Source organism: Parabacteroides sp. PH5-46 (genome assembly GCF_029892785.1).
Taxonomy (GTDB): Bacteria; Bacteroidota; Bacteroidia; order Bacteroidales; family Tannerellaceae; genus DFXE01.
On sequence record NZ_JARXXA010000008.1, the window covers coordinates 57,672 to 115,342 of the forward strand.

56 protein-coding genes and 1 tRNA gene (2 of these 57 cut by a window edge) are annotated in these 57,671 nt (G+C 40.6%); 25 read left to right on the plus strand and 32 right to left on the minus strand.

The features are described 5' to 3' along the window. The 14 genes from M2470_RS09960 to M2470_RS10025 all read left to right on the plus strand — a co-directional run. Window positions 1-827, plus strand: the 3' portion of a protein-coding gene (locus tag M2470_RS09960) for a UDP-glucose/GDP-mannose dehydrogenase family protein (protein ID WP_280744958.1). Its footprint begins 484 nt before the window's first position; only the last 827 of its 1,311 coding nucleotides appear in the window; the start codon falls outside the window, past its left edge; it ends in the stop codon at window positions 825-827. A 2-nt stretch (window positions 828-829) separates the two neighbouring features. Further along, a complete protein-coding gene (locus tag M2470_RS09965; protein ID WP_280744957.1) occupies window positions 830-1,885 on the plus strand; it encodes an NAD-dependent epimerase/dehydratase family protein in 1,056 nt (351 codons plus the stop codon). 277 nt (window positions 1,886-2,162) lie between these two features. Then, window positions 2,163-3,374 carry an oligosaccharide flippase family protein gene (locus tag M2470_RS09970; RefSeq protein ID WP_280744956.1) on the plus strand — a complete coding sequence of 404 codons (1,212 nt, stop codon included), beginning with the start codon at window positions 2,163-2,165 and terminating at the stop codon, window positions 3,372-3,374. Beyond that, complete coding sequence (locus M2470_RS09975; RefSeq protein WP_280744955.1) at window positions 3,362-3,841, plus strand: DapH/DapD/GlmU-related protein; 480 nt, start codon at window positions 3,362-3,364, stop codon at window positions 3,839-3,841. Before M2470_RS09970 ends, M2470_RS09975 begins: the two co-directional genes overlap by 13 nt. Next, a complete protein-coding gene (locus M2470_RS09980; RefSeq protein WP_280744954.1) occupies window positions 3,834-4,934 on the plus strand; it encodes a glycosyltransferase family 4 protein in 1,101 nt (366 codons plus the stop codon). Before M2470_RS09975 ends, M2470_RS09980 begins: the two co-directional genes overlap by 8 nt. A 172-nt stretch (window positions 4,935-5,106) precedes the next feature. Then, window positions 5,107-6,285, plus strand: a complete 1,179-nt coding sequence (locus M2470_RS09985) for an O-antigen polymerase (RefSeq protein ID WP_280744953.1) — start codon at window positions 5,107-5,109, stop codon at window positions 6,283-6,285. 6 nt (window positions 6,286-6,291) lie between these two features. Then, window positions 6,292-7,434 (plus strand): glycosyltransferase, encoded by a 1,143-nt coding sequence (locus tag M2470_RS09990; RefSeq protein ID WP_280744952.1) that lies wholly within the window; start codon window positions 6,292-6,294, stop codon window positions 7,432-7,434. Next, a complete protein-coding gene (locus M2470_RS09995) occupies window positions 7,428-8,234 on the plus strand; it encodes a glycosyltransferase (protein ID WP_280744951.1) in 807 nt (268 codons plus the stop codon). Before M2470_RS09990 ends, M2470_RS09995 begins: the two co-directional genes overlap by 7 nt. Continuing rightward, a complete protein-coding gene (locus tag M2470_RS10000) occupies window positions 8,231-9,196 on the plus strand; it encodes a glycosyltransferase family 4 protein (protein ID WP_280744950.1) in 966 nt (321 codons plus the stop codon). The genes M2470_RS09995 and M2470_RS10000 overlap by 4 nt, the downstream gene beginning before the upstream one ends. Before the next feature lie 57 nt (window positions 9,197-9,253). Next, on the plus strand, window positions 9,254-10,033 hold the full coding sequence (locus M2470_RS10005) for a polysaccharide biosynthesis/export family protein (RefSeq protein WP_280745001.1): 780 nt from the start codon (window positions 9,254-9,256) through the stop codon (window positions 10,031-10,033). Between the two features lie 7 nt (window positions 10,034-10,040). Continuing rightward, the gene (locus M2470_RS10010) at window positions 10,041-12,419 is read left to right on the plus strand and encodes a polysaccharide biosynthesis tyrosine autokinase (RefSeq protein ID WP_280744949.1); all 2,379 of its coding nucleotides are present in this window, start codon (window positions 10,041-10,043) and stop codon (window positions 12,417-12,419) included. 66 nt (window positions 12,420-12,485) lie between these two features. Next, window positions 12,486-13,154 carry a CpsB/CapC family capsule biosynthesis tyrosine phosphatase gene (locus M2470_RS10015; RefSeq protein WP_280744948.1) on the plus strand — a complete coding sequence of 223 codons (669 nt, stop codon included), beginning with the start codon at window positions 12,486-12,488 and terminating at the stop codon, window positions 13,152-13,154. A 2-nt stretch (window positions 13,155-13,156) separates the two neighbouring features. Further along, window positions 13,157-14,239, plus strand: a complete 1,083-nt coding sequence (gmd, locus tag M2470_RS10020) for a GDP-mannose 4,6-dehydratase (RefSeq protein ID WP_280744947.1) — start codon at window positions 13,157-13,159, stop codon at window positions 14,237-14,239. Continuing rightward, window positions 14,239-15,306 (plus strand): GDP-L-fucose synthase, encoded by a 1,068-nt coding sequence (locus M2470_RS10025; protein WP_280744946.1) that lies wholly within the window; start codon window positions 14,239-14,241, stop codon window positions 15,304-15,306. The genes gmd and M2470_RS10025 overlap by 1 nt, the downstream gene beginning before the upstream one ends. A gap of 66 nt (window positions 15,307-15,372) precedes the next feature. On the opposite strand, the gene M2470_RS10030 is transcribed toward M2470_RS10025, so the two are convergent. Then, window positions 15,373-15,443: transfer RNA gene (locus M2470_RS10030), tRNA-Gln, on the minus strand. Between the two features lie 142 nt (window positions 15,444-15,585). On the opposite strand from M2470_RS10030, the gene rsfS reads away from it, so the two are divergent. Genes rsfS through M2470_RS10045 form a run of 3 tightly spaced genes read left to right on the plus strand, consistent with a single transcriptional unit; the run spans window position 15,586 to window position 18,803 of the window. Further along, window positions 15,586-15,945 carry a ribosome silencing factor gene (rsfS, locus tag M2470_RS10035; protein ID WP_280744945.1) on the plus strand — a complete coding sequence of 120 codons (360 nt, stop codon included), beginning with the start codon at window positions 15,586-15,588 and terminating at the stop codon, window positions 15,943-15,945. A gap of 20 nt (window positions 15,946-15,965) precedes the next feature. Beyond that, on the plus strand, window positions 15,966-17,951 hold the full coding sequence (gene ftsH, locus M2470_RS10040) for an ATP-dependent zinc metalloprotease FtsH (RefSeq protein WP_280744944.1): 1,986 nt from the start codon (window positions 15,966-15,968) through the stop codon (window positions 17,949-17,951). 18 nt (window positions 17,952-17,969) lie between these two features. Beyond that, on the plus strand, window positions 17,970-18,803 hold the full coding sequence (locus M2470_RS10045) for a phosphatidate cytidylyltransferase (protein ID WP_280744943.1): 834 nt from the start codon (window positions 17,970-17,972) through the stop codon (window positions 18,801-18,803). On the opposite strand, the gene M2470_RS10050 is transcribed toward M2470_RS10045, so the two are convergent. Next, window positions 18,790-19,494 (minus strand): porin family protein, encoded by a 705-nt coding sequence (locus tag M2470_RS10050; protein WP_280744942.1) that lies wholly within the window; start codon window positions 19,492-19,494, stop codon window positions 18,790-18,792. The two genes, M2470_RS10045 and M2470_RS10050, sit on opposite strands and share 14 nt — an antisense overlap. 158 nt (window positions 19,495-19,652) lie before the next feature. On the opposite strand from M2470_RS10050, the gene M2470_RS10055 reads away from it, so the two are divergent. After that, window positions 19,653-19,820, plus strand: a complete 168-nt coding sequence (locus tag M2470_RS10055) for a 4Fe-4S binding protein (protein ID WP_280744941.1) — start codon at window positions 19,653-19,655, stop codon at window positions 19,818-19,820. A gap of 111 nt (window positions 19,821-19,931) precedes the next feature. On the opposite strand, the gene M2470_RS10060 is transcribed toward M2470_RS10055, so the two are convergent. From M2470_RS10060 to panC, 4 genes are all read right to left on the minus strand, one after another. Continuing rightward, the gene (locus M2470_RS10060; protein ID WP_280744940.1) at window positions 19,932-20,303 is read right to left on the minus strand and encodes a DUF3276 family protein; all 372 of its coding nucleotides are present in this window, start codon (window positions 20,301-20,303) and stop codon (window positions 19,932-19,934) included. A gap of 100 nt (window positions 20,304-20,403) precedes the next feature. Beyond that, window positions 20,404-21,726, minus strand: a complete 1,323-nt coding sequence (locus M2470_RS10065) for an MATE family efflux transporter (protein ID WP_280745000.1) — start codon at window positions 21,724-21,726, stop codon at window positions 20,404-20,406. 13 nt (window positions 21,727-21,739) lie between these two features. Then, the gene (panD, locus tag M2470_RS10070) at window positions 21,740-22,090 is read right to left on the minus strand and encodes an aspartate 1-decarboxylase (RefSeq protein ID WP_280744939.1); all 351 of its coding nucleotides are present in this window, start codon (window positions 22,088-22,090) and stop codon (window positions 21,740-21,742) included. 18 nt (window positions 22,091-22,108) lie between these two features. Next, a complete protein-coding gene (panC, locus tag M2470_RS10075) occupies window positions 22,109-22,954 on the minus strand; it encodes a pantoate--beta-alanine ligase (RefSeq protein WP_280744938.1) in 846 nt (281 codons plus the stop codon). A gap of 316 nt (window positions 22,955-23,270) precedes the next feature. Between panC and M2470_RS10080 the strand changes: the two genes are divergently transcribed. Next, window positions 23,271-24,092 (plus strand): glycogen/starch synthase, encoded by an 822-nt coding sequence (locus tag M2470_RS10080; RefSeq protein WP_280744937.1) that lies wholly within the window; start codon window positions 23,271-23,273, stop codon window positions 24,090-24,092. Between the two features lie 12 nt (window positions 24,093-24,104). Continuing rightward, complete coding sequence (locus M2470_RS10085; RefSeq protein ID WP_280744936.1) at window positions 24,105-25,466, plus strand: DUF4270 domain-containing protein; 1,362 nt, start codon at window positions 24,105-24,107, stop codon at window positions 25,464-25,466. Between the two features lie 2 nt (window positions 25,467-25,468). Here M2470_RS10085 and M2470_RS10090 read toward each other — a convergent pair whose 3' ends face one another. The 18 genes from M2470_RS10090 to M2470_RS10175 form a co-directional block, all read right to left on the minus strand. Continuing rightward, the gene (locus M2470_RS10090; RefSeq protein ID WP_280744935.1) at window positions 25,469-25,780 is read right to left on the minus strand and encodes a DUF4491 family protein; all 312 of its coding nucleotides are present in this window, start codon (window positions 25,778-25,780) and stop codon (window positions 25,469-25,471) included. Between the two features lie 102 nt (window positions 25,781-25,882). Then, entirely contained in the window at window positions 25,883-26,239 is a 357-nt protein-coding gene (secG, locus tag M2470_RS10095; RefSeq protein ID WP_280744934.1) for a preprotein translocase subunit SecG, read from the minus strand. Window positions 26,240-26,246: 7 nt separating this feature from the next. Next, a complete protein-coding gene (locus M2470_RS10100) occupies window positions 26,247-26,999 on the minus strand; it encodes a hypothetical protein (protein WP_280744933.1) in 753 nt (250 codons plus the stop codon). Window positions 27,000-27,029: 30 nt separating this feature from the next. After that, window positions 27,030-27,542 (minus strand): LptE family protein, encoded by a 513-nt coding sequence (locus tag M2470_RS10105; RefSeq protein WP_280744932.1) that lies wholly within the window; start codon window positions 27,540-27,542, stop codon window positions 27,030-27,032. 3 nt (window positions 27,543-27,545) lie between these two features. Further along, the gene (locus M2470_RS10110) at window positions 27,546-28,721 is read right to left on the minus strand and encodes a sigma-54 dependent transcriptional regulator (protein WP_280744999.1); all 1,176 of its coding nucleotides are present in this window, start codon (window positions 28,719-28,721) and stop codon (window positions 27,546-27,548) included. A 224-nt stretch (window positions 28,722-28,945) separates the two neighbouring features. Further along, window positions 28,946-29,779 (minus strand): lysophospholipid acyltransferase family protein, encoded by an 834-nt coding sequence (locus tag M2470_RS10115; RefSeq protein WP_280744931.1) that lies wholly within the window; start codon window positions 29,777-29,779, stop codon window positions 28,946-28,948. Window positions 29,780-29,788: 9 nt separating this feature from the next. Then, complete coding sequence (locus M2470_RS10120; protein ID WP_280744930.1) at window positions 29,789-30,673, minus strand: CDP-alcohol phosphatidyltransferase family protein; 885 nt, start codon at window positions 30,671-30,673, stop codon at window positions 29,789-29,791. A gap of 7 nt (window positions 30,674-30,680) precedes the next feature. Next, window positions 30,681-31,409: an SDR family oxidoreductase gene (locus tag M2470_RS10125; RefSeq protein ID WP_280744929.1), complete on the minus strand. Its 729-nt coding sequence runs from the start codon at window positions 31,407-31,409 to the stop codon at window positions 30,681-30,683. An 8-nt stretch (window positions 31,410-31,417) separates the two neighbouring features. After that, a complete protein-coding gene (locus tag M2470_RS10130; protein WP_280744928.1) occupies window positions 31,418-31,882 on the minus strand; it encodes an adenylyltransferase/cytidyltransferase family protein in 465 nt (154 codons plus the stop codon). A 65-nt stretch (window positions 31,883-31,947) separates the two neighbouring features. Then, window positions 31,948-33,054, minus strand: coding sequence for a 4-hydroxythreonine-4-phosphate dehydrogenase PdxA (gene pdxA, locus M2470_RS10135; protein ID WP_280744927.1), 1,107 nt, complete (start codon window positions 33,052-33,054; stop codon window positions 31,948-31,950). Window positions 33,055-33,063: 9 nt separating this feature from the next. Further along, window positions 33,064-34,107 carry a DUF4837 family protein gene (locus M2470_RS10140; RefSeq protein ID WP_280744926.1) on the minus strand — a complete coding sequence of 348 codons (1,044 nt, stop codon included), beginning with the start codon at window positions 34,105-34,107 and terminating at the stop codon, window positions 33,064-33,066. A 116-nt stretch (window positions 34,108-34,223) separates the two neighbouring features. Further along, window positions 34,224-35,252 carry a 23S rRNA (adenine(2503)-C(2))-methyltransferase RlmN gene (gene rlmN / locus M2470_RS10145; RefSeq protein ID WP_280744925.1) on the minus strand — a complete coding sequence of 343 codons (1,029 nt, stop codon included), beginning with the start codon at window positions 35,250-35,252 and terminating at the stop codon, window positions 34,224-34,226. 102 nt (window positions 35,253-35,354) lie between these two features. Further along, window positions 35,355-37,484 (minus strand): SurA N-terminal domain-containing protein, encoded by a 2,130-nt coding sequence (locus M2470_RS10150; protein WP_280744924.1) that lies wholly within the window; start codon window positions 37,482-37,484, stop codon window positions 35,355-35,357. 91 nt (window positions 37,485-37,575) lie between these two features. Further along, entirely contained in the window at window positions 37,576-38,832 is a 1,257-nt protein-coding gene (locus M2470_RS10155; RefSeq protein ID WP_280744923.1) for a hemolysin family protein, read from the minus strand. After that, window positions 38,829-39,416 (minus strand): LPS export ABC transporter periplasmic protein LptC, encoded by a 588-nt coding sequence (gene lptC / locus M2470_RS10160; RefSeq protein WP_280744922.1) that lies wholly within the window; start codon window positions 39,414-39,416, stop codon window positions 38,829-38,831. The genes M2470_RS10155 and lptC overlap by 4 nt, the downstream gene beginning before the upstream one ends. A 33-nt stretch (window positions 39,417-39,449) precedes the next feature. Then, window positions 39,450-40,811, minus strand: coding sequence for a hypothetical protein (locus M2470_RS10165; RefSeq protein ID WP_280744921.1), 1,362 nt, complete (start codon window positions 40,809-40,811; stop codon window positions 39,450-39,452). A 31-nt stretch (window positions 40,812-40,842) separates the two neighbouring features. Then, entirely contained in the window at window positions 40,843-42,087 is a 1,245-nt protein-coding gene (locus M2470_RS10170; RefSeq protein WP_280744920.1) for a hypothetical protein, read from the minus strand. After that, entirely contained in the window at window positions 42,074-42,802 is a 729-nt protein-coding gene (locus tag M2470_RS10175) for a type III pantothenate kinase (RefSeq protein ID WP_280744919.1), read from the minus strand. The genes M2470_RS10170 and M2470_RS10175 overlap by 14 nt, the downstream gene beginning before the upstream one ends. Before the next feature lie 415 nt (window positions 42,803-43,217). Here M2470_RS10175 and M2470_RS10180 point away from each other — a divergent pair, with 415 nt between their 5' ends. From M2470_RS10180 to M2470_RS10200, 5 genes are all read left to right on the plus strand, one after another. Next, window positions 43,218-44,471 carry a site-specific integrase gene (locus M2470_RS10180; protein ID WP_280744918.1) on the plus strand — a complete coding sequence of 418 codons (1,254 nt, stop codon included), beginning with the start codon at window positions 43,218-43,220 and terminating at the stop codon, window positions 44,469-44,471. A 95-nt stretch (window positions 44,472-44,566) separates the two neighbouring features. After that, window positions 44,567-45,160, plus strand: a complete 594-nt coding sequence (locus tag M2470_RS10185; protein WP_280744917.1) for a TetR/AcrR family transcriptional regulator — start codon at window positions 44,567-44,569, stop codon at window positions 45,158-45,160. 10 nt (window positions 45,161-45,170) lie between these two features. Beyond that, on the plus strand, window positions 45,171-46,115 hold the full coding sequence (locus M2470_RS10190) for a ketoacyl-ACP synthase III (RefSeq protein WP_280744916.1): 945 nt from the start codon (window positions 45,171-45,173) through the stop codon (window positions 46,113-46,115). A gap of 89 nt (window positions 46,116-46,204) precedes the next feature. Next, window positions 46,205-46,951, plus strand: a complete 747-nt coding sequence (fabG, locus tag M2470_RS10195; RefSeq protein WP_280744915.1) for a 3-oxoacyl-[acyl-carrier-protein] reductase — start codon at window positions 46,205-46,207, stop codon at window positions 46,949-46,951. Continuing rightward, window positions 46,951-47,619: an RluA family pseudouridine synthase gene (locus M2470_RS10200; RefSeq protein ID WP_280744914.1), complete on the plus strand. Its 669-nt coding sequence runs from the start codon at window positions 46,951-46,953 to the stop codon at window positions 47,617-47,619. Before fabG ends, M2470_RS10200 begins: the two co-directional genes overlap by 1 nt. 21 nt (window positions 47,620-47,640) lie before the next feature. Here M2470_RS10200 and M2470_RS10205 read toward each other — a convergent pair whose 3' ends face one another. The 8 genes from M2470_RS10205 to M2470_RS10240 all read right to left on the minus strand — a co-directional run. Then, the gene (locus M2470_RS10205) at window positions 47,641-48,312 is read right to left on the minus strand and encodes a peptidylprolyl isomerase (protein ID WP_280744998.1); all 672 of its coding nucleotides are present in this window, start codon (window positions 48,310-48,312) and stop codon (window positions 47,641-47,643) included. A 61-nt stretch (window positions 48,313-48,373) separates the two neighbouring features. Further along, on the minus strand, window positions 48,374-49,276 hold the full coding sequence (locus tag M2470_RS10210; protein WP_280744913.1) for a nucleotidyltransferase: 903 nt from the start codon (window positions 49,274-49,276) through the stop codon (window positions 48,374-48,376). A 48-nt stretch (window positions 49,277-49,324) separates the two neighbouring features. Beyond that, window positions 49,325-50,179, minus strand: coding sequence for a neutral zinc metallopeptidase (locus M2470_RS10215; protein ID WP_280744912.1), 855 nt, complete (start codon window positions 50,177-50,179; stop codon window positions 49,325-49,327). Window positions 50,180-50,336: 157 nt separating this feature from the next. Beyond that, window positions 50,337-51,875 carry an alpha-N-arabinofuranosidase gene (locus M2470_RS10220; RefSeq protein ID WP_280744911.1) on the minus strand — a complete coding sequence of 513 codons (1,539 nt, stop codon included), beginning with the start codon at window positions 51,873-51,875 and terminating at the stop codon, window positions 50,337-50,339. Between the two features lie 24 nt (window positions 51,876-51,899). Then, window positions 51,900-53,285: a glycoside hydrolase family 27 protein gene (locus M2470_RS10225; RefSeq protein ID WP_280744910.1), complete on the minus strand. Its 1,386-nt coding sequence runs from the start codon at window positions 53,283-53,285 to the stop codon at window positions 51,900-51,902. Between the two features lie 248 nt (window positions 53,286-53,533). Next, window positions 53,534-55,861 (minus strand): glycoside hydrolase family 127 protein, encoded by a 2,328-nt coding sequence (locus tag M2470_RS10230; protein ID WP_348524216.1) that lies wholly within the window; start codon window positions 55,859-55,861, stop codon window positions 53,534-53,536. A 120-nt stretch (window positions 55,862-55,981) separates the two neighbouring features. Next, entirely contained in the window at window positions 55,982-57,610 is a 1,629-nt protein-coding gene (locus M2470_RS10235) for a RagB/SusD family nutrient uptake outer membrane protein (RefSeq protein WP_280744908.1), read from the minus strand. A gap of 18 nt (window positions 57,611-57,628) precedes the next feature. Beyond that, window positions 57,629-57,671, minus strand: partial view of a TonB-dependent receptor gene (locus M2470_RS10240; RefSeq protein ID WP_280744907.1) — the 3' portion only. The gene runs 3,173 nt beyond the window's last position; 43 of the gene's 3,216 nt are visible here — the last part of the coding sequence; its start codon lies beyond the right edge, outside the window; it ends in the stop codon at window positions 57,629-57,631.

Below are 57,671 nucleotides of genomic sequence, written 5' to 3' on the forward strand. Positions count from 1 at the left end.
TAAATGATTTTATGAGTCCTGACAGGGTAGTTGTTGGCATAGAGCATGATCGTGCGAAAGAATTAATGGATCGGTTATATAAACCGTTTACCATTAATAATTATCGAATGATTTATACTGATATACCTTCAGCCGAAATGATTAAATATGCAGCCAATGCTATGTTAGCAACTCGAATTTCTTTTATGAATGATATAGCCAACCTTTGTCAATTAGTAGGAGCAGATGTGAATATGGTTCGTCGAGGTATTGGTTCCGACTCTCGTATAGGTAGTAAATTCCTTTATCCTGGTTGTGGCTATGGCGGAAGTTGCTTTCCCAAAGATGTGAAAGCATTAATAAAAACGGCAAAGCAAAATGGTTATGATATGCAGGTACTGGAAGCTGTAGAAAGAGTAAATGAAAAACAGAAAACCATTTTGTTTGAAAAATTAAAGAAGCATTGCGAAGAAGATTGTGTAAAAGGAAAAACAATTGCTATCTGGGGATTAGCATTTAAACCTGATACGGATGATATGCGAGAAGCTCCCGCTTTAGTCATAATTGATTTATTATTAAAAGCTGGATGTAACGTAAAAGTGTATGATCCAATCGCTATGAACGAATGTAAACGTCGGGTAGGAGATAAAGTGGTTTATGCCAAAGATATGTACGAAGCCGCCTTAGAAGCAGATGCTCTATTGCTTTTAACTGAATGGAAAGAATTTCGTATGCCTTCATGGAAGGTGTTGAAAAAAACAATGAATAATTCGGTGATTATTGACGGGCGGAATATTTTTGATAAAGATGAAATGGCGGGAAATGGCTTCACTTATTATTGTATTTAAGAATGAGTAAAAAGAAAATTCTTATTACAGGCACAGCTGGATTTATAGGCTTTCATTTAGCTGAACGTATGTTAAATGAAAATTGGGAAGTAGTCGGGTATGACAACATCAACAATTATTATGATGTCAAACTAAAATATGCTCGGCTACGAGAAGCTGGAATAGACAGAGACGCTATTGAATATGGTAAATTAGTTCAAAGTTCTATTTACCCTAACTATCGTTTTATTAAAGCCAATTTAGAAGATTGTTCTTTGATGGAAAATTTATTTCAAAAAGAGCAATTTGATGTAGTTTGTAATCTGGCTGCCCAAGCTGGGGTGCGTTATTCTATTGAAAATCCGCGTGTTTATGTACAAAGTAATTTGGTGGGTTTTGTCAATATTTTGGAATGTTGCCGTCATAATCAAATCAAGCATTTAGTTTATGCTAGTTCAAGTAGTGTATATGGGAATAGTGATAAAGTGCCTTTTTCAGAAGATGATCGAGTAGATTATCCGGTTAGTCTATATGCCGCCACTAAAAAAGCGAATGAACTGATGGCGCATACTTATAGTCATTTATATCAATTATCTACAACAGGTTTACGTTTCTTTACTGTCTATGGTCCTTGGGGGCGACCAGATATGGCTCCAATGTTGTTTGCCAAAGCTATTGCAGAAGGTAAACCCATCAAAGTGTTTAACAATGGAGATATGATGCGGGATTTTACATATATTACTGATATTATAGAAGGAATTGTACGGGTGATTGAGGCGATTCCTGGAAAGGGAGGGGAGCATCCTTATTATCAGATTTTTAATATTGGTTGTTCGAATCCAGTGAGGTTGATGGATTTTATAGTGATGATGGAAAAGGCTATGAGAAAGAAAGCAGTGCTAGAGATGTGTCCGATGCAGAAAGGAGACGTGAAGAGAACCTTTGCGGATAGCAATAATATATATACCAAGATGAATTATTTACCATCTTTTTCATTGAAGAATGGAATCGAAGAATTCACCAATTGGTACATTACATATGAAGACAATGTTAAAAGAACATTCGGAAATTTTAATTGATATACAGCAAAGATTGCTTAGGAGTCTTTTTTACTGTGATTTGATATTAATGATTTTCATCTTATGTTTTGTTTGTAAAGTGAGATAAATAATCAATAAGGTGTAGTTTTTTCTTTTTGTAAGAATTTATACAACATGTAGATCTGCTGGAATTATCCATTAGTTCTATAGAGTTCTATTTAGATTATTCCTTATAAATAGCCTTAGGGATATATCGAAAATATATTATTTTATGTGGAGGAGGCTACTAAATTTAGTTTGTCAGAATAGTATATTAATGGAAAATCTTTCATATTTAACTATACTTCGTGTGGTAAATATGATAATTCCATTATTAACTTATCCTTATTTAATAAGAATCCTTTCTCCAAATTTGTATGGGGAGATTGTTTTTGCTCAATCTATTATAGCATATTTTTCTTTGGTGATAGAATTTGGATTTAATATTTCTGCAACAAAAGATATATCTCAAAATCTAGAAAATAAAGATAAAGTAACTCAGATTGTGTTGTCTGTTTTATTTATAAAATTCTTTTTGTGGTTTTTTTGTTTTATTGTTCTATATATATGCGTGTGTGTATTTCCTGAAATAAGCAAAAATAAAACCTTGTATTTTTTGACGTTTTTAGCCACTTTTAATGAGCTCCTTTTTCCACAATTTTTTTTTCAAGGCGTTGAAAAAATGAAAATTATTACAATGATAACATTGTCTACACGGATGTTTTTTTTAACTTTAGTTTTTTTATTAATCAAAAATCCAACAGACTATCTATTGCTCCCTACATTGAATGGGGGGGGGGCTTTGATCAGTGGAATTGTGGGTTTTTGTATAATGTTACGATCTTTAAAAAAACCGATAATGTTACCGACTTTTTCTCAAATTAGAAAAAGCTTTTGCGATAGTATTGTTATTTTTTCTTCTAAAGTTTCATATTATTTACGAGACAAATCTTTAGTTGTCTTTATAGGTGTTTTCCTTAATAAACAGTTTGTGGCATATTATGATTTAGCAAACAAATTAATAAATATATATGTGACACTTTTTCAAATACTCCCTACTGCGGTATTACCTAGATTAGCAAAAGGAGAGAAGAGTAATTTGTCGAAAAAAATATTTAAACTTTCGGCTTTTGCTGGAATTATTTATGCGTTTTTCTTGTTTGCATTATCTAAATATTTAATATACTTTTTAGGTGGGTTGTCTATGTCTCCGGCTATATCAATGTTGCGTTTTTTATGTATATTAGCTGTTTGTTTTCCATTGAATACTTTGTTGAATTATTATATGGTAATAAATAACAAAAAAAATAAAATGTTAAGCTCTACAGTTTTAAGCTTGTTTTTGTTTTTGATTCTTCTAAACTTTTATTTTTTTTATAAAAATATATATGTAGTAATATTTGTTCATGTTCTATCTGTTGTGTTTGAATTTTTATATAAATTGTATTTATTTAGCAAGGATAAGAAATTGTTAGAATGGATAAGGTAAAGCTGAGACATAAGGAACTGTGGGGTAGAATACGTCTTTTGGATTTATACTATTTTTACAAAAAAATATTTTTTGTAAAGCCAAGTCAATACTTGTTTTCGTTTATCTATTATTTGTCATTCAAACCCATTCGATGTTGTGATATTAGTTGCGGTATTCGATACTTGGGAGAAAATCGAACAGTACTACCACATCCTGTTGGAATAGTAATTGGTAAAAATGTCATATTAGCCAAAAATGTTAGAATATATCAAAATGTAACTATTGGAGCGAAATCTATAAATGATTTGAGGTATCCTGTAATTGGTGAAAATGTAATAATTTCCGCAAATGCAATTGTTATTGGAAATATAAAAATAGGGGATAATTCTATAATAGGTGCGGGTGCAGTAGTGCTAAAAGATGTCCCAAGTGATTCTATTGTTGTTGGTAATCCTGCAAGGATTATAAGAAAAGGCTATGAGTAAAAAGAAAATTATATTTCTGATTTCTTCTTTGGGAACTGGAGGTGCAGAGAGACAAATGGTAATACTTTTAGAATTACTTTTTAAGTATAATATTACTCCTAAAGTTCTTACATATTATGGGACGGAAAAGGATTATTCTGTTGATTTTGAAATAGAAAAACAGTCTATTAATAATGCGTCATTTTTTCTGAGATATATGAATGTGTTTAGGGTTTTATCGAAAGAAAAACCAGAAATAGTATTATCATATACTTGGCTGCCTAATTTGTTATCTATATTTTATTCTTTTTTCAATAGAAATGTGAAGGTAATTATATCAGAAAGAAATACAACTTTAAAAAAGACATTACTTAAAAAACTGTTGTTTTTTTTTTATAGATTTTCTGATGTTATAATCGTGAACTCTTATAGTCAAACACGTTATTTTGAGGAAAATAATTTAGAGCTGTTACCTAAAATACGAACAATAACGAATTATATAGATATATCTAAATATAAATTTGTGATTAAAGAAAAAAAACAAATAATAAAAATTGCTATCTTTGCAAGATATCACCCTCAAAAGAATATATTAAATTTTATAGAAGCTGTTGATTTAGTTAATAAAAAAGGGTATTCTTCTTTAGTCGAATTTCATTGGTATGGTGAGTTTTTTATTTTAAAGTCAGGAAAATATTCGAAAAATTCATTGTATTATTTGCAGTGTAATAAGAAGCGAGAATTATTGAACCTTAAAAATCTATTTTTTCATAATTTTGAAACTAATGTGCAGGAACGAATATTATGTATGGATGCTATTTGTTTGCCTTCTTTTTATGAGGGATTTTCTAATATCCTTTCAGAATCAATATGCTCTTGTAAGCCTATTCTAGCAAGTGATGTTTGTGATAATCCATTATTTGTTAAAAATAATTATAATGGATTTCTTTTTGATCCTACTTCTGTTGATGATATGGCTAGTGCCATTGAGAATTTTATATGTATTAGTGATGCGGATTATCAATTATATCAGCGTAATAGTCGCGCATTAGCGGAGTTGTTATTTTCAGAAAAGAATTTTATTGAATCCTATTTGGATGTTTTAAATAATTAGTTGAGTAATGTGCTTAATTGTTGGTTTTCTTTTTATAATAATATTGGTCAGTATTTTTTTCTTTTTTTACAATAAAACGAATAATATATTTAATCCGATTTCTTATCTAGTATTGTTGTTTCTGATAAGAAATTTTTTCTATCTTGTAAAGATAAGCAATGATCCGACATTAATGAATGATTCTTTACCTATATCTATTGATGATCCTGAATTTTTACTGCTAAAATATTTTGTGTTTCAAATATTGTTTTTTCTTGTTTTATCTTTATCCTATAATTTCTTTACGAATAATTTTTTTTATGCGAACTATAAATCAAATTTCTCTACGTTGGTTGTTTCAGTGGGGGTAATAAAGAAATTCTTATACATGTCTTTTCTTTTTTCTTTCGTTTCTTTTTTGATCTATTTTTTTAGCGTTGGTTCTTTGAATGGGATAATAATGAATTTTGCGGATAGGTCTGAAATTATGAATAAAAATATTTTTATTCAATTTTCGATACGATTAGCTCCGTTTGTTTTATACGCATCTTTATTTTTATATATTGCTAAAAAAATGGCATTGCGAACTTTTTTCTTTTATTTATTATATGTTTTAATTTCACTATTAGGTTTTGGATCAAGAACCTTGGCTTTTACTCCTCTTTTAGGGGGGATTATAATGTGGTGCTTATGTACTAATAATATGAAAATTGGATCTTTGAAAAAATTCTTTTTGCCAGCTATTTGTTTTTTGCCTTTTTTCTTAATAATATCTGATTTAAGAAAGCCAGATCGCGTTGATTTATTTTTGTCTAATTCTGGAGAATATATTAATACTTTATTAGAGGAGGAATTTAATACATCTTCTTTTGTGGATAAACAGCTTAGTGGGGTTAATATATCTTTATTTATTCTGACTCATTATGATAAAAATAATCAATGGTACGGTAAAGGTGTTGTTGATTTATTATTTGCTCCTATTCCAAGAAGTATATATGAAGAAAAATCCCCTGTTGATGAAGGACGATATATAACAGCTGCGGCGCAAGGGATGGATTTTAAACCTCCAACATCTCTGACTAAATTGCCAAAGTATGGTTGGCCTCCAGGCTCTTTCGGATTAGGTTATATAAATGCAGGTATTGTAGGTATTCTTTTGTTTGCTTTTATGCGTGGATTTATTCTTTCATGTATTTGTAATAGATGTCTGCAAAATATAAGAAAAGATTCTTTTTATTATATTGTAGTGTATTTTTTAACGATTCATTTTTTTGATTTAACTAATTTGAATTCATTTAATTATTTGACACATATAATGACTTTTTTTATTTTTTACCGGATGTCGAAATTTCTGAATCTTAACAAGAAATGAACAGCAATGATTAAAGTACTTTTAAATGCGACATCTATTGATGATGGAGGAGGAGTTCAGATTACTCTTAATTTTTTTCGTAATACGATAGATGAAGCTAATGGATTTATATGGTATTATGTTATATCTGAAAAAATTTTGACATTTATGGTGAAAAATTCAATCTATTTGCCAAAAGATAAGTTGTTAGTTGTGAAAAAAAGGCCTTCAAGTATAAAATATGGAAAATCTATAAAAAAAACTATTCTGGAATTTGAATTGAAAAATGAAATAAATTTAGTATATTCTTTAGGTGCTCCTTCTTATATACCGTTTAGGTCACGAGAAATTCAGCGATTGACAAATCCTTATATTATAAAACCTAATAAATATGCATATAAAACTTTTCCATTTTGGTTAAGATTGCAGCGTTATGTTAAAACTTATTTACAGAGAATTGCAGTAGAAGATTGTGAATATTTTATAACGCAAACACCATTAGCTAGATCGCAAATAATTAAAAGATTTAACATCTCGCCAGATAATGTTTATGTTATTTCGAATGCATTGGCTGATTGTTTTTTGAATGTCAATAATACTTCAAGAAAATTGGATGATAATATAATATTTTGTTTAGCTGCTCCTAATTTCCATAAAAACATCGTAAAAATTCCGTTTGTTGCATATTTGCTAAGGAAGAAAATGCATGAAGAAAATTTTAAATTTATTATTACTATTGAAAAAGAACATCCTATTTATAAAGAAGTTCTAATTCAGTCAGAAGCTTTTGGAGTTAGTGATTTAGTAGAAAATGTAGGGAAATTGACTCAGAATGAATGTGTTGATGTTTATTTACAATCTAAGATTGTTTTTTTGCCGACATATTTAGAGGTTTTTTCAGCAACGTTAATAGAGTCCATGAAAATGGGTGTACCTATTGTTGCTACAAATTTTGATTTTAATACAGTAGTTGCAAAAGATGCTGCTTTTTATTTTGAACCAAATGATTGGGAAAGTGCTGCGGATGCATTATTTGTAATGCTATCAGATGAAAGGAAAAGGAGGCAATATATAGAAAAGGGACGTCAAATTGTTGGAAATATTCCAACAACTACTGATGTTTATTATTCAATATGTGAAATAATACGAAAAATTAATCTAAAATGGTAACTGCGTCTTTAGTTTTATATTATACATCAAAAGAGGATCTTGAGAAAATTCTTACATCAGTTAATGAAAGTATGATTGAGAAGTTGTATGTTATAGACCATTCTTTAGATGAAAAAATAGCTAAGTTTATTAAAGAAAAATCAAATAAAGCAATATATTATCATGAGATTAATAGAGGATATGGTGCTGGCCATAATGTCGCACTTCGTTTAGCAAAGGAAAATGATAACCCATGTTATCATGTCGTTTTGAACCCTGATGTGTATTTTGCTCCTGAAACTATTTTGCAGTTAAAAATGTTTATGGATGAGAATTATGATGTTGGACTAGTTTCTCCCAAGGTTTTTTATCCAGATGGAAGTTTACAGATGCTGTGTAAATTATTGCCATATCCTTCAGATATTTTCTATCGACAATTTCTACCATCGAGGATAAAAAAAAAGATTGAATCAAAATTTGTTTTGACTAAAAGTGGATATAATAAAATAATGAATGTACCTTATTTATCCGGTTGTTTCATGTTTTTTAGAATGAGTTCTATTTGTAAAGTAGGATTATTTGATGAACGTTTTTTTTTGCATTTTGAAGATGTAGATATTTCAAGGCGCATTCATGAAAAATATAAAACGATTTTTTATCCAGATGCGTTTATTATTCATGCTCATGCTGCTGAACATAAAAAAAAACTTAAGATGCTAATGGTTGGTTTTAAGAGTGCTGTTAAATATTTTAATAAATGGGGCTGGCTTTTTGATACAAAAAGAAGAAAGATAAATCAAAAAGTTTTGAAAAGTTTATGAATGCGATATTTGCAATTCAATATTTTTTAATTGTACTATTTTTATTTTTTATATTACTTCTCTATTTTAAAATAGCGGAACATTGTAATATTATAGATAGGCCAAACGAACGAAGTTCGCATATGTATATCACTTTAAGAGGTGGTGGGGTTATTTTTTTTATAGGTGTTGGACTCTACTATTGTATTAACGGTTTTAAATATCCATGCTTTATGCTGGGGTTAACGTTAATAAGTGCTATCAGTTTTATAGATGATATTAAACCTGTTTCATTGAAAATTCGCTTAGTCTGTCATTTCTGTGCTATGTTATTCATGTTTTATCAGTGGGATTTATGGATATATCCATGGTGGTGTATATTGATAGTATTAGTTATTTGTACTGGAATTATAAATGTATACAACTTTATGGATGGTATCAATGGAATTACAGGTGGATATTCTATGATGGTTCTTCTTTTTCTAATTTATATAAACAAACAGCTGGCATTTATTGATCCTAACTTTATTTATATTGTATTATTGTCTGTGTTAGTATTTAACTTTTTTAATTTCCGTGTGAAAGCAAAATGTTTTGCTGGAGATATCGGATCTATTAGCATGGCTTTTATACTAGTGTTTATGATTGGTCAGCTTATTCTGCAAACAAAAGATATCAGTTATATTATTCTATTAGCTGTATATGGTGTAGATTCTATCTTAACGATAACCCATCGACTTATTCGTAAAGAGAACATTGGATTGCCACATCGAAAGCACTTATATCAGATTATGTCGAATGAGTTGAAAATACCTCATATAATTACTTCATTGTTTTACATGGGGCTACAATCTTTGATTATGCTAGGCTTTTTCTTATGTTTCGAGCATCGATGTATTTATTCAATAATAGTTCTTATCTCTCTTTGTGTGGGTTACTATATGTTTATGAAGAAATACTTTTATTTACATACCGCAAATTAGTAATTATTTTCTAATTTTGCACTTTCATAAAATTTAAAGATAACAGACGTGAAAAAGATCTTAGGCCTATTTGCTTTATTTTGCATTTTATTATGCACAGGATGTGCATCAGAAAAAGAAGTGGTATATCTTCAGGATGTGATTCCGCTAAAGCAACAAGTGATAGAGCAGAATTATGATGTAATTATTCATGAGGATGACTTATTGGCAATTATGGTAAACAGTAAAGACCCGGAATTGGCTTTGCCATTTAATATGCCGGTCGTTACGTATCAATTAGGTTATCAGACTAGTGCGCAACAACGTATATTAGGATATTTGGTGGATAAGGAAGGGTATATTGATTTTCCGATCTTAGGTAAACTAAAGGTGTCAGGAATGTCGCGTTTAGCTGCTACCAATATGATCAAAGACCGTTTAATGAAAGACGATTTGATCAAAGATCCGATTGTAACGATTCAGTTTTTGAATTTTAAAATATCAGTGATGGGAGAAGTGAACCGTCCGGGAACCTTTACTATTTCTGGAGATCGGGTAACTCTTCTAGAGGCATTAAGTATGGCAGGTGATTTAACGATTTACGGGAAACGTAACCGGGTGGCTGTGATCCGTGAATTTGATGGTAAACGAACCATCTTATTCCATGACCTACGTTCGGCAGATATTTTCCTTTCTCCTTGCTACTATCTGCAACAAAATGACATCGTCTATGTAGAGCCTAATAAAGCCCGTGCGGGTCAAAGTTCTATTAACCAAAATACATCAGTAAGTGTATGGCTTTCAGCTATCTCTATTTTAGCCTCTGTTGCAGCACTTATCGTAAATATAAATAAGTAAAAAATAAATGGATTCTACGCAAAATAACTTCAATTTGGTTGAGGAAGAGGAGAATGAATTTTCATTGAGTGATATTATACAGGTTGTGCGGATTCATTGGATTTGGTTTGCCGGATCTGTTGTCGTCTGTTTGTTTTTAGCCTTTTTGTATTTGCAATCGGCTCCTAAGATTTATACACGTACCGCTACAGTATTGATAAAGGATGATGCTAAAGGAGGCGGTGGCGCCAGTGAATCTGCAGCCTTTGCTGAGTTAGATGTTTTTAATATCACGCGGAATGTAGAGAATGAAATATTGGTTTTTCGTTCCAGAGAGTTGATGAAGAATGTAGTCAATAGGCTTCATTTGGATATTAGTTATACCCAAAAGAAAGGGTTACGAACGAATGAGTTGTATTCACGTTCTCCTATTACAGTACAGTTTATAGGAGTAGAAGAACGTCAGGCTTTTTCATTCAGAGTGGATTTGTCGCCTGATAAAAAAGAAGTACGTATTTATGACTACTCGGATGATATGGATGAGGGGGGGAAAGATATAGACTTAGATATAACAATAGCCTTAAATGATACGATAGAAACGGCATTTGGAAAGATTTTAATAACTCCTACTTTCTATTACACGGAGGATTTTTATAATGCTACTATAACTGTTGCCAAGCGGGATATAAAAAGGGTTATTTTAGATTATTCGGAGAAGTTGGGAGTATCATTAGCTAATAAACAAGCTACAATTATTAATCTGAGTATAAAAGATGAATCGATACCTCGTGCGGAAGATATTTTAAATACGCTTATTGCTATCTATAATGAGGATGCAATTAATGATAAGAATCAGATTATGGTGAATACATCTGAGTTTATCAATGAGCGTCTGATTATTATCGAAAAAGAATTAGGGAATGTAGATACGGATATTGAGGTGTATAAGCGTTCACAGCGTCTGACGGATATTCGATCGGAGACTGGTATGTATCTGACGGAAAGCAGCCAGTATAGTAAGGAGGACTTGGATTTGCAGAATCAGAAGACTTTGGTGGGGTATATTCGAGATTATTTATCCGATCCGGCTCGCAGTGCCAGTTTAATCCCTGCAAATACGGGGGTTACAGATGCTAACTTGGAAACTCAGATTTCTGAATATAATAATACATTGTTGAAACGGGACCGTTTGATCAGTAACAGTAGTGACCGGAATCCGGTGGTGATGAATCTGAATAATTCGTTGAGTGCTATGCGGCAGAGTATACTGAGAGCAGTTGATAACTTGATTGTTGGTCTGGATATAAAAATACGCAATGTGCGGGCACGTGAGCAACAAACAGTTCAACGAATCTCGGCAGTGCCTACTCAGCAGAAAGAAGTGTTGACGATTGAGCGTCAGCAAAAGATTAAAGAAGAGCTTTATTTGTATTTGTTGAATAAGCGGGAAGAGAATGCTTTATCTCAGTCCATGACGGAAAAAACGGCTCGTGTTATTGATCCGGCTAATGGAGAAGACGACCCTGTTGCTCCAAAAACGTCTATCATCTTATTAGCAGCTTTGATTCTAGGAGTAGTTATCCCTGGAGGAGGGCTTTGGTTGCAGCAAGCTTTAAATACGAAAGTGCGTAACCGAAGAGATATTGAAGGGGTGCTTTCTATCCCATTCTTGGGTGATATCCCGGAACGTGATAAGAAAGACCAGAATGAAATAGTAGTGAAAGAAAGCGGGAGGGACTCTGTTTCCGAATCATTCCGTATTATTCGGACAAATATGGATTTTATGCAGGTGAAGGCGGAAACCCTGCAAGTGGTAATGTTTACCTCTTTCAATCCGGGATCAGGAAAGACTTTTGTGTCTTCCAATCTGGCGATGAGTATTGTTCAGACAGGAAAGAATGTGTTGCTGCTGGATTTGGATATCCGTAAAGGGACGTTGAGCTCACGTATGGGTGGAGATAAGAATGCTACAGGCGTAACTAATTATCTATCCGGAAAGGTGACACTGCTTGAGAAGATTGTCAATCATACGGATTTGGAAGGTTTGGATATTATTTATGCGGGACCTGTACCTCCTAATCCGGCTGAGTTGCTTTTGAGTGAACGTCTGGATGAGATGCTGGCTGAGTTGAGAAAACAGTACCATTATATTATTGTGGATAATGTGCCGGCAACAGTGGTGGCTGATGCTGCTATAGTAAACCGTGTTGCCGACCTAACTATCTATGTGGTGCGGGCAGGTAATATGGATAAACGTCAGTTGCCTGAATTGGAGCGACTGTATCAGCAAAAGAAATTTAAGAATATGTCTGTTGTACTGAATGCTGTCGATTATAAATATTCGGGCTATGGCTATGGAGGCTATGGTTATGGATACGGGCATACGTACGGATACGGAAATGATTAAAAAATATATATGTTCTTTTTTAGACAATCCAAAACAAACATATTAAAGACAAAATTACTGCAGGGTATGACAGATGTGCATACGCATTTGCTTCCTGCTGTAGATGATGGAGTGCAGTCGCTTGACGACTCACTCCGTTCTCTTTTATACCTGCAGGAATTGGGTGTAAGGCGTATTTATTGTACGCCTCATATTATGGCTGATATGAAGGAAAATACACCTGTTCTTTTGCAAGAAAAGTTTAAAGAATACCAGCAACATATACCTGTAGGCTTGGAGATGCGTCTGGCTGGAGAGTATATGCTGGATGCTAAATTTCCTACACTTCTGCCTGATGGCCTTCTGACCATGGCTAATAAGCATGTGTTGATAGAGACTTCTTATCTTTCACCGCCTCCTGATTTGCTGGATATGATTTATCAGGTTACCTTAGAAGGCTATATCCCTATTATTGCACATCCGGAGCGGTATGTATATATGGATGAACGTTTCTATCAGAAATTGAAAGATAAGGATTACAAACTGCAATTAAACCTGTTTTCCCTTTCCGGTTTTTATGGAAAGCGAGCTGAGCATTATTCTAATTATTTATTGGAAAAAGGCTTTTACGACTTTACTGGCTCAGACTTTCATGACTTGACAAGATATCAGAACGCCTTAGAGCATCTTTCTCTAAAGAAAAAACAGATTGCAGAATTGGAACGTATTATACGCAATAATGACATACTGTGGTGAACATGAAAAAAGTTGCTTTGATTACCGGGATTACCGGACAGGATGGGTCCTTTTTGGCGGAGTTTTTGATAGGTAAAGATTATGAGGTGCATGGAACGATTCGTCGTTCGTCGTCTTTTAATACTGGTAGGATTGAGCATTTATACCTGGATGAATGGGTGCGGGATATGAAGCAACAACGCTTAGTCAACTTGCATTATGCGGATATGACGGATAGTAGTTCGCTCATACGGATTATCCAGGCTGTGCAACCGGATGAAATTTATAATTTGGCAGCTCAGAGCCATGTGAAGGTGTCGTTCGACGTGCCGGAGTATACAGCAGAAGCGGATGCCGTAGGTACCTTGCGTATTCTGGAAGCTATTCGTATCTTGGGATTGGAAAAGAAGACAAAGATATATCAGGCCTCTACTTCGGAACTCTATGGTAAGGTCTTAGAGATACCACAAAGTGAAACCACTCCATTCTATCCTCGCTCTCCTTATGGAGTGGCTAAACAGTATGGTTTTTGGATTACAAAGAACTATCGGGAAAGTTATGGCATGTTTGCTGTAAATGGTATCCTTTTTAATCATGAGAGTGAAAGGCGGGGAGAAACTTTTGTAACCCGTAAAATTACCTTAGCAGCCGCTCGTATAGCACAAGGTTATCAGGATAAACTATATCTGGGTAATCTAGATTCATTGCGCGATTGGGGATATGCAAAAGACTATGTGGAGTGTATGTGGATGATGTTGCAACATTCTGTTCCGGAGGATTTTGTGATTGCCACGGGGGAATACCATACTGTGCGTGAGTTCTGTACGCTTGCATTTAAGGAGGCTGGTATTGAACTTCGATGGGAAGGGAATGGAATTGAGGAAAAAGGAATTGATATTGCTACCGGAAGAACATTGGTAGAGGTAGATCCTAAATATTTTCGTCCGGCAGAAGTAGAGCAACTATTGGGTGATCCGACAAAAGCTCGGACCGTATTAGGTTGGGATCCGCGAAAAACTAGTTTTCAGGAATTAGTGAAAATTATGGTTTCTCATGATATGCGTTTTGTGAAGAAGTTGCATTTACGTCAAACGATGGATGAGTGATGAACAAAGACGCTAAAATATATGTGGCGGGGCATTTAGGTTTAGTTGGCTCTGCTATCTGGAAGAACTTACAACAGAAGGGGTATACTAACCTGATAGGTAAAACTATTCATGAGGTTAATCTTCAGGATGCGACGGCTGTAAAAGCGTTCTTTGATGACGAACAACCGGAATATGTCTTTCTGGCTGCGGCTCAGGTTGGAGGGATTCTGGCAAATAATACATATCGTGCTGATTTTATCTTTAATAATCTACAGATACAACAAAATGTAATTGGAGAGTCTTTTCGCCATCAGGTAAAGAAATTGTTGTTTCTGGGAAGTACCTGTATTTACCCCAAAGAAGCAAAGCAGCCGATGTGTGAAGACGAATTGTTGACCGGTCCGTTAGAGTATACCAATGAGCCTTATGCTATTGCCAAAATTGCAGGATTAAAAATGTGCGAAAGTTTCAATCTGCAATACGGAACAAATTATATAGCAGTGATGCCTACCAACCTGTATGGACCCAATGATAATTTTGACCTGGAGCGTAGCCATGTGTTGCCGGCTATGATCCGTAAAATATATCTGGCCAAATGCTTAATGGAGGATAACTGGGAGGCTATACGCGAGGATCTGAATAGAGGGCAGCACGCAGCACGCAGCACGCAGCACGGAACATATGAGATACTTCGTATGCTTTCTAAGTATGGGATTACTGACTCTGCTGTGGAATTGTGGGGAACAGGGGCGCCGCTACGGGAATTTTTATGGAGTGAAGAAATGGCCGATGCTTGTGTCTACATTATGGAACACGTGGACTTTAAAGATCTGGCAGATGCTAAAACAGAGGTTCGGAATTGTCATATCAATATAGGAACCGGCAAAGAAATATCCATCAAAGCTCTGTCTGAATTAATCGCTCAAACGATTGGCTATAAAGGAGAAATTCGTTTCAGCCCGGAGAAGCCGGATGGTACCATGCGAAAATTGACAGACCCCTCGAAGTTACATTCATTAGGCTGGCACCATCAAATAGAAATAGAAGAAGGCGTTAGACGCTTGTACGAATGGTATATCCGGTAATCTGATCTGACACAGACTTACCATTTACCGCATAAAAAAGCCTCTGCAATTAGCAGGGGCTTTTTGTTGTTCTACCAAGACTCGAACTTGGACAAACAGGACCAGAATCTGTTGTGCTACCATTACACCATAGAACAATTTTGACGGTGCAAAGATATAGGCTTTTTTGTTTCGAGCAAAATTTTGAAACAATTATTTATTTATTGAGGTTATATCATCAGCAATACCAAATTTAAGAATTATATTTGTCCTTTTAAAAAGGATTACAATTAATTATACATGGATCAAACAAAAGAATTAGTAAATACAATCGTTAGAGGCCTTCAGGAAAAGAAAGGAAAAAATATTGTTACAGTAGACTTAACCAAACTATCAGGTGCAATTTGCCAATATATGGTAATTGGAGAAGGGAGTTCCCCTACACAGGTGTCTGCTCTTTCGGATTCCGTATGGGAATTCGCCAGAAAAGAAGCGCAGGAAAAACCTCTTTCTGTTGATGGATACCAACTTGCAGAATGGATCGGTATGGATTATGGCACAGTTCTTGTGCATATTTTTCTGCCTGAACAACGTCAGTTTTATAATTTAGAAAATCTTTGGGCTGATTCGAGGGTAACAAAAGTTCCTGATATTGATTAAAATAATAGAATAGAATAGATATGTCTACTAACAATAATAAATTTCCTAAAGGTGATAAGCCGAATAAGATGTTCAAATTCAATATTTATTGGATGTATGGACTCATTCTTGTCATGCTTGCTGCCCTTTATTTTACGAGTGATTCGTCTACAACGAAAGAGTTGGGCTGGACGGAATTTCAGCGTTTAGCACAAGAGGATGTCTTTGAAAAGATGACTGTTTATAACAAGAAAAATGTCTTGGAAGCAAAGGTTAAGAGTGGTAAGCTTGGACTTGTTTTCAAAGGAGATAGTGCGAAATTAGGTGATTCTCCAAAGGTATTGGTGAAAATTCCTTCGGCCGATAAGTTCTCGGATTTCTATGATAAGGCGGTCACCGAAAACCATATTACAACACAGGTGAATTTTGAAGAAGGAGATGATACGATTTGGAATTTCGTACTGTCTTTAGCTCCTTTTGTGTTTTTTATTGTACTTTGGATTTTCCTGATGCGCAAGATGTCAGGAGGTGCGGGAGGAGGTGCCGGAAATGTATTTAGTGTCGGTAAATCTAAAGCGCAACTATTTGATAAAGACAGTGACAAGAAGGTGACTTTTAAAGATGTAGCCGGATTGTCGGAAGCCAAGCAAGAAGTTGAAGAGATCGTTTCTTTCCTGAAAGATCCTGCCAAATATACCGAATTGGGAGGTAAGATTCCTAAGGGCGCTTTATTGGTAGGCCCTCCGGGAACTGGTAAAACTTTATTAGCGAAAGCTGTAGCCGGAGAAGCTAATGTACCTTTCTTTTCTCTTTCAGGATCTGATTTTGTGGAAATGTTTGTTGGAGTAGGGGCTTCCCGTGTGCGTGACCTTTTCCGTCAGGCAAAAGAAAAGGCGCCCTGTATTGTGTTTATAGACGAAATTGATGCTGTAGGTAGGGCACGTGGCAAGAATGCAAACATGAATAGTAATGATGAGCGGGAAAACACCCTGAATCAGTTGCTGACGGAAATGGATGGTTTCGGCTCTAACAGTGGGGTTATTATCCTGGCGGCAACCAACCGGGCCGACGTATTGGATAAAGCATTGCTTCGTGCCGGACGTTTTGACCGTCAGATACATGTTGAACTGCCGGATTTAAATGAACGAAAAGAAATCTTTGGCGTGCACCTGCGCCCGATCAAAATAGATGATAGTGTAGATACAGAGTTCCTGGCTCGCCAGACACCTGGTTTTTCCGGAGCAGATATTGCCAATGTCTGTAATGAAGCTGCATTGATTGCGGCTCGTAACGGGAAAAAGTTTGTTCAGAAAGAAGACTTTATGAGTGCTGTAGACCGTATTGTCGGTGGCCTTGAGAAAAGGACAAAAATAACAACAGCAGACGAGCGAAATAGCATAGCTAACCATGAAGCCGGACATGCCTCTTTAAGCTGGTTGCTGGAACATGCCAACCCGCTGGTTAAGGTTACAATTGTGCCGAGAGGAAAGGCATTAGGTGCTGCCTGGTACTTACCGGAAGAACGACAAATTACTACCCGGGAGCAGTTGCTGGATGAAATGTGTGCCACTTTAGGAGGTCGTGCAGCCGAAGAGCTATTTTTGGGTAAGATATCTACCGGTGCGTCAAACGATCTGGAGAGAGTAACAAAACAGGCCTATGCCATGGTGGTTTATTTCGGCATGAGTGAAAAGCTACCTAATCTGAATTATTATGATTCAAGTGGTCAGGATTGGGGCTTTACAAAGCCATATAGCGAAGATACGGCTAAGTTGATCGACACGGAAGTACAACGCATTATCAATGAACAGTACGACCGGGCAAAGCAAATCTTGTCCGAACACGCTGAAGGGCATCATCAGTTAGCAAAAGTTTTATTGGAGCGTGAAGTTATATACTCGGAAGATGTTGAACAAATATTCGGTAAACGTCCCTGGGTTTCACGTTCAGAAGAGATACTGGAGCAGCAGCAGGAAAAGGAAGTACAAGCTAAGCAGCCTGATGAAACAACTCCAACTGAAGAATAAATACAATTCGCTGATACCTTGAAAAATTTTATAACGCGAACACTGGCCGGGGCTGTTTTTGTAGCCTTTATCGTAGCTGGAATTTGCATCCATGCTTATGCGTTCCTATTTGTGTTTGGCCTTATTACAGGACTTACTTTATGGGAGTTTTATGGCTTGCTAAAGCATTTTGAAGGTGCAGGCTTAAAGCGGATTGTTGCTGTTTTAGGAGGGGTGTATCTTTTCTTTGCTACATTTATGTATGCCAATCATCTGGTAGGAGGAAGTATTTTTCTTCCCTATTTGCTTTTTCTGATGTATGTCATGATTGCGGAATTGTATGACAAATCGTCAAACCCTATCCATAATTGGTCTTTTACTTTCTTAGCACAAGTATATTGTGCCGGAGCTTTTTCATTACTCAATTTCATTACTTCAGCCCCTGATGCTATGGGGGATGTGTCCTATTCATATGTATTCGCTCTGGCATTGTTTGTCTTTGTCTGGCTGAATGATACGGGGGCTTATCTGGTGGGCTCTACGATAGGTAAGCATCGTCTGTTTGAGCGGATTTCTCCTAAAAAGTCATGGGAAGGCTTCTGGGGAGGGCTTGTTGTAGCAATGGGATCGTCACAGCTCTTTGCACATTTTTACCCGGAAGTTAGCTGGTACAACTGGCTGGGGCTTTCTGTGGCAGTTGTCTTGTTTGCCACTTGGGGCGATTTGACAGAGTCTTTGTTGAAACGGGCTTTGGGTATTAAAGATTCCGGCACTCTGATTCCCGGTCATGGAGGCATGTTAGATCGTTTTGACAGTGTGTTGATGGCTATTCCTGCCATGTATATTTATCTGGAACTTTTTATTCGAAATTAAAGGTCAGAACGATCATTCGTGAAGTCGCTTTTGAAAGAGCATCAGTGTACATGATCAGCTCAGGCTGGGTAAGATCCGGTCGGTCTGTCTCCAATAAGTTTTTCAATCCGAAACAAAACTTGAGTTCAGGACATAGCTTAAAGTAGGGAAGATAGATATCACAACCTATTCCGAACGACAGTCCGTAGTCCATTCCTTTCAGGAGGATTGCTTCTCCCTTTTTACGACCAAGATCGATCGCTCCGTAAACACCGCCCGTCAGGTAGGGGCGATAGTTGTTCAAGCGGAAGGAACTGTATTTTAATTCGACAGGGAATGTGAGGTAATTAGACCGAACCGTAGTTGTGTATTCTTCTCCTGTTTCATGTTCTCTGAAAATGAATTTTTTATCACCAAAATTAAGACTGGGGATAAACCGGAGGTTGAAGTATGGACTTAGGAACATGTCGCCAATGATTCCCACGCTGAAGCCCGGAGAATAATTAGGAATTTCGGCAAACCAAGTCCCACCGGCAGCAGATGTTACACCCGTATTGGATAGAATCAAATCCTGTGTATGCATCCCTACGTGAAATCCGAGGTGGAATAATTTCAAGTCGGCATAAGGTTGATTCTTAACCTTTTCCTTTTGCGCCTGGATGCCGGGAGCAAGCAGGGCAATCATATATAGTAAGAATAAAAGACGTCTCAATGTGTAATCAATTTTGAAATATAACGCGCAAATGAACAATTTATTGCTGGAAGTAGTTCTATAAAAAGCTGCGTAATATTTTTTTTATGCAAAGAAAGCTATATTTTTGTATCCAATACTAATAGATATATAGATTATCAATTTAAACGTTTACGAACATGGCTTATTTAATTAGCGAAGATTGTATTGCTTGTGGTACTTGTATTGATGAGTGCCCTGTTAGTGCTATTTCAGAAGGTGATATTTATGTTATTGATCCTGAAATGTGTACAGATTGTGGAACCTGTGCAGATGTTTGTCCTACAGAAGCAATTCATCCGGCATAAACCGGAACAGATAGGTTTAATAAGTACCTATTAGATATGAAAAGGGCTGCTTAACTTCAAAAGGAGAGCAGCCCATTTTTATTTGATGGTATGATGTTGTATAAAAACACGTCAGAAGTCTATATCCAGTTTGATCTCTCCGCTATCCTCTTCTTTTGCTTCTTCGGGATTTTCGGGAGGAGTGTCGGATACTTCCTGATTCTCCAATAATGCGTTCTGTTTCTTGATATAATTGATTACATCATTCATCCCTTCGATAAATTTATCGAAGTCTTCTTTGTAGAGAAATATCTTGTGCTTCTCAAAAGATGTCTGCGAGCCGTCTTTCGGCTGTATTTTCTTGCTTTCGGTTATTGCCAGGAATAGATCGTTTTTTAGGTTCTTCTTTACGTCCAGATAATAAATCCGCTTCCCTGCTTTTATAGCCTTTGAATACAGAATCTCTTTGTCTCCACCTTCAGTCTTCTTCATTGATTCTTCCATGATAGCTAACATTTGTTAAATACCCACACTTTTATCTTAACATCCCCAAATATGTGCATTTTTTTTTAATTAACAACTATGTAATACGATTAATTTCTGTTTAAATCTTTTTGTTTTGCCACTTTCCACTTTTTAGGTAAAGAGCACTGAATATGAATAATAGCCCGTAGTAGATTAGTTCTGAGGTAAAGCAGACATGTACCGGCATCTTCAGGCGCATACCGATTACATAGATATAGATACAATAAAAGACAAGAGTTAACAACTCCATGAGTAATGCCGGGCGGGTATTTCCTGTGCCGGATACGCCATTAAAGCAGATGTTGCTAACGGCAGAGAGTAACATGGCTCCGGCAATGACATAAATGGATGGTATAGAGCTTGCTATAAGGAATGCGTCGTTTGTGTATATGGATGCAATATACTCCGGAATCAGGCAGATAATAGCCGAACAAACTGCCATAATGGCCAATGAAAAACGGGCAATCTTCCGGATAATAGGGATTACTTGGTTCGTGTTTCCGGCTCCGATGAGATTGCTGACCAGGGAATTTGTAGTAGTAGACAGTGAATTAACAGGGATGAACATGACGATGTAAATACTTCGTACAATGTTGGCAACTGCCAATTCACTTTGTCCGATGCGTTCTACGGCAAGGAAAAAGAGCAGGAAAGTGCTCATAGACACAAAGTATTGAAGCATTGTGAATATGGAGATGTCTAATATTCGTTTGAGCAGTTTGAAGTCAAAAGACACCAGTTTATTCAGTCCGTATTTTTTCAGATCAACCGTCAGAAAGGTATAGGTAACGAAGAAGACGATTGATACGGCCTCGGCAGCTACAGAGGCAATAGCGGCGCCTTCCAGTCCCATTTCGGGGAACCCTCCATGTCCGAAAATCAGCAGATAGTCCAGTATAATATTGGTTACTGCCATTAATACAGCATTTAGCGTCAGAACCTTTGTGCGAGTAATCCCAACAAACAAGGCCCGGAACATTACATTAATGTAAGAGAAAAAGAGGCCTGCCATGCGAATATTCAGAAAGCTGGCCGTAGCCTCCAGTATTGTGTCCGAAGAAATAAGTACTTGCAGAATATCGGTTGAAAAAATGCGGGTGAAAGAGTAAAGCACAATAGCCAGGGCAAAGAGGAAAAATACACCCTGTATCATTACCGGCCCTACCTGATCGTACGCCCGCTCTCCGTTTCTTCTGGCAATAAGTATCTGTGAACCGGTACTAAATCCAAAAGCAATCGTAAAACAACAGATATAGAAGATACCTCCCAGTGCGGATGCACCCAGCTCTACTTCTCCCACTCTTCCCAGAAATGCCGTATCGGTAACATTGATAATGTTTTGCGCTAACAGACTCAGGAAGATCGGATAGCTAATATTCCATATGTGTTTGTTCGTGAAAATATCCGGTTCCGGTTTATATCAGTTTATTTGTTGCTGTGTCGGGGAATATGATAGCGGGCTTGAAGGTTTTGGCTTCTTCAAAGTCCATCATTGCATACGACATAATGATGATGATGTCGCCAGGTTGTACCCTGCGCGCAGCTGCTCCGTTCAGGCAAACAACGCCCGAACCCCGTTCCCCTTTAATGATGTATGTTTCAAAGCGTTCTCCGTTATTGTTGTTCACAATAGAAACCTTTTCGTACGGAATCATATTGGCCGCATCCAGCAAATCCTCATCTACAGTGATACTTCCAATGTAATTCAGATTCGCCTCTGTAACGGTTACCCGATGAATCTTTGATTTAACTATTTCGATGAACATCTTTCCTTTTAAGGTGAATTAGTTTGTATATGTTATATTGTCTATTAACCGAACTTCTCCGCAAAATACGGCAATGCAACCGACCGGATTGCTCGTTTCATTCCAGTTTTGGATAGATTCCAGTGTATTTCCGTCTACAATGTCGAAATATTCAACCTCCAGGACGGGTTCGCTGTTGATCGTACGGATCACATAATCCATCACTTCTTGCACACTTTTTCGGGGGACAAAGTTAGTACTTTCTTTTAACGTGCGAGCAATTAATGGGGCTTTTTGACGCTGAGCAGGTGTTAATCGCGTATTGCGGCTACTCATGGCAAGCCCGTCTGCTTCACGTATGATGGGGCAGGTAATGATATTGACCGGCAGATTCAGTTCTCTTACCATAGCGCGGATAACAGCTACCTGCTGAAAGTCTTTTTCCCCGAAATAAGCATTGTCCGGCTCTACGATATAGAATAGTTTGCTGACGATTTGAGCTACTCCATTGAAGTGTCCGGGGCGATGTGCACCCTCCATTACTTCGGCTACCCGTCCCAGCTGAAACTGGCGGGTGTCCGGCTCGGGATACATCTCCTTTTCCGATGGGGCAAACACATAGTCGCAGCCGGCAGCTTGCAGTAGTGCATGATCTTTTTCTGGCGTACGAGGGTATGTTGCCAAGTCTTTTTTGTCGTTAAACTGTGTAGGGTTCACAAATATACTGGCTATGCTGATGTCGTTATCTTTGGCGCAACGCTCTACCAAGCTGATATGTCCGTTGTGTAAAGCTCCCATAGTGGGCACAAGCCCAATCCGTTTCCCCATCTGTCTTTCCAGTGAAAGGCAATCTTTTAATTCCTGGATGCTGTCAATTATTTTCATACATATAGTTCATAAAACGAGCACAAAGCAAATAAATAATCGTCGTATATGAAAATAAAGTCGCCTTTTTGTTAGTAGAAATCATCAATAAAAAGAATCGCGCCACATATGTGGTGTGATCGATTCACATTTGTGTTTCGATCGTTTTACATATGTAGTTTGATCGCGTGACATATGTGGCGCGATTCTTTTTTGATGAAAATAGAGGGTGCTTATCCCGTGAAACCACTGATGTATCAATGTTTTTGAGAAATCTGCGTGCTATTCGCTCAAAAATTGTTATCTTTGTGACATTTTCTAAAACAATTTTATTAGAATGGATGCAAAAAGAATCTTGTTTATTAATCAAGAAATTGTCCCTTATCTTCCGGAGTCCGAAATCGCTGTTGTAGGAAGGAATTTGCCGCAAGGCATTCAGGAGCGAGGACGTGAAATCAGAACATTCATGCCGAAATTCGGTAACATAAATGAAAGACGTAATCAATTACACGAAGTGATTCGTTTGTCCGGCATGAACTTAATCATAGATGATACAGACCACCCTTTAATTATAAAAGTAGCATCCATTCAGGCTGCCAGAATGCAGGTGTACTTCATAGATAATGAAGATTTTTTCCAACGTAAGTCACTGGTAAGCGATTGCAATGGCAATGAGTATGAAGACAATGACGAACGCTCTATCTTTTATGTCCGGGGTGTGTTGGAAACTATCAAAAAGCTACGCTGGATGCCGGATCTGATTCATTGTAACGGTTGGATGTCGGCTTTGACAGGACTTTATATCAAACGGATGTATGCCGATGACCCATGTTTAAAAGATGCTAAAATTGTTTATTCTATCTATACGGATGATTTCAAGAAGCCGCTTCGCGAGAATGTTTCCGATAAATTGAAGATGGATGGAGCAACAGAGGACGATGTGGCTGTTTTGAAAAATGATACCGGTTTCGTATCTTTGACCAAATTAGCGATTGATTTTGCCGACGGGGTTATACATGGAAGTGAAGCAATTCATCCGGAAATTGCCGATTATTTAGCTACAAAAACAGACAAACCGGTGCTTCCTTATCAATCTCCCGAAACATATATCGATGTGTTTAATGACTTTTATGATATAGTTTTGGAACAAAATAAGTAATCAAAATAGAAAATGAAGATCAAGCTATCTATACTTGGAGTTGTTTTGGGGATTATTCTTCTGAACGCTTGTGATGATGATATGGGATTGGTAGGACCAAGTATTCAGCCTGAAGGAGATATCCCTAGCGTGTACACGGATACGTTTGCTATAACAGCTTCTACAGTGCTGATTGATTCTATATATGCCAAAACGGCAACAGGTTTGCTAGGGGAGATATATGATCCGCTATATGGAAACCTGAAGTCTGATTATATCTGTCAGTTTTATGTACAGGACGGCTTTAAATTTGCCCACGAACCGATAGACGGAAAGATAGACTCTATTGATTTTACCATTTATTATACTGCTACTACCGGTTGGCTGGGAGATTCATTGGCTGCTATGGAGGCTACTATTTATCCGGTGGTGAAAGCCTTGGATAGGAACTATTATACCAATATACGTCCGGAAGATTATGCCGATCTGCGGAATCCGCTTGGCGCACAAGCATATACTGCCCGGAATATGCTACTCTCCGATTCGTTGTATGCGGCAGACGGCCCACAGCTGGTAATACGTATGCCACAGGAAGTAGGGCAGCGGATATATGACGAAACGGTGAATAATCCGGCTTCGTTTGCTACTCAGGATGCCTTTAATCGTTTCTTCCCGGGGCTGTATATTACCAATACCTTCGGTAGTGGGAATATATTATATGTTGATGCCTCGTACATGAGTATTCATTATTCTTATTATGTGAAGAGTGTATCTACCGGTGCCCTTGACTCGGCGGTATATGCCAATGAATGGTTTCCTGTAACAAAAGAGGTTGTCCAGATGAACCGTATACAGAACGCAAATATAGAGCAGCTGCTTCAGCCGAATGATAAATATACGTATTTGAAGACGCCTTCCGGTGTTTATACCAAGATTACAATTCCAACAAAGGATATTATCTCCAAGATAAACGGACGGGAGGTAAATAATTTTTACATGAGTTTTGCTCCGATGCCTCAGCCGGAGTGGAAATATGCATTTTCGCGTCCTACTTATCTGGCTATGATTCCGGAAGATTCGGTAAAGACATTCTTTGAAGAGGGAAAGATTACGAATTCTATTTCTTCGTACCTGCTTTCATATAATGCAGATAGTGCAAAATACATAGCGGGTAACGTATCCAATTTGCTTAAGTACCAGATGGAATATGCGCCGGAAGACGATTTAAATATGCTGCTTATACCGGTTACCTGTACGTTCCAGACGGATTATTACGGCAATGCCACTTCTACTCCTGCTGCGATCAGTAATTTCCTACGGCCTTCTGGAGTAACTTTACGTAAAGATTCGGAGGTGATGCGTGTACAAGTTATAAGTAGCGAGTATAAGAAATAAAATTATCGCTTTTGTTCCGGGTATTTCCTTTTAGGATTCTTGGGGAACCAGCCTTTTAGCACGCGCTCTTCCTGTTCAAATATCTCTTTGATCGTCCAGAAGGAGGAGAAGGCAAACACACCGCATATCGCCGATATCAGTATGCTTTCGATAAATAAGGAGGCAATGACTCCTCCTATGCCTAAGATTAGGAATATCCACCAGCATTTGGTTCCCCAATAATATTCTGCTTTTATTACAAGGGGATGAAACAGTCCGATGATTAGGAATGTTAATATACCGATTACTAATCCGTCAAAATGTAATAGTTCCATAATTGTTATTATTGATGTACAAAGATTATGAAATAAAAAAAGACATCCACGCAATCGGGATGTCTTTTTTATACGTATAGTATAACGTATTACTTATTTTCTTTATTGAGCGGGTTCTTCACCTTCAGGAACAACAGGCTGCTGAGCCGTTCCGAAGTTAGGAGCGATCGTGTTAGGATCGATCATTGTTGCTTCGTTAACTTGTTGTCTGATTTCAGATTGATTTGTCGTGGCAGCTCTGGGGATAAACACCGTAATAATAATGCTTAACACGATAACAACTCCTGCTAGGCCCCATGTGGCTTTTTCCAGGAAGTCGGTTGTTTTGCGAACCCCCATAATCTGGTTGGAAGAAGAGAATCCTGAAGCCAAGCCTCCTCCCTTTGAATTCTGGATCAGTACGATCAAGATCAAAAGTACGGCCGCAATCAGAATTAAAATCGAGATAAATACGTACATTTTAGTTTTATTTTTTAGAGTTAATAATCAATTTTTCCAAAAAACGGATTTGGTCTGCAAAGTAAACATTTTTTTCTGGATATTTCAAGCTTAAGTTTTTAATTATTTGCAAGGCTTTCTCATATCGTTTCTGTTTGATATATATCCTGGCCAGCGTTTCGGTAAAATAGGAGTCATCGTCTCCCGTTTTTTGCTTGTCATTTTTATTTTCCATATCTTCCAGATAATCTAATGAAACATACTCGTCGTCATTGTCATCAAACTTAAAACCACTTCCCGGCGTTCTTTGTTTATCTTCCTGCAAGAAAGAGTCGATCAGGTCATGATGCTGCAGTTGGTGGGAAGCCTCTTCGTCTGAAAACTCTGCATCCGGTTGGGTAGAGACTGCCCAGTATAAATAGTCTGAGGAAGCAGACGGACGGAACAGGATAGAAGGATCTGACGATGCGATATCACTCAACTCGCTGTGAGATGAAAGAAAATTATCGATCAGAGAGAACGTATCACTTTGCTCTTCGAGGGTTTCTTTTTCGGTTTCATTTCCAAATCCACGTTGGATGCCTTCTATAAAGGCAAATAGTTTTTTACGGTCGGGTATGTAAATAGCCATTTTCTTCAGCTCAGAGCCAAAGTGTATATCGTTCACAGCAGCCAGGTTCTTTAAGTAAAGCATTCTTGCTGTGTGAAAGTACGGATAGTTGTCAATCAGTTGCTTTAGCCCGGGGAGTGTTTCCCTGCTTAGCAGCGACGGATCTTCCATCAGTTGATATAGTTGGCCGCTTTCCATACCTTACCAGTCGGCAACTGTTGAGTTGAATATCTGCTCGGTTATCTCCTTAACCAACTCCTCGTTTAACGTGTCCTGGACGTCTTGCAACATCCGGTTACTGTCAAACTCCCGGTAGGCGGAGAAGGCTTGCTCAAAGTCTTTCTCCGGATTGGAGCGATTGGAGTAGCGAACGCGTACTGTCATGGTCAGCTTGGTCATGGACGAGAAGGCATCTTCCTTGATCGCCATTGGCGCCAGGTCGTAGCCTGTAATTTCTCCTTCGAGGTGTATGTCTCCGTTATCCGAGAGCATTTGAAGCTTTGTCCGGCGGATGAAAATATCTTTCAGGCCTTCCGTGAAACTCTGAGCCAGGGGAGGGGATACCAAGGGAGCCTGGTTCGGGAAGTCGTGTATAGACACGCTTTTGGTGGTCTCGTAGTCAATGGAAGAACCGGTGAAGCTGTACGATATAGTGCAGGAAGCGCAGGCCAAGACCAGCGTAATAAGCACTCCAAACAGGTTTGTATTTCTCATAAATTAATCCAGTTTATATTCTTTGATTTTCCGGTAGAGCGTGCGCTCGGATATTTTCAGGTCGGCAGCAGCATTTTTTCGCCGTCCGTTGTGTTTCTCCAAGGCCTTACGGATCATATCTTTTTCCACATCCTCCAGCGAAAGCGTTTCTTCTTCAATAATAGGTTCCGCCTCCTGGATGGGATTATTATGTATCTGAGGATAGGTGTATGTGTCTTCATGTACAGGTACTTGGATGTTACCTCCCATGATTTCGTGAACCAGCTTTTTCAGTTCGTTTACGTCATTCTTCATGTCAAAAAGAACCTGGTATAGAATTTCACGTTCGCTGTTGAATATCTTCTGGTCACTATCTTTTTTTACCAACACCGGGTATTTTTCCATCTGGGCATCCGGCAAGTAGCCACGTAGTATGTCGGCTGTAATGTCTCTGTTTTCTTCAATGATGGAGATACGTTCCGTCAGGTTTTTAAGCTCACGCACATTACCCGGCCAGCGATAAGAAGTAAGTATCCTGCGTGCATCATCTTCCAGGTGGATAGGCGGCATGCGGTACTTTTCGGCACAATCGCTCGCAAACTTGCGGAAAAGTAGAATGATATCCTCTTCTCCCCGGCTGCGTAGCGGAGGAATCTGGATGGGAACTGTGCTTAAGCGGTAGAAGAGGTCTTCGCGAAACTTGCCTTCTGCTACGGCCTGACTCAGGTTTACGTTGGTTGCCGCAACAATACGTACGTTTGTTTTCAACACCTTAGACGAACCAACCTTCAGAAACTCTCCGGTTTCCAGTATACGTAACAAACGTGCCTGGGTAGGGATGGGAAGTTCGCCTACCTCGTCCAGGAAAACCGTTCCGCCGTCTGCCACTTCAAAATATCCTTTGCGATCAGCCAGCGCTCCGGTGAAGGAACCTTTTTCATGCCCGAATAATTCCGAATCAATCGTGCCTTCCGGAATAGCGCCACAGTTTACAGCGATGTACTGACCGTGTTTCCGGGGACTGTTCTGGTGTATGATTTGCGGGAACGTTTCTTTTCCCACTCCGCTCTCTCCGGTAATAAGCACGGACAGGTCGGTAGGAGCAACTTGCAAGGCAACGTCTATTGCGCGGTTAAGTGTTGTACAGTTACCGATAATCCCGTAACGTTGTTTGATCTGCTGGATATCTGTTTTAACCATCATGGAAATTAATCTCTGTAATTATTTCAGTTTACCTGACAAAATTACAAATCTTAATTCAATTTATCGCATAAGCGCTTACTCCTTTTCGCTGTAGAACTGGTATTATATGAGGGAAAAATGGTTCGTTAGCAAATAAAAATAGCATGTGAGCCGATTTTATTTGCTAACGCGCCAAAAAAAAAAGCATGTGAATGAATTTTCCCAGGTGCTTTGCCGGAGATTTAGGCTTGTTTTTTCGCGCTATACGTTTTCCGGTAAAGAAATTCAGCCAGTTCCTCGTCATCGCTTATTGCCTGTATTTTTTCAGCAGGGATAGGATCACCGAGATATACGTCGAAAGTTTTACCTTTTTTGTTGAATGCTTCGGCCGGAATGCGCAGGGTACGTATTCGCCAGTCTATCTTTCCCAGCCAATAGAAATACTTGGAATTCAGAAAATCAAAGCAAACGGGAATAACAGGTACCTTTGCTTTGCGGATCAGACGTATCACACTGTGTGTCCAGGGAAGGTCGCAGATGCGTTTCTCGTCTTTCCGGTAAAAAGAAATGGCTCCTGCCGGGAAAAATCCTACAGGATGGCCTCCGTGCAGGTGTGCCAGTGATAATCTTACCCCGTTTATGTTCTGAGGGTTGGCACCTTGGTTGTTTGAGTCGGGAGTTACAGAAATAAAGTTGTCTCCCATGGCTCCTATCTTGGTTAGCACGCCATTCACCATCACTTTGAAATCGGGACGGCGGGCAGCAAAAATGTCAATCAGAATAATGCCGTCCAGTGATCCTATCGGGTGATTGGATACCGTAACAAAAGCCCCTTCCGGCAGCTTGTCCAGCACTTCTTCATTGTGTACTTTGTATTTTATGTTGATTAACGGGTCGCTTAATATCGCACTTGTAAAAGCAGAACCTCTTAAATGACAACTATTTTCATGTACATTATTTACTTTTTCAACACAGAATAACTTGATGAATATCTTGCCTAGAAAAGTTCCGAACTTGCTTTTGAAGAACGGAATCATCTCTTGCAAATCATAAATGTCAACAACTGTTTTCTTCATGCTGCAAAATTACAAAAAAGAAGCACATATCTTTTCGTGCTTTTTCATCACAATAAATAAAATAATGTTTAATACTATAATTTCATAGAGGAAATATACCCATACATAACCCGAGAGCATAATGATAAACATCGGGATCGTGCGTCCGTTGAATGTCATTAAGTCGATTAAGGGCATTAGTTTACGACTCTTCTCACGGAATGCAAGGCGTATGTCTTCCGGGATATCGTTGCCGTATTGCTTATGTAATGTTTTGAGTAGTAATTGTAGGGTAGGGGTTCCTTTCTCCTGGATGGAGGTGTAGGCCCTGTACAAAAGGTAAAATATCTTATTGAGCCCCGGTTTAGTGTTTTTATGCTGTTCCCGTATCTGGTCTAATGTTTGGAACTCTGCTCCTTTTTCTTTGCTTATAAAGTAGAGGTGCAAAGTCTTGTAATAATCGGTGATATTTGCCTGGACAAGATGAGACAGACCTGACAAAACAGCCAGGGCAAAGAACCAATATGTCCCGTATTCGTGGGATAAACGTAATGCCAGGTTGATGTATATGCAAGCAAACCAGACGTCTCCGGCCAGGCCGTCGAGTATACGTCCGATGGCAGACTTGATACCTGTCATACGTGCCAACTGGCCGTCTACGCAATCCAATATATTGGCAAAAATCAGTAGTAAGATTCCTCCTATCACATACCTTAAATCGGCATGATAGAAAAGGAAACCTACAGAGGCTCCGATGAATATCGAAATGATAGTAACTGCGTTGGGGGTGATTCCCGTGTTGCGTAATAAACGGGCTATGCGGAAGCCTATGGGGCGGTAAAATATCCTGTCTACGATATTTTCGGTTTCAATTGACTTTAATGAAGCCTCATATTCTTTCTTCAACTCGCTCATCTCTCTCTTATTTATATGAATATCCTCCGTCTACGACGACTATTTCGCCGTTAAAGTAACTGTTTTCCACTAGTGTCTTATACACTTCCGCCAGCTCTGCCGGATCGCAGAATCGTTCTAAGGCTATCTTATTCTCAATGTTTTTCCTGATCTCTGCCGGTTTTGTTTTTTGCCATTCCGTATCTACAAATCCGGGAGCCACTCCATTCACCCGTATCTGGTAAGGGGCCAGAAATTTGACCAGGTTTTTAACCAGGGCGTGAACCGCGCTTTTGGTTACCCCGTAAGCCAATGATACGGAGTGGGGATAAATGCCCATGGCAGAGCCAGTGAAAACGACACTTCCTCCCTTATTGATTTGCGATAGGATTCGTTGCAACAGAAAAACCGGGAAATGAATGTTCCCAAAGAACACGCGTTCCCAATCCGTAGGTTTTATCTCTTCAAAAGTATCCCTGCATGTTAATCCTGCATTGAATATGAGCGCGTCTAAACGGATCGTATGCTTTGTAAGAAAAGATTGGATCGTATCAATGGATTGCATGTCGGTAATATCAGCTTTCAATACCTGTACTTCTGCACCGGTAGCCTGCCGGATGTTTTCTTGCGCCAGGCGGGCTGCATCGTCGTCAGACGCGTAGGTAAGAAGCAGGTCGTATCCTGCGTTGCCCAGCGAACAGGCAATCGCTTTCCCTATCCCTTTGGTTCCTCCGGTGATTAGCGCGTGTTTCTTCATGAATGCTTTTATTCCTTCTCCTCTTTTACGGTAAGCGGCTTGGCTTTCCTTTGCAACTGTAATTGTTCTTCGTAAGAGTCGTGTATGGTTTTCCGCAGATTGGAAGAAGATACGCCTGTCCCGTAAGGGAAATAAAAGACTTGTACTCCCAGGTCTTTCAAATAATCATATTTGCCAAACCAATCGTCACCCACGACAAAAGCATCGATATTCAACTTTTTCACCAGTTCCGAGTGATCCAGCGAATGTTGAGGGATAACAATATCCGGCGTTTTTAATGCTTCGATAATTTGCAAGCGTTCGTTGAACGGAATGATGGGTTTGGGTTTGTATGAAGACACCAATTCATCCGTACTTACTCCGACTATTAATATATCAGCCAGGCTGCGGGAGTAATTAATCATTCGCAGATGGTTGTAATGAAACATGTCAAATGTTCCGGAAGTATATACAATCGTTTTATCTTTAAACATTACGTTCGGTTCAAATTTGAAAGCACAAACTTACGTAAAGTTTTCTTAAAATCCTCATTATATATTTATAATGTGTCTTCGTCGTCGTCTTTGGTCAGATCTAATTTTTCATCTCCCGTACCTTTGTCAAAGTATTGTTTTCGCAGCGGATTATGGGTTGCTTCTTTGTAATTCTTCCGGCTCCGAAAAATATCCAGCGCAGCATACAAGGCCTGACGGAAAGACTCTTCCGACGCTTTATTCTGTCCGGCTATCTCGTAAGCTACCCCATGCATAGGAGCTGTCCGGATGATGGAAAGGCCGGCTGTATAACTTAGTCCGTCTTCTATAGCCAATGTCTTGAAAGGTATCACTCCCTGATCATAATACATTGCTAAAACACCATCGAACTTATCATACATCTGAGATCCGAAAAACTCGTCGGCGGCATAAGGCCCGAAAACCATCACTCCGTTCTTCTCTGCTTCCTGCATGGCAGGGAGGAGGATGAATTCTTCTTCATTTCCTAGCGCTCCGGCCTCGCCGATTTTTGGATTCAGAGCCAATACGGCTATGCGGGGTTTGGCTATTGTAAAGTCTTGTTTTAACGACTGTCCGAATGTTTGTAGCTTTTCTGCTATACGCTCTTTTGTAATAACTGTAGCCACCTCAGACAGGGGTATTTTTTCTGTAGCTAACGCCACGCGCAGATCATTAAACACAAACATAGACAAAGCCTTGTTACCTTCTCCGAAATGCTCTTCCAGGTATTTTGTATGCCCGGTAAATTGAATTTTGTCGGCAGGGATGCTTTGTTTATTGATAGGGGCAGACAACAGAACGTCTATCGTACCTTTTTTTAGGTCTGCGGTAGCTGCTTCCAATGCCTTGTATGCCGCTACTCCGGCAGTTTCTGTTGTTTTGGATAGCTCTACCTTTGTTTCGTCGCTTACACAATTAATGATGTTTACCCTGTTTGTCCCGGCATCTTCCGCACGATTAATACTGCTAATGTTCACAGGTGGCAATTCCATTGTTTTCCTGTGATAAGCGGCAATTTTAGAGGAGCCGTAAATGATAGGTGTGCATAATTCGGCGATCCGGCTGTCGGAAAATGTTTTTAGTATGACTTCATAACCGATGCCATTTATATCTCCGTGGGTGATCCCCACTTTTATTAATCTTTCTTCCATATATTTAAATTACTTTGCGGCTTCCCGTTCCGTTACAGCCAGAGGTGCTGCTGCCGGTTGGTCAAATTCTCCTGGCAGGCGTAAGGTATAGAGAGCAGCTTCTATTCTGCGAATATAATTTCGTTTATTCGTTTCCGGCGCATACACGAATCCTTCTACTACAATCACCCTGTTGTTTACTTCGTCTAAGCGGACATGGCTCACAAATGGGCCACCCATCATGTCGCCCACCATCTTCCACAATCCCCGCAACACTCCGCAATACTTCCCGCGTATGGTAACCGGAGTATAGCTAATCCAACGGCTTTCCGTTGCCATATAGGAATCGGGGAAAGAACCCGGCAGATTTTCTTTTAAGATAGAATCTCTTTTGGCTATCAAGTATTGCTCTGTGAAGGTATTGGGATCAGTATAAGGAAATGTATAGACAATAATATCTGTACGTCCGGTATTGGCGTTGTTTGATGCCCAGAAAAAGTCCTCGGCATTGCGCGTATATGTGATGTCGGTTGGCACGCTTAACATAATATCAAAACGGCTTTTCACGTTTTCCATAACGATATCGCTATAGTTTTTACCAACTAATGTTGCCGCACGGTTCATTTCTATATTGGTGAAGAATTTTGCGATCCGGTTCTGATCTCCGGATTTCATGAATTCTATGATACTTTCCTGGTCGGGAGCCGTCATCGTGAGCACGACCTGTCCTTGTGTCCAGCGGTCGTTTTCATAACTCAATGAGACTTTGGTATAGGTTGAGTTGTCTATTTTAAGGATCAGGATGTTTCTCACATACGTAAGGAGGCCATTGAAATCGGCAGGTGTTACGTATGTAATTTTGAATGCCGCCTCCGGTTGAGGTAAACCAGGTATGGCAGATTCCAGATCATCCTTAACACTTCTTCCGGCTTCTGCATCCCAGACAGTTCTGTCCATGGTTACTACAATTTCGTAAGCAAAACCGGTAGCCCGGGCTGTAACGGGGCTGGAATTACATCCACCCAAGGTCAATAATAGTATGAACGAACTGATAAGTAAAGCGTATAGTTTCATTTTTGTCCTATTTAAGTTGCACAAATATACTGTTTGTTTATAAAGGATGCAAAAACATTCAAAATTCCATAATGCATGCGAAAAAATAGCCTGTTTTTTTTGAATCATTCCGGCTTTCACTTTCCTTGCGACTTTTTACTTGTAGACAACATGCCGCAAGCGGCTAAAATATCTTCACCTCGCGAAGCCCGGATCGTGCATATTATGCCTCTGTCGTTCAGAATGTCGCGAAATTTTTCCATTTTCCGGAGATCGGCGCCTTCTAAGGGGGTATCCGGAATGGCATGAAAACGGATCAGGTTTACCCGGCAAGGAATATCCTTTAATAAGCCAGCCAGAGTTATCGCGTGTTGCAAACTGTCGTTGAAGTCTTTAAAAACAATATACTCAAAGGAAACCCTTCGTTGGTGAGTAAAGTCATATTCTTTGATTAACGAAAGGATATCGTACATAGGGAATGCCTTTTCAGCGGGCAAGATAGAAAAACGCTCTTTGGGGTAAGGAGAATGTAGGCTGACTGCCAGATGACAGCTGCTTCCTTCCAGGAACCGTTTAAGCCCTTTCGCTCCAATCGTGGAAACGGTGATCCGTTTCGGACTCCAGGCGTATCCGTATGATGAGGTAAGTATCTCTAACACCTTCAATACTTCGTCCGTATTGTCTAAAGGCTCACCCATTCCCATGAATACGATGTTTGTCAGCGTTTCTGCTTCGGGGAGCGATTGTATCTGGTTCAGAATCTCGTTGGCTGTGAGGTTCGCTGTAAAGCCTTGTCTTCCGGTCATACAGAAAATGCAACTCATTTTACAACCCACTTGTGAGGAAACACACAAGGTCGCATGTTCTTCCGTAGGGATATATACAGACTCCACAAAGGAACCCTTGCCCACAGGATACAGATATTTGATGGTACCGTCGGTAGACGTCACCTTTTCCGAAGGAGGGATAGCTCCGACCTCGTAGTGCTCTTCCAGATAGGCTCGCTTGGCTGCGGCTATATTGCTCATCTCGTCGATTGACAGGGCTTTCTTTTTGTAGAGCCAATCAGACAGTTGTTTCGCAGCATATGACGGAAGCCCGGCTTCGGCAGCAACTTTCTTTAACTCATTCAATGTCATCCCCAACAAACGTTTCTTCTCACTCATATATAGCCGGAATTATTTTAATTTATAGTACAAAGATAAAAAAAGCTATCGTACTTTTATTGCGTACGATAGCTTTAATATTAATAAGTTTGGTATTCTTTCTTAATAGAAGCGGATACGATTATCAACTACTTTCGCATCGTTTATTAAGGCTTGAATAGCCTGGTATCCGTAGCGATATGCATTGTTTGCATTTAAGCGGTCGATCTCTTCTTTTTCTTTGTATTCTGCTTCTTCCTGGTTCTTTTCGAATACCTGGAATACATAGACTCCGTTATTACCTGCAAGCGGTTTGCTTAATTGGCCTACTTCCGATAAGGTAACCTGCGCATTTAACTTAGGTTCAACACCAATGCTGGAAATACGTGGAGTACTAAAAGTGATAAACTTAACAGAATCAACAGAAGAACCCATTGCTTCTGCATACGCATGTAAAGAATTCAGATTTTTAGCTTTCAGATCATTTACAATCTTTTCTCCTTTCTTCTGAGCTATGATTTCCGATTTAAGAGCAGACTCTACAGAGTTTAGAGAACGGTATCCTTCCGGAATAGTTCCCTGAACAGCTGCTACAACAAATTTATTGTCGCATTCAAATATTTCAGAAATGCTACCTTTTTTATTCTGGAATGCCCAACGGATTACCGGACGTGATTGAGCTACGCTACCAATCATTTGGTCGTTAGCTGTAACCGTTACGTTTGACAACAGGTTGTATCCGGCTTCTTTGGCAGCATCATCCATTTTGTCCATGTTTTGATTCTTGGAAATGAACTGGTTTAGCTCATTATAGATGTTGCTATATGTTTTTGAGCTTGGAGATACGGTTGTTTCAATGTCGGCAACTTTATATTTTGCGATATTAGCAGTCTTTTCCGTTACCTTGAACAGGTGGATTCCGTATAAAGAAGTGATCTTTTTTAGTTCGTTTAGCGGAGCAGAGAATACTAACGATTTGAATTCATCGTTTACAAATCTCATAGCGCCTACTTCTGTAAGCCAACCTACTTCGCCACCGTTTTGAGCTACCTGGTCTGCAGAGTATTCGCGAGCAATGGCTGCAAAATCACCATTCGCTTTCAATACGCTCAGCAAACTGTCGGCAATTGCTGCATCTCTTCCTGTATTAGCAATCAGCATGTGACTTACTTTTACTGAGTCGGGAGCAACTGTTTTGTCCATCAGTCTGAACATTCTGTATTTGTTGTTCTCAAATGCCGGTCCGTAAACGTCACCTATTTCGGCACTTGTTACAAATTGTTTCATTTCCGGATCCAGGGCATTTTCGCTGAAGTATGCGTCAATGAAAGGTACTTCCGAATTTTCATTTACCAACTCGGCGATATGATTCGAATGAGTGAATTCTTCTTTCAAACTTTCGATATCAGCACTTGCCTTAGAGTAGTCATCCTGGCTCGGCACGATATCAACAGCGATGTATTTGATAACTTTGCTTTCTGCCTGTTTGAATGATTCTTTTCGTTGGTTGTATAATTTTTCTATCTCGCTTTTGCTTGCGCTGATTGTAGTATCAGTAACGCTGGCATACGACTGCATTGCATACATAATATCTGCACTTACAGCTTTTTCATTAAAGGCATTTTTTGCGTCAAGCACATTCGGCGAAATGGCTTTAGTCAGTAATGTCGTATACTTTTGCTCCATGCGTTGGAGTTTGATGTTCTTTTCCATGAATAACCAAAAACTTCTCAGTTGTAGCAACTGGGCTTGTTGGTCTGCAGGGTAAGACGCAATATTGTCGTCATCAATGGTTTTTAAAAGATTCAGAAGGGCTGTTTTATCGAACATGCCTGTCTCCGGATTGTGGAACATCTGGTTTTGTTGCAGAATAGGAGATACATTTTCGCCTTGCACCATGTCGAACAATTCTTCCGGGCTTACGGTCATTCCCAGTTTATCCATGGCTTCATTCAATACAATTTCTTGTACCATACCATCAAAAACCGATTGACGTATTTGAGTAACATATTCTTCCGGGAGGTTATTGGTGCCGGATTGCATTTTGTATATCTCTGTCATTTCATCGATACGCTCCTGATACTCCTGGATGCTGATCGTTTCGCCGTTAATGTCAGCTATTTTCTCTTGATTTTGTCTTAAAAAAGTAGAACCAGAGTTCAAAAAGTCACCAATAATAAATGCGAACAAAGCAACACCTACCACGATTACTAATAATCCTGCTCTGTTCCTGATCTTTTCAAGCGTAGCCATTTATCTTTATATGTTTTTAAGTTTAATATTACGTTTTAAGGGCACGAAGATACGAAAAAATGGATTAGCCACATCTTTTCTCTTGTTTTTTTTATTTATCTGCTACTTTCATGCGCACCAACTCTATTTTAGTGGATGTCATTTTTATTATTTTAAATTCATATTTGTGGATACTAACTGTTTCGTTTACTTTAGGGAATTTCTGGTGAAAGTGCAGAATAAAACCGGCAACGGTTACATAGTCGTCTGATTCGGGTAAGTCAAGCTCAAACATCTCGTTCAGGGTGTCTATTTCGATACGTCCCGAAAGCAGGTATTCATTGTCTGCTACCTTTCTTGCAACGTGTGATTTTGTGTCGTGCTCGTCTTCTATCTCGCCGAAAATTTCTTCTACCAGGTCTTCAAGGGTTACGATACCTGCCGTTCCTCCAAATTCATCTACTACTACTGCCAGGCTTTTCTTGTCCTGCATCAGCATTTTCATCAGCTTATTGGCTGTCATGGTTTCCGGAACGATAGAAACAGCCTGTATATATTGTGTCCAGTCCTCTGGGTTCTTGAATAACTCCGAGGAGTGTATATAGCCGGTAATGTTGTCTATGTTTTCATTGTAAACAACGATTTTGGATAGGCCTGTTTCAATGAATTTTGACTTAAGCTCTTCTATGCTGGCTTTTGTGTCGCAGGCTACAATCTCTGTGCGGGGAACAATACAGTCGCGCAAACGGATCGTTGAAAAATCCATGGCATTCTGGAACATTTTTACTTCCATTTCCATGTCTGACTTGTCTTGCCCGTCTTCCAAGCTTTGCTGCAAGAAAAAATCAAGGTCTACTTTGCCCAACGTTCTTTCGGAAGGGCGTATATTCTTTACTCCTGTCATCCTTAATATCCCATAGGAGAGGAGGGATGTAAACCTGGAGATAGGATATAATAATATATAGAAAAAACCTAGAGGTATGGCGAATATGTTTAATGAAAAATTCGGATTTAGTTTAAAGATGGTTTTAGGAATAAATTCTCCGGCAAAAAGAATAAGAATAGTAGATATAATTGATTGTATTAATACAATTACAGCTTCATTGTTTATAAAATGAGCAATATAAGGTTCTAGTAATATAGCCATTTGAAGCCCATATACTACCAAGGCTATGTTGTTCCCTACCAGCATGGTAGAGATAAACTGGTTGGGGTTGCGATAAAAAATATCCAGTATTTTACTTGAGAAGCTTTTGTTTTTTTTCTCTAGTTCATGGCGCAATTTATTTGAGGAGATAAACGCGATTTCCATCCCGGAAAAAAAAGCGGAAAAAACTAACGATATCACTATGTAAATTATGATATTCATTCTTCGGGTGGGATGCTGTCTTTGGGTGTTTCGTTGATCGGAAAGACTCCGGTAGACTCATATACGATGTATTTTGTCATGTTCTGATTAGACTCAAAACCAATACCAGTTAATACCTGGTCTTTCTGTACAATGCGTATGAATTTATCAGAGTAGATTTTGTCTTCTTTGCCATCCCAGTAGAGTAGGGATGTTTCAAAGAATTCTCCTTTCATATTTTGTATTTCTACATTGTTGATCAATTTCCACAATTCCTTTTTTTGATAATAGTAAGCTGTGTCGGCTTTTACGGTTGCTTCGGCATTAAAAAGTGAATCGAATCTTTCCAGGTAAAGACCTTCGGGAAAGTACCAATAAGGTTCTGCGGCTTTTGAAAACATCAACCATTCTTTTGCTGTTGCCCTGTAACGGGTCATTCCAGAGTCGGATACAAGTGTAGATACGTCGAGTGTTCGCATCGTGTAGGTGTTTTCCGGGTCAAAAACAACCTCTACGGTTTCCTGTTTCTCTTTAGAACAAGAGGCCGATAATAAAAGAAACATAACAACTATCAGAGGGATAGTTGTTATGTTATTATTTTTCATATTATAAGGAATACGTTCCTTACACATAGTTTTTTATCTTACTATAGTACGCTCACCAATCCAGCCACCAATGGTGATTGATTTTCCTTTTTCCAAGTCGGGATGCATAAATACATCTTCTGTTGAAGGGAAGTGGGCACGATATGTATTAATCAGTTTGCCGGCTTCTTCAGCTACGCTTGGGTCAACCTGTCTGGCTTTCTCAAATTTGTCTACAGCCGCAAAATAAACCGTTTTTCTCAGTACGGGATCATCGTATATTGTATTGGCTGTAGCAGCATACATTCTACCAATCAGAATGTAAGGAGAACCATTATTAGGTGTAAACTCCAGCGACTTCATGCAGTATTGTCTGGATCTTGAATAGCTGTTCTGTTCAAATGAGAGCAGGGCCATCATGTAGTAGTCGTCAGCTTTTACGTCGCTTTCAGTTTCCATATTGGCAGCTTCTTCAAAGAATGTCATAGCTGTATTGTAGTCTTTTTTCTTAAGAGCTTGACGGGCAAGACCTCTGGCTGATTCAGACGTTGGTTCCAATGCATGTGCATATCCGGAAGCAGCAAAATAAGCTTCGATTTCGTTGCAACGCATTCTTCTGAACAAAGTGATTGTTTCTTTCAGGAATGGAAGATTTTCTTTGTTTACTTCTATTTTATCAGCATACAGGTTCTGCAAGGTTTCGCAGTCGGCAGCGCCACTATTGGCAAAACCATTATCCAAACCTGATTTCAGTCCCTGAAGTGTTTCTATGTCTTTTTCATTATTGGCTTCTTTGGCCGCTTTCAGTTGAGCATCCAGGATCGCTGATGCTTTCAGGTAATCTTGAATGTAATCATTTTTATGGTTCTCATCCGAAGACAGCAACAGGTTTGAAGCAAGCATGTAATATGAAACAGCCAGCGCTTCTGTTCTTTCACCAAATTCGTTAACTACTTCTTTTGTCCAGTTATACATGGTTTTAGCATCAGCATTTTCACCTTTAAGCTGGAAGTAGTCTTGTACCTTACGTGAAACAATCCAGTCTTTACCATATCTGGCATCATTTCCAAAATACTTAACACGTTGGTCGTAAACACCCATTAGTTTGTCTATCAGAGCATCTCTTTTAGCCGGGTCTTTTTCATTGGCAATTTCCCAACCAACGATACGAACGCCATATAAGTAAATGTCTTTTGTAGCAGCAGGACATTCCTCATACGCTATTTTCCAGAATTCGTATGCATCTTTGTAATTGGCGGCTTTAGCATAAGGGGTAAATAAACTAATATTGGTGATGCAACGAACACTGTCTTCACCTGATCCGAAAGGGGTTCCATTATCAACTCCTTTTTGTGCATAAACACCGGAAGTTCCTATCAGACATCCGATGGCAAGAAGAAATACTTTTAGTTTCATATTTGTTTAATTATTAAGTTTACAATTTAGTTTAATCGACTTTAAACTTGTAGAACCACCGTTCGTTAAATGTAAAATTCACTGTAAAACGGAAATGTTGCTGATCGATGAGAGACCTGGTCTCCGGCTTGATCTTTACGTATTCGAATGATAAATTTACATACGAACGATTGTCAATCAGCGGTAATCCTAAACCGATACTGGCGCCATATTCATTGTAGCTTGAGTTGTTTATCCGAAGATATGAATTGCTATAATGAAGGCCGGCACGGTATCTTACCCTGCTAAAGTAAGCCCTGTTCATATAACCCGGGATGAATTCGCCACCACCGGCAACGCGTATCCGGTTTTTAAATTCATTTGCCTGGTTAAAGAAACGGGCATCTCCCCAGTTTTCATACAAAAAGTCGGCTGCCAAAGTTAGTTTATTTTGTTTTACATAGGAAATACCACTTCCTATAGAGTGGGGTATTTCAAACGCATGATTCGTTGTTGTATCGCCTGTAACAACATTGCTGTTGCTCGTGCCGAGGATATCATACGATGTAGTATTTAACTTCTTTTTCGGAGAATAGGTAATCCCTAAGGTAACACTTTCCTTTGCGCTGAGCGGATGTGTGTATTGCACTCCAAAATCCAGTTTGTAATCTCTTACCTCCAATTCCTTCATGCGATATGAAGTGCTTGAACCGGAAGATGATATACCCAACGTCTGATTGTGGTTTATGCTTCCAAAAAGATAACTGGCATTGGCTCCGACAGAAAGACGCTTCTTCCATATATCTATAGACAATCCTCCGTACAATTCGTTTAATCCGCCCTTGCCGGTAAATCGTTCAACGTAAGGTACACCCTCGGAATCTTTGATGGCTCCATAGTCGTAACCTACATGTGAATAGGGCAATAGCCCTGCGCTTATAGCTATTCGACGATGTACTGGAAATAACAAAGCAATATATTCAATGTTTCCATTCATTTTATGCTCTTTGTTTATACCATCGTCAAACCAGGACAACTGTCCGGCTATTCCGAAATCGAAGATAAACGTAAGTGAATCCACTGCCGTATAAGAGGCAGGGTTCATCGGATTTATCTGTTTGTTGGAGCGTAAGCCATAGCCTACACCTCCCATTGCCCGACCGGCTCCAAAAGAGCGATCGGCTAATTCACCATAACCATATCTCGTATAAGGCGAGTTAGTGTTGTTTTGTGCCCACATAGCCAACGAAGTGGCTAAAAGTATGCAGGCTGCTACTACTCTCTTAATTTTCAACATTATACTCTAAGATTATATTTAATCCTACCAACACTAAATTGATGTCTGCAAAGATGATGTTTTTTAGCCGTTTGGCAAAATAATTCGTATGACCACCTGTTAAAAAAACCAAAAGGTTCGGATATTTTAGGCGTAATTCATCTATATAGCCATCCATTTCGTAGCACAACCCATTGATTACGCCTGCTTGTATGGCTGTTATTGTACTATTCCCGATGGAGGGAACATCATCGGTTTCTTTCACTAACGGAAGTTTCTTTGTGTAATAGTTCAAGGCCTTGAACCTTGTAGTCATACCGGGCGAAATATTCCCTCCCAAGTATGTGCCGGAGGCTTCTATTAGTTCATAGGTAACAGCCGTTCCGGCATCTATTACCAATATATCTTGCCGGGGCTTCAGAAAAGTAGCGCCTACTGCTGCTGCCAGGCGGTCTTTTCCCAAGGTTTCCGGTGTTTCGTATTGTACGCGAATAGGCACAGGGGTTTTCTCGTTCAGGAATACAAAGTGTTTCAGGTGGCTTTCCAGAAAGGATAGTACTTCCTGCTCCGTTTCTGTAACAGTAGATATGATGCCCCGGGTGAGATTGTATGTTTGAAATAATGATGCGACGACTGATACATTAAGATCATCATGCGTAAAGGATATTTTCAAACGGTTGTTATCAAATATAGCAATTTTTGTTTGGGTGTTACCCTGTTCTATAATGAGATTCACTTGTTAGCTATTTTCTGCAAAGTAAAACAAAAATACTGAATCATTATAATAATTAAGCAAGGAAACGAAGAGCTATTTCGGGTTTGAGGTACCTTAAAAACAATTTAGACGTACCTCTAAATCGATTTAGAGGTACGTCTAAATTATTTGTAGTCTTGCTGTTTGTGTAAAGAAAAGACGGTTTTTAAGTAAAATGTGTCGCGATCGTACATTATTATTGAAAGATAAATAGTGAATAATTGATAATTATTGATTATCTTTATAAATTACATTCGTTTTGTGGTTTATTTAGCCTTTATGTGTCGATATTGGGGACAATTTATAAGGTCTTGGTGTTTTATGTGAAAACGATGAATGAATTTATTTTTTAATGATGATTCTGTGTATAGTTTTTAAATTTAATAAGGAGTGAAAAATGACATCAGTAAAATTTCTTTTAAGGCCAACTTCCTCATTAGAGGAAAAGGCATCTCGTTTAATAGCTCGAGTGATACACCGGCGGGTGGTTCGTAGTGTGTCAACTCCCATCCTGCTTTTTCCACACGAGTGGGATGCAAAAAAAGAAGAAATCATAGGAAAAGGGGAAAATCCGCAACGTTCGGGATATCTGGAGTGGGCTCGCGAAGAGTTGGCTGCCGATCGTCGCTTTTTTCTTTCATCGATCAACAAGCAATACGATGAAGGTGTACTAAGTGCGGTAGAGCTAGCGGAGGCATATCGCAGATATAAAGAAGGTAGTGTGGTAGGCAGATATGTAGAAAAACTGTCAAAGGCGCTTTATCATGGTGGGCAGGAACGTACTGCGCGGGCGTATCGTACAGCTTATACGCGATTGCTGGGCTTTACTCATAAACCGACGCTGAAATTTGAAGAAATGACTCCTCGCCTCTTGAAGGAGTTTGAATCACAGTTGCGTGATGACGGGCGTACATTAAATACAATATCCTTTTATATGCGTAACCTACGGGCTATTTATAATAAAGCCTCTTACGAAGGGATATTTGAGCCTCGTCCGTTACATCCGTTCCGAACGGTTTATACCGGATTGGATACAACCAAAAAGAGGGCCCTGAGCCGTGAGGAGATGGCTTTGTTGAATGACCTGGAGTTTTCGGATGCCGATCGTACTATTTCAGCGATCAAATATGTGCCTCTCCGTCAGGCTTTGTTGTTGTTCCTGTTTAGTTTTCATGCTCGTGGAATGTCCTTTGTGGATATGGCCTACTTGCGAAAAGATGATATACGTAACGGAACAATCACTTACAAGCGTAAGAAGACCGGACAAATGATAGAAGTGAGGGTGACAGCTCCTATGCGAAAGATTATTAACGCCTTCTCGGCGCAGGTAGGTAAATTACCCTATGTCTTTCCGATTATTACGAATCTGAATGCTCCTTTGCGACAGCAGTATGAGAGTGGATTGCGCTTACAAAATAAGCGTCTTGGCGACTTAGCCCGTATGTTGGGTTTGAAAAGCAAGCTCTCTACACACGTGGCCAGGCATAGCTGGGCCTCTATCGCTAAGAATGAAAATCTACCTTTGGCAGTTATCAGTGAGGGACTTGGACATACTTCCGAAGATACGACCCGAATTTATCTAGCCTCTTTCGACCGGTCTATATTAGATCGTGCCAGTGAAAAAGTAATTCGTGCAATAGGACGGCAATAATTGGAGAGAATAGACATTTTTTTACTTAATATCCTTGCTAAATACAATCTTTTTTAGGTACTTTGCGCACAGATTTAATTAAAGTGTGCAATTAGATGGCAATGACTGTTTCAAAAACGCGCGATATGTTGGTGGATGTAGCCAGGCAACTATTTGCTCGTATGGGCGTAGATAATACGACCATGAATGACATTGCCCAAGCCTCCCAGAAAGGACGTCGTACATTATATACTTACTTTAAAAGTAAGAAAGATATCTACCAGGCGGTGGTGGAAAGTGAACTCAATAAGCTGTATGAAATGCTGCTTGAAGTTGCCGAGAAAGACCTGCCGGCGGATGAAAAACTGATGACCTTTTTGTATACGAGGCTAAGTGCTGTAAAATCGATTGTATTTCGCAATGGAACGTTGCGTGCTAACTTCTTTCGTGATATATGGCGTGTGGAGAAGGTACGTAAAGAGTTCGATTTGCGGGAAATGGAGATTATTAAAGGTATATTGAACTCGGGAGTGGAAACAGGTATCTTTCAAATGCCGGATATTGATATAACAGCTAAAATACTACATCATGCGCTGAAGGGTCTTGAAGTTCCTTACATCAGAGGACAGATGGGCGCTTCGGTTTCAGAAAAAATAAGGCATAGAGAGAATATAATGAATTTAATACTCAACGGAATAAAGATTAAGTAAAAAAACAGGGATGTTTATTAATGCGACAGGTGTTTATGTGCCCCAAGAGCGTGTACATAACGATCACTTTTTAGAAGTGAATGGGTTGACAAGTGAGTGGATAGAACAACGTACTGGTATTATAACACGATCAAAAGCAAAGCCGGAAGAAAATATTACGACAATGGGGCTTCTTTCTGTACAGAATGCGCTTCATAAATTATCTTATGATATTAAAGAAGTAGATTTGATAATCTCAGCTTCTTATTCTCCTTATGATACGGTAGCTACAGCTGCTCATGTGGCTCAGCGTGAACATAAAATAGAAAAGGCGAAAACTTTTTCTATTTCTTCGGCCTGCTCTTCTTTTTTAAATGCACTGGAAATAGTAGAGGGGTATTTTGCGATGAACAAGGCCTCGAAGGCTTTGATCTTATCGGCTGATAAAAACTCGGCCTACTCGAATGAAGATGATCCCAAATCCGGTCATTTATGGGGAGATGCAGCAGCAGCGTTTTTTATCTCTAAGGAGCGTGTAACAGAGAAGGATCAGATGGTGTTAGACATCTTTACGGAAGGTCTGGGCCATATCAGCAAGGGACCGGATGCAGTACAGCTTCGTCCGCGTGATGGCGGTATTATGATGCCGGAAGGTCGCGACGTATTTATACAAGCGTGTACTTATATGCCTAAAAATGTATTGTATCTGCTGGAAAAGAATGGTTACACATTCGATGATTTATCTTATTTCATCGGCCATCAAGCTAATATGCGTATTATGTCTAACATTGCCAAACAACTGGATTTGCCAGAAGAAAAATTTCTTCATAACATTGAAGAACTGGGTAATACAGGCTCTGTAAGCTCAGCTTTGGTATATGCGCAGAACGAACATATGTTTAAAAAGGATGATTTGGTAGCTATAACAGTCTTTGGTGGAGGTTATTCTGCCGGAGCATGTTTGATAAAGTGTTAAGACCCCCCGCCCCCTAAAGGGGGGGGATTTATATATTATTTAATGTCTTATCCCCCCCTTTAGGGGGTAGGGGGGTAAATTTAATTGATATGAAGTTATTAGAAGGTAGGGTGGCTTTGGTTACAGGAGCTGCACGTGGAATTGGCAAGGCTATTGCCCTTAAGTTTGCTGCTGAAGGCGCAAATGTAGCGTTTACTGATTTGGCTATTGACGAAAATGGGTTGGCTACTCAAAAAGAGATTGAAGCTCTGGGAGTAAAAGGTAAAGGTTATGCCTCTAATGCTGCAAGTTTTGAAGATGCACATCAGGTTGTAGATGAGATTGTAAAAGAGTTCGGACGCATCGACATCCTGGTAAATAATGCCGGTATTACGCGTGACGGATTGATGATGCGCATGACTGAACAACAGTGGGATATGGTGATTAACGTAAACCTGAAGTCTGCTTTTAACTTTGTTCATGCCATTACTCCTGTTATGATGAAACAAAAAAGCGGAAGCATCATCAATATGGCTTCTGTAGTAGGCGTTTCAGGGAATGCCGGACAAGCCAACTATTCAGCGTCAAAAGCTGGGATGATCGGTTTGGCCAAGAGTATTGCAAAAGAGTTGGGCTCACGTGGTATTCGTGCCAACGCTATTGCTCCGGGCTTCATTATTACAGATATGACAGGAGCCTTGTCTGATGAAGTGAGAGCCGAATGGGCAAAGCAAATTCCTTTACGCCGTGGAGGTACGCCGGAAGATGTGGCTAACGTAGCAACATTCCTAGCTTCCGACCTGTCTTCTTATGTAAGCGGACAAACCATCCACTGTGATGGCGGAATGAACACTTAATGGACGTTCTTTACGAAGATAATCATATTATCGTCATTAATAAATGTAGTGGCGAGATTGTACAGGGGGATAAAACCGGTGATAAGCCTCTTTCCGACATACTGAAAGAGTGGCTAAAGGCGAAATATCAGAAGCCCGGCAATGTGTTTGTTGGCGTAACGCACCGGTTGGATCGCCCTGTAAGTGGTGTGGTTGTTTTTGCAAAGACAAGCAAGGCCTTATCGCGTTTAAATGAGATGTTTAGACTGGGTAAGGTGAAAAAGACATATTGGGCTATTGTAAAGAATCAACCTCCTAGGGATGAAGACGATCTGACTCATTGGCTGGAGCGTAATGAGAAACAGAACAAAAGCTATGCTTATGATCAGGAACGCCCGAATACGAAACAGGCTGTCCTGCATTATAAGTTAATAGCAAGCTCGGATCATTATTACTTATTGGAAGTTGACTTAAAAACGGGGCGCCATCATCAGATCCGTTGTCAGTTGGCAAAGATCGGATGTCCTATCAAGGGCGATTTAAAATATGGTGCAGATCGTTCCAATCCCGACGGAAGTATCAGTTTGCATGCCCGCAGTGCCGGGTTTATCCATCCCGTTTCCAAAGAAGAAATAGAAATTATAGCTCCGGTTCCGAAAGACAATTTGTGGAAAGCTTTTAGCAAGTAGGGACAAGGTAATGCCTTGTCTCTACTTGTTTGAAACTGTCATGGATTTAATCTTGATATTTTTCAGGGGGCGGTCAAATTCGTTTGTGAGTGTAAACTGAATTTTGTCTACTACCTTCATACCGCTAACTACTTCACCGAATATTGTGTATTTATTATCCAGACTGGGAGCACCTCCTTGCATCATATAAGCCTCTTTTTGTTCGGGACTAAACTCTATATTCTGCGTGCTGCTCATTTTATCAAGTTCCATTTCCGTATAGTGTTTACCTGTTACGATGTAGAACTGAGTGGCGGAAGAAGCTCGCTCGGGATTGTTTTCATCGGAAGTACGGGCCGCACAAAGCATCCCTCTTTTGTGGAAGTACTTGGGGTAAATGATCTCTGCCGGGATGGTGTAACTCAGGTCGCCGCTACCCAGTTGTTTATCCAGGGGAGCATCTTTAGAGGTTACATCTCCTGCCTGTATCATGAACTGTTTGATTACCCGGTGGAATAAAAGGCCATCGTAGATTTTGCCATCTACATTTTTGAGAAAATTGTCACGGTGCAGAGGGGTGTCATTAAAAAGCTTCACTTTTATCTTCCCCATATCCGTATCAATTGTTGCAAACTTCTCTGCTTCTTGTGCCTGTAGAGTAAAGGCAGAGAGGACAAACAGCGTAATCAACGTCCAAAAGTTAATAGTTTTCATCTCCATAAACAGTTTGTTTTTAAAGAAGCAAAGATAAAAATAATTGGTGATAGCCAAACTCTTAAAAGAGTTTGGCTGGGTATTCGCCGGAGGCGACTAATGCTTTTATTTTATCTACAACGCCTTGGCGGTCATCGGCATAGGTTACGCCGAACCACTTTGAGGTGGTGTCGAGTACTTTTACCTTGGCGATGTTTTTAGTGATCAGTTCATTTACCATTAGAGGAATGAAGTATTCGCTTTTCAGATTGCCCATGTTCTTGTTTAGGAAATCTACGAAATAGTCTTCGGAGTATTGGAAGTAGTCAGGAGTAAATCCCCACATATTCATTGAAACAGGGGTGTTTTCGTCTAATACGATGGTCTTGCCATGCTCGTCAGCAAACTGAATTTCGCCATTGATGCGCTCAATAGCTGTACGTTCTACAACGCCTGTCAGGTACCCTTCGGCATTTGTTTCACATACGCCACGCGCTACAGAACCGCTTTCGCTTAATGTGTTGCCTACGCGGTAGCCGATCATGCAGTAGTCGTTCTGTTTGCCGGCCATCTCTGTGAGTTGTTTTCCTAAGACGGCGAAGCTGTCGCGTCCGTAGAAGTCGTCGGCATTGATTACAGCGAAGGGCTCATGAATCACGTCTTTTCCCATCAGTACGGCGTGGTTGGTTCCCCAAGGCTTCTCGCGTCCTTCCGGAACTGAGAAGCCAGCTGGCAGGTTATCCAGCTCCTGGAATACTACCTCTACAGGTATATGGTTTTCGTATTTAGAAATAATTTTGCTGCGGAAATCTTCTTCAAATGATTTGCGGATTACAAATACCAGTTTTCCGAACCCGCCACGGATGGCATCAAAAATAGAATAGTCCATGATTGTTTCTCCATTGGGTCCCAGGCCGTCTAATTGTTTCAGACCTCCGTAGCGACTACCCATTCCGGCAGCTAATACAAATAAAGTTGGTTTCATACTATCTTTTTTGTGTTATACTAAGCCGCAAAGGTAGCAGAAATCTGCTCACAACTGTGAATATGCTGCGGAAAAAGTATCGCCATTCGCCACATTTCCAGTTGAAAGCCCTTTCTTCAGCCAGCGTGAGCGCTGAGCAGAGGTGCCGTGGTTAAAGGCATCGGGAACGACATATCCCTGTGACTTCATTTGCAGGCGGTCGTCGCCAATCTGCGAGGCGGCATTCAGGCCCTCGTCGATGTCTCCGTCCTCTATGGAATTGAAGTTCTTATTGTCGTGATAAGCCCATATTCCGGCATAAAAGTCGGCCTGAAGTTCCAGACGTACTTCCATCTGGTTACTTTCTTTTTTGCTCAGCCCTTGTTGCCTGCGGTGAACCTCGTTGAGGGTGCCGAGCAGGTATTGCACATGATGGCCTACCTCGTGGGCGATGACGTATGCGTAGGCGAAGTCACCTCCGGCGTCCAGCTGAGACTCCATTTGCTTGAAGAAAGACAAGTCTATATACACCGTTTGATCGGCTGAGCAATAAAACGGGCCTGTAGAAGAAGAGGCACTTCCGCAGCCGGACTGCACAGCTCCTGAGAAGAGCACCATCCGGGGCTTCTGATATTCTCCCCATCCGTTCTGACGGAAGATTTCGGTCCACACGTCTTCAGTGCCGGCCAGGATTTTCTTGGAGAAGCTCGCCAGCGCTTCCTCTTCGGCTGTCGGGGTATAATTGGAGGTCGACGAGAAGCTGCCAACCGCCTGCTCGGTGAGGAAGGTTAGCGGATTACCTCCCATAAACCAGATAATTAAACCGACTATTATCGTTCCGCCAATACCCAAAGACGCTTTTTTGCCGCCCTTCCCACGGCGGTCGTCTACATTTGAACTTTCTCTTCTTCCTTCTAATTTCATATGACAACTAATTATTGGTTCTTTATTTGCTTGTTTCTAAACAGTTAAATGCTCCTTAATGTTTAAAGGGCTATAGCAATACAAACATATTAAAAAAAATAAGAACCGGCAATCGCCGATTCTTATTTTTGGAAGAAAAGTAATATGTTTTACTCTCTTATTTCAACTCCAGTACAACGATTGATTTAGCGGGCATGTTCACGCTGAGCTTGCCTTTTTCAAGTTTTGCTCCGTTGAAGGTCGCCGGCTTTACTTTGTTGGGATTTTCAAAGGTATTATGGTCGTTGATGGATGAGGCGGTCAGGATACGTCCGTTTACACTTTTCAGGTTCGTATTGTCAAGGTCTATTGTTACCTGATTGTTCTTGTCGGCATCTACGTTGGCCAGTGTGATGTGGATCACTCCCTTATCGTTGCGAGAAGCTGAGGCGCTTAGCATTGGCACCTGGCGATTGTCGCGCACGTTTACTTTTTCACACATAAGGTCCATCGGCAGGAAGGTGGCGTCCTGATGCACATTGAACATCTCGAAAATGTGGTAAGTAGGAGTCAGAACCATTTGATTACCTTTGGTCAGGATCATAGATTGCAACACATTTGCCAGCTGAGCAATGTTGGCCATTTGCAGACGCTCTGAGTATTTGTGAAAAAGGTTCAGAGACAAAGCTGCAACGAAGGCATCACGCAGGGTGTTTTGCTGAAACAGGTGTCCACGAGTCGTTCCCGGTTCTTCGTCCCACCAAGTACCCCACTCGTCAAGCATCAGGGCGACTTGCTTCTTTGGGTCATATTTATCCATGATTTCGATGTGTTTTTTGATCACATTCTCTATTTCAAGACATTTTCCCATAGTCCAGTAGTAGTCTTCCTTATTGAAGTCGGTCGCTGAACCTTTGCTGCCATCCCAGCCGCTTACGGTATAGTAATGCAGCGAAATTCCATCCATTTGTCTTCCGATGTTCTTCATCAAAACTTCGGTCCAGTTGTAATCATAGTCGCTGGCACCGCTGGCAATTTTGAAGAGTCGGTTGTTGTCAAATGTGCGGCAATAAGTGGCATAACGACGGTACAGGTCTGAATAGTACTCAGGGCGCATACTTCCGCCACATCCCCAACTCTCGTTACCAACCCCCCAGAATTTTACCTTCCAGGCTTTGTCGCGGCCATTCTGTCTGCGCAGGCGAGCCATTGGGCTGTCGCCATCGGAATTGACATACTCTACCCACTTGGCCATTTCTTCAACGCTGCCGCTTCCCACATTTGCACTGACGTATGGTTCGCAGTTCAGTAATTCGCATAAATTCAGGAACTCATGTGTTCCGAAGCTGTTGTCTTCAATCGTTCCTCCCCAGTTGTTGTTCACCATTTTGGGACGGTTTGCATACGGGCCAATGCCGTCCATCCAGTGGTATTCGTCGGCAAAACAGCCTCCAGGCCAGCGCAGATTGGGGATTTGTAGTTTTTTCAAGGCTTCCAGAACGTCTGTACGGTATCCCTGGGTGTTGGGAATATCGGAGTTTGTTCCTACCCACAGTCCTCCGTAGATACAGGTTCCGAGATGCTCGGCAAATTGTCCGTAGATGTGTTTGTTAATCTTTTGCTTCCCTTGATCAGGGTACACACGGATGTTCGACACTTGTTGTGCGAAAACGGGCAGAGTGATAACTGCCAGTAAACTTAAAAAGAATGCTCTCATAAATCTAATTTATAGTGGTTAATATTAGTCTTGTATTCGGGTTATTTTCAGCAAGGCTGATTCATGTGGTCTTAAGGTTGCAGCAAACGGCATGTTGAATACCTGTACTGCTTGCGCTTCCTCGTCCCACAAGTCAACTACGCTGAAGGATTTATTGGGTAACTCCAGGTCTTCGGGGAAGAGTCCTATTTCCTGCTCTTCTGTATCGCTGGTGTTGAATAGCGCCAGATAAATGTCGCCTGTTTTCCCGTTCTTTGAGGTGATGGCCACTTTATTGTCTTGTTGGAATACCTGACGGACGTCGGTTCCTTCGCGGTGCATTTCCAGTACTTCTTTGTTTGTAAGCAGGGAAAGGGTGAAGTCGTCGTTGCTGGGGAGGTCTCCTCCGAACATCAGCGGCGAGCGGAATATCATGAACAATGTCATCAGAGAATACTGCTCTTCTTTGGTCAAACGGGTCATCCTATCCTCGCCTCTTTCGCCACGGATGGAGATGCGACCCAGCGGAATCATGTCACAATCCGGCCAGGTTCCCGAAGCTATGTGTGGATACCAGTCTTGGGCTACATCGAGTAGGTGGGTAATGTCGCGCCACAAATCCCACACATCGTCTACCATCCGCCACATATTGGCATGTTCTTTAACGTGGGAGGCATCCGCCACTGGTGTTTTACCCGGCGAAAGACTCAAAACGATGGGCCTGCCGCACTGGTCGATAGCTTTGCGTACCATTTCGATCTCAGCTTTGTGATAAGGGCGGGTGATATCGTCTATTTTTACGAAGTCTACGCCCCAGGAGGCATACAAATCGAAGATGGAGTTGTAGTATTCTTGTGCACCGGGTTTTCCGGCTACGATGGTATAGTTGTCGCGCAGCCATTCGCACTGTAATTCGGTGGAGTAGATCTGGTCTGCTGTTGCGCTTGTTCCTTTAATGGATAATTTCTTTTCTACAGCTTCTTTTGGGATACCCCGCATGATGTGGATACCGAACTTCAGACCTTTGGAATGTACGTAATCGGCTAGTTCCTTAAAGCCTTTGCCGTCCTTGGCAGAGGGAAAACGATTGACAGCCGGTTGATAGCGTCCGTATTCGTCCAGTACGTAGCGAGGGTCTGTTTGATTGTAGCCCCCGGCTTTATCATTTTCAACGAACCAGCGGATGTCTACTACAATGTATTCCCAGCCGTGAGCCTTTAGTTTTTCGGCCATGTAATCGGCATTCGCCTTTACTTCGTGTTCCTCGACCGTGGGACCATAGCAATCCCAACTATTCCATCCCATCGGAGGCGTTGCGGCCCATTCCTTAAATTCGCCGGCGGCGAAAGGCTGTACTGTTTTCTTCTCGGAAGTGCAGGCTGATACAATCAATGAGATTGCGAAAGCGCACAATAAATGATGTCTTCTCATGGTGTTAGCGAAATTTGGTGTCAAATATACAATTTTATATTTAATATCCTAAAACTTCCCACAAAAATGTTTTCTTTTCGCAGTTGCAAGGATTCGCCCTTTATGTGTATTTACTCTCAAAATGTCTTCGGAAGGCTTTAAAATGAGACCGGGAAGCTTCCGCAAAAAGAGGGGAGCTTCCCGGTTTCGATTTGAGAGTCCCCACTAAAGTGGGAACCTTCTCAGTACATATTTCGAAACGCCTGCAACTACAGACGAGTACCCGACAGCAGCCTAACCTCTATCACCTTGGCGGTAGCCGAGCCTTCTTTGGCTTCAAACTTCACCTCAATATCCTCCTTTTCTTGCAGGGATTTAGAAAGGGGGAGTTGCAGATATTGGATTTCTTCGTCTTTCTGGCCTGATAGGTTGAGGAAAGTGAGCTTCTGATTGTTGATATAGATGTCAAAATCGCGGGAGCGATCTTTGTCAAAATAAGCGATGTAGAGATATCTGGCTGGCTTACCTTTATTTTTGAGTTGATAACTGAACCAGCTGCGGGCTTCGCGATAATGGATGTCATCGATGAAGCCGGTGGTAGAGCGCTCGAACTTCACGAAGTGGTCAGATTCCGGTTGTTGCTCACCGCATATCACCTTGTCCACGGAGATGCTCTCCAGTTTCAGGCGTTCTTCTTCCTGTTGCTCTATTTCTTTCTGCAAGGCCAGGACGCTTTCCTGGGTGGCTTGCGGCCAATAGATCACGTAGCGCGATTCGTGCAGGCGGAAGAAGGGGATTAGTTCCAGGCCATCTTTATAGCTTTCGGGGTAGAGGCTATACAGTTTGAAAGTAAGAGGCTTACCTGCTACGGGCTGAAGCAGGGATGTTAGTTTGTCGGCCTCGCTTACGATGATGGGCATGTCTTTGAGGGGTATTTGCCTTCCGTGAGCGATATGTCCGCCTCGGCTATCGTCGGCAAAGAGTCCTTTGAGGTCTTCGGTACCTGTCTTAGCCGCTAGGGCGATGGGTCCATAGAAGAAGGAATAGTAGTTCGAGTGATCCGGCAGTTGCTCTACGCACAGTTTCATCGGCATCTCAATTTGTACGATGTCTCCTTTTTTCCAGGAACGATGGATGGATACGTAGCCGTTTTCCGCTTGCGGTGTGGAGATTTTTTTACCGTTAAGGCGTATTTTCAAGGTTCCTTTGGCCACCCATTCCGGATGGCGGATGCTCAAGGTAAAAGTAGTGGCCTTTTTAGGGTTGATGCGTAGGCTAGTTTGGGCTTCATCGGGGAAGTTGTTTTCCTGGACAATCTCTATACCCTTGGTTTGCCAGTCGAGGCGGGAGGGGATGAATAGATTGACGTATAGCTGATTGTCTGCGTGAGCGTAGATCATTTCGCCATACTTGGCATGGTTCTCCAAGCCGGAACCTACGCAACACCAGAAGCTGGTCTGCGGCTGCGAATATACCCGGTAGTGCCCCGGACGCATTTGGGTGAAATACACAAATCCCGGCTTCTCGGGATGCTGAGTAGAGAGAATATGATTGTAAAGGGCGCGCTCGTAGTAGTCCATATAGCTCTTGTCTGCTGAGGTTTCGTATAGCATCTTCGAGAGGCGGAGCATATTATAGGTATTACAGGTTTCAGGGCCTTCGATGCTTTTTATCATTTTAGAGAAATCGTTCACGGGATTGAAGTGCTCGCCTGTGCTATTTCCACCGATGCACACAGAGCGTTGGGCAACGACTGTTTCCCAGAAGAAGCGGGCAGCTTCAGACCAGGAATTATTCCCTTCCAGATCGGCCATTCGCTTGAATCCTAACACCTTTGGGATTTGTGTGTTGGCGTGCAGTCCGGTTAGCTTATCTTCCTTATTGAGTAGGGGCTCCAGGATGAACTGGTGGCAGAATTGGTGGGCGAGGGCAAGGTATTTCTCATCGCCGGTGATGGCGGCTACGTCGGCGAAGGTTTCATTGAGACCTCCGTGTTCACTCCTGAGCATGTCTTGCAATTGCTCGTCTGATAGTTTAGCTACCAACTGTATAGCCCAGTCTGTCATGCGGATGAGCATCTCTTTGGCGTCTTCATTTTGGGTGTAGAGCCAGGCGTCGCGTAGTCCGGCGTAGGTTTTGTGTATGTTATAGAGAGGGACCCACTTATCGTTGAGATTAAAGCCTCCCGCACGGATGTTTCCGTTGGCTACTTCTTCCCAGATGGCTTTTCCGCCGGGAACGCCACCGATGTATCCGTTTCCATTGGCTTCCTGACAGCGTTTTAGCTCGCTGATCATATAATCAAGCCGTTCTTTGATCTGTTTGTCACCTGTTGACGCATGCATGAGCGCCAAGGCGGAGAGGTAATGACCGCCTATATGCCCGTCGAGGCCTGTATTTTCCCAATTGGTGTAACTTTCGGCTTTGGGGGGCAAGCCGGCTTCGCGGAGGAAGGGCGCCAGGAGGCGGTCGGCTTCCAGTTCCAGTTGATACTGCTTATCCAATTCCTGAGCATTGCGGAAGGGACTGTCGAGCAGTCGCACATCCGAAAGCGAGAAGGAGGAAACAAGCTGCTTGGTTTGCGCACCAATAAGCATCGTTACAGAGAGAAAATACAAGAGGCAGACAAATCGTTTCATGGTGTACTGTTTATGTTGATGAAAAAAAGTAGAGGCAAGGCACTTCCTTGCCTCTACGGTACAAAGGTATTGTTTTAATTAATATCCCGGATTTTGTTTAAGGTTACTATTCGTAAGTAATTGTTTCTGCGGGATAGGGTAAAGGTTCAAATGTTCGCTGTTGTCTTTATCATGTGAAAACCAAGACTTGGTCGTAAAGACATTGAAGCGAACCATATCCTGACGACGGCGCCCCTCTTGTGTGAACTCCCAACCTAGTTCGTCTAGCATGCGCCCGAATTGGATGTCGTCACCACCTTCGTGGGTAGGTGCTACCAGATCGTCGCGGCGTCCGTAATCATAGCTGCTACCCTTTTGCAGGTCGGCGGCTGTTACGGTAGCCTTGGAGGGGTTGTCTGTGAAGTTACGCTGGCGTACTTCGGTTACCAGAGTGGCTGCATCGGCTGCATTGCCGTTGCGCAGTAAGGCTTCGGCTTTCATCAGCAGGATGTCGGCATAGCGGAACAATGGCCAGTCGTTGCTCAGGCGATTGGTGATCCCTGTGGCATATTCAAACTTACCCCAGCGTACGCCGTGTACCTCTTGCGATTCGTCGATGCTGGGTACTTCGTTGATGTAGTTCAGCGGCTGACCGCTCATGTTCCCCATGGTGCAATTGATGCTGTTGCCATTGATGTCGTACTGTTGTCCTTTGATAAAGGAAGTCTCCAGGCGTTCGTCGTCCGGATCAAAAGAGTCGATAAACTGCGGGATGCAGCAGACACCTCCCCAGGGAGTCGCTTGGAAGTTATAAGTCGCCTGACTGGCTGGTTGCAGTGTATACATGTGGAAATCGAAGGCATTCCAATCTGTTACGTATGTTTCGTCGAATGCCAAGGCCATGATGATCTCTTTTGAGTTCTCATTGTTGGTTACGAAGACCTGGCGTTGCTCGACTTCCAGTATATAATGTCCGCTATTGATCACTTTGTCGCAAGCTTCTATACATTTTGCCCATTCGGTATGCGCTCCGTTGGAGAATACTTTGGCATTGAGATACATTTTGGCCAATAGACTGTATGCCGCCCATTTATTGAAGCGTCCGTAGTATGCTCCGCCTACTGTTTCGGTAAGGAGGTCTATATTTTCGGTAATCTCGGTGATGATAAATTCATAGACCTCCTGACGGCTGCTCTGCTCGGGTAGAAATCCGTCGGGAACGTCAAAACGAGTCACCAAAGGCACATTGCCAAATAAGTCCACCAGAATATAATAATAAGAAGCGCGGAGCACTTTCAACTCGGCTATCACGGACGCTGCCTCATCTCCCAAGTCTATTTCTCCGGACTCAATCTGGTAGAGGGTACGGTTACAGGCGTTGACGCCTACATAGGTACGTTCCCAAGACTGGATACAAATATCCTCTTCCGAAGTCCACTTGTGCTGATGCATCCGCTTGTAGATGCCCCCGTCTACCCATCCGTTGGGGCGAGCCGGAAGCACATCCTGGTCGCTTGGCAACATTTGAGCGCGTGCTACGCCGTTCCACAGTAATAATGTTTCTCTCCAGGGTACATAAGCCGATCCTAAGAGTGCAGCTATGTCTTCGCTCGTGGGGTTAAATTGATCGGCTATTATATCATGGTAGCTTCTGTCTTCCAATTCCGTACAAGAAGTGCTTGCCACTATGAGGGCAATCAAACCTACTATAATTGATTTGGTTTTCATATCTGTTTAATTAATAAGTTAGAAAGTTAGATTCACACCAAAAGTAAATGAACGTACATTG

What these genes read in the sequence shown, in the direction of transcription:
- M2470_RS10105 (WP_280744932.1), bottom strand. Translation starts at nt 27,542, where the DNA reads ATGAGAAATACAAACCTGTTTGGAGTGCTTATTACGCTGGTCTTGGCC.
- fabG (WP_280744915.1), top strand. Translation starts at nt 46,205, where the DNA reads ATGAAGTTATTAGAAGGTAGGGTGGCTTTGGTTACAGGAGCTGCACGT.
- M2470_RS10060 (WP_280744940.1), bottom strand. Translation starts at nt 20,303, where the DNA reads ATGGAAGAATCAATGAAGAAGACTGAAGGTGGAGACAAAGAGATTCTG.
- M2470_RS10180 (WP_280744918.1), top strand. Translation starts at nt 43,218, where the DNA reads ATGACATCAGTAAAATTTCTTTTAAGGCCAACTTCCTCATTAGAGGAA.
- M2470_RS10010 (WP_280744949.1), top strand. Translation starts at nt 10,041, where the DNA reads ATGGATTCTACGCAAAATAACTTCAATTTGGTTGAGGAAGAGGAGAAT.
- M2470_RS09995 (WP_280744951.1), top strand. Translation starts at nt 7,428, where the DNA reads ATGGTAACTGCGTCTTTAGTTTTATATTATACATCAAAAGAGGATCTT.
- panD (WP_280744939.1), bottom strand. Translation starts at nt 22,090, where the DNA reads ATGTTCATCGAAATAGTTAAATCAAAGATTCATCGGGTAACCGTTACA.
- M2470_RS10215 (WP_280744912.1), bottom strand. Translation starts at nt 50,179, where the DNA reads ATGAAATTAGAAGGAAGAAGAGAAAGTTCAAATGTAGACGACCGCCGT.
- M2470_RS10100 (WP_280744933.1), bottom strand. Translation starts at nt 26,999, where the DNA reads ATGGAAGATCCGTCGCTGCTAAGCAGGGAAACACTCCCCGGGCTAAAG.
- M2470_RS10015 (WP_280744948.1), top strand. Translation starts at nt 12,486, where the DNA reads ATGACAGATGTGCATACGCATTTGCTTCCTGCTGTAGATGATGGAGTG.
- ftsH (WP_280744944.1), top strand. Translation starts at nt 15,966, where the DNA reads ATGTCTACTAACAATAATAAATTTCCTAAAGGTGATAAGCCGAATAAG.
- rlmN (WP_280744925.1), bottom strand. Translation starts at nt 35,252, where the DNA reads ATGAGTGAGAAGAAACGTTTGTTGGGGATGACATTGAATGAGTTAAAG.
- M2470_RS09970 (WP_280744956.1), top strand. Translation starts at nt 2,163, where the DNA reads ATGGAAAATCTTTCATATTTAACTATACTTCGTGTGGTAAATATGATA.
- panC (WP_280744938.1), bottom strand. Translation starts at nt 22,954, where the DNA reads ATGAAAATAATTGACAGCATCCAGGAATTAAAAGATTGCCTTTCACTG.
- M2470_RS10110 (WP_280744999.1), bottom strand. Translation starts at nt 28,721, where the DNA reads ATGGTTAAAACAGATATCCAGCAGATCAAACAACGTTACGGGATTATC.
- M2470_RS09965 (WP_280744957.1), top strand. Translation starts at nt 830, where the DNA reads ATGAGTAAAAAGAAAATTCTTATTACAGGCACAGCTGGATTTATAGGC.
- M2470_RS10080 (WP_280744937.1), top strand. Translation starts at nt 23,271, where the DNA reads ATGGATGCAAAAAGAATCTTGTTTATTAATCAAGAAATTGTCCCTTAT.
- M2470_RS09980 (WP_280744954.1), top strand. Translation starts at nt 3,834, where the DNA reads ATGAGTAAAAAGAAAATTATATTTCTGATTTCTTCTTTGGGAACTGGA.
- M2470_RS10235 (WP_280744908.1), bottom strand. Translation starts at nt 57,610, where the DNA reads ATGAAAACCAAATCAATTATAGTAGGTTTGATTGCCCTCATAGTGGCA.
- M2470_RS09985 (WP_280744953.1), top strand. Translation starts at nt 5,107, where the DNA reads ATGAATGATTCTTTACCTATATCTATTGATGATCCTGAATTTTTACTG.
- pdxA (WP_280744927.1), bottom strand. Translation starts at nt 33,054, where the DNA reads ATGGAAGAAAGATTAATAAAAGTGGGGATCACCCACGGAGATATAAAT.
- M2470_RS10000 (WP_280744950.1), top strand. Translation starts at nt 8,231, where the DNA reads ATGAATGCGATATTTGCAATTCAATATTTTTTAATTGTACTATTTTTA.
- M2470_RS10205 (WP_280744998.1), bottom strand. Translation starts at nt 48,312, where the DNA reads ATGAAAACTATTAACTTTTGGACGTTGATTACGCTGTTTGTCCTCTCT.
- M2470_RS10125 (WP_280744929.1), bottom strand. Translation starts at nt 31,409, where the DNA reads ATGAAGAAACACGCGCTAATCACCGGAGGAACCAAAGGGATAGGGAAA.
- rsfS (WP_280744945.1), top strand. Translation starts at nt 15,586, where the DNA reads ATGGATCAAACAAAAGAATTAGTAAATACAATCGTTAGAGGCCTTCAG.
- M2470_RS10230 (WP_348524216.1), bottom strand. Translation starts at nt 55,861, where the DNA reads ATGCTTATTGGTGCGCAAACCAAGCAGCTTGTTTCCTCCTTCTCGCTT.
- M2470_RS10190 (WP_280744916.1), top strand. Translation starts at nt 45,171, where the DNA reads ATGTTTATTAATGCGACAGGTGTTTATGTGCCCCAAGAGCGTGTACAT.
- M2470_RS10165 (WP_280744921.1), bottom strand. Translation starts at nt 40,811, where the DNA reads ATGAAACTAAAAGTATTTCTTCTTGCCATCGGATGTCTGATAGGAACT.
- M2470_RS10225 (WP_280744910.1), bottom strand. Translation starts at nt 53,285, where the DNA reads ATGAGAAGACATCATTTATTGTGCGCTTTCGCAATCTCATTGATTGTA.
- M2470_RS10085 (WP_280744936.1), top strand. Translation starts at nt 24,105, where the DNA reads ATGAAGATCAAGCTATCTATACTTGGAGTTGTTTTGGGGATTATTCTT.
- M2470_RS10200 (WP_280744914.1), top strand. Translation starts at nt 46,951, where the DNA reads ATGGACGTTCTTTACGAAGATAATCATATTATCGTCATTAATAAATGT.
- secG (WP_280744934.1), bottom strand. Translation starts at nt 26,239, where the DNA reads ATGTACGTATTTATCTCGATTTTAATTCTGATTGCGGCCGTACTTTTG.
- M2470_RS10090 (WP_280744935.1), bottom strand. Translation starts at nt 25,780, where the DNA reads ATGGAACTATTACATTTTGACGGATTAGTAATCGGTATATTAACATTC.
- M2470_RS10120 (WP_280744930.1), bottom strand. Translation starts at nt 30,673, where the DNA reads ATGAGCGAGTTGAAGAAAGAATATGAGGCTTCATTAAAGTCAATTGAA.
- M2470_RS10170 (WP_280744920.1), bottom strand. Translation starts at nt 42,087, where the DNA reads ATGTTGAAAATTAAGAGAGTAGTAGCAGCCTGCATACTTTTAGCCACT.
- M2470_RS10210 (WP_280744913.1), bottom strand. Translation starts at nt 49,276, where the DNA reads ATGAAACCAACTTTATTTGTATTAGCTGCCGGAATGGGTAGTCGCTAC.
- M2470_RS10220 (WP_280744911.1), bottom strand. Translation starts at nt 51,875, where the DNA reads ATGAGAGCATTCTTTTTAAGTTTACTGGCAGTTATCACTCTGCCCGTT.
- M2470_RS09990 (WP_280744952.1), top strand. Translation starts at nt 6,292, where the DNA reads ATGATTAAAGTACTTTTAAATGCGACATCTATTGATGATGGAGGAGGA.
- M2470_RS10130 (WP_280744928.1), bottom strand. Translation starts at nt 31,882, where the DNA reads ATGTTTAAAGATAAAACGATTGTATATACTTCCGGAACATTTGACATG.
- M2470_RS10115 (WP_280744931.1), bottom strand. Translation starts at nt 29,779, where the DNA reads ATGAAGAAAACAGTTGTTGACATTTATGATTTGCAAGAGATGATTCCG.
- M2470_RS09975 (WP_280744955.1), top strand. Translation starts at nt 3,362, where the DNA reads ATGGATAAGGTAAAGCTGAGACATAAGGAACTGTGGGGTAGAATACGT.
- lptC (WP_280744922.1), bottom strand. Translation starts at nt 39,416, where the DNA reads ATGAAAAATAATAACATAACAACTATCCCTCTGATAGTTGTTATGTTT.
- M2470_RS10025 (WP_280744946.1), top strand. Translation starts at nt 14,239, where the DNA reads ATGAACAAAGACGCTAAAATATATGTGGCGGGGCATTTAGGTTTAGTT.
- M2470_RS10140 (WP_280744926.1), bottom strand. Translation starts at nt 34,107, where the DNA reads ATGAAACTATACGCTTTACTTATCAGTTCGTTCATACTATTATTGACC.
- M2470_RS10155 (WP_280744923.1), bottom strand. Translation starts at nt 38,832, where the DNA reads ATGAATATCATAATTTACATAGTGATATCGTTAGTTTTTTCCGCTTTT.
- gmd (WP_280744947.1), top strand. Translation starts at nt 13,157, where the DNA reads ATGAAAAAAGTTGCTTTGATTACCGGGATTACCGGACAGGATGGGTCC.
- M2470_RS10185 (WP_280744917.1), top strand. Translation starts at nt 44,567, where the DNA reads ATGGCAATGACTGTTTCAAAAACGCGCGATATGTTGGTGGATGTAGCC.
- M2470_RS10150 (WP_280744924.1), bottom strand. Translation starts at nt 37,484, where the DNA reads ATGGCTACGCTTGAAAAGATCAGGAACAGAGCAGGATTATTAGTAATC.
- M2470_RS10055 (WP_280744941.1), top strand. Translation starts at nt 19,653, where the DNA reads ATGGCTTATTTAATTAGCGAAGATTGTATTGCTTGTGGTACTTGTATT.